Annotated in this window: 42 protein-coding genes and 1 pseudogene (1 of these 43 running past the window's edge); 27 read left to right on the plus strand and 16 right to left on the minus strand. The window is 69.5% G+C overall.

Annotation, left to right across the window (positions count from 1 at the left end):
- Positions 1-201: hypothetical protein (locus AB1L88_RS20850; RefSeq protein ID WP_367098627.1), on the minus strand; the 201-nt coding region annotated here is incomplete at its 3' end.
- 33 nt (positions 202-234) lie between these two features.
- Here AB1L88_RS20850 and AB1L88_RS20855 point away from each other — a divergent pair.
- From AB1L88_RS20855 to rpsI, 4 genes and pseudogenes are all read left to right on the plus strand, one after another.
- Complete coding sequence (locus AB1L88_RS20855; RefSeq protein WP_367098628.1) at positions 235-813, plus strand: hypothetical protein; 579 nt, start codon at positions 235-237, stop codon at positions 811-813.
- A 259-nt stretch (positions 814-1,072) separates the two neighbouring features.
- Positions 1,073-2,731, plus strand: coding sequence for an L-aspartate oxidase (gene nadB, locus AB1L88_RS20860; RefSeq protein ID WP_367098629.1), 1,659 nt, complete (start codon positions 1,073-1,075; stop codon positions 2,729-2,731).
- Positions 2,732-2,864: 133 nt separating this feature from the next.
- Positions 2,865-3,287: pseudogene (gene rplM / locus AB1L88_RS20865) on the plus strand (50S ribosomal protein L13); the annotation flags it as partial.
- Positions 3,288-3,651: 364 nt separating this feature from the next.
- Positions 3,652-4,053, plus strand: a complete 402-nt coding sequence (gene rpsI / locus AB1L88_RS20870; protein ID WP_367098630.1) for a 30S ribosomal protein S9 — start codon at positions 3,652-3,654, stop codon at positions 4,051-4,053.
- Positions 4,054-4,206: 153 nt separating this feature from the next.
- Here the strand turns inward: rpsI and AB1L88_RS20875 are convergent, their stop codons facing one another.
- The 3 genes from AB1L88_RS20875 to AB1L88_RS20885 form a co-directional block, all read right to left on the minus strand.
- Positions 4,207-4,467: a hypothetical protein gene (locus AB1L88_RS20875; RefSeq protein WP_367098631.1), complete on the minus strand. Its 261-nt coding sequence runs from the start codon at positions 4,465-4,467 to the stop codon at positions 4,207-4,209.
- Between the two features lie 101 nt (positions 4,468-4,568).
- A complete protein-coding gene (locus tag AB1L88_RS20880; protein WP_367098632.1) occupies positions 4,569-6,095 on the minus strand; it encodes an ABC transporter permease in 1,527 nt (508 codons plus the stop codon).
- Entirely contained in the window at positions 6,092-7,039 is a 948-nt protein-coding gene (locus tag AB1L88_RS20885) for a substrate-binding domain-containing protein (RefSeq protein WP_367098633.1), read from the minus strand. The genes AB1L88_RS20880 and AB1L88_RS20885 overlap by 4 nt, the downstream gene beginning before the upstream one ends.
- Positions 7,040-7,389: 350 nt before the next feature.
- On the opposite strand from AB1L88_RS20885, the gene AB1L88_RS20890 reads away from it, so the two are divergent.
- Entirely contained in the window at positions 7,390-8,283 is an 894-nt protein-coding gene (locus tag AB1L88_RS20890; protein WP_367098634.1) for an HD domain-containing protein, read from the plus strand.
- A 223-nt stretch (positions 8,284-8,506) separates the two neighbouring features.
- Here the strand turns inward: AB1L88_RS20890 and alaS are convergent, their stop codons facing one another.
- The 10 genes from alaS to selB all read right to left on the minus strand — a co-directional run bounded on the left by alaS (position 8,507) and on the right by selB (position 23,340).
- Complete coding sequence (alaS, locus tag AB1L88_RS20895) at positions 8,507-11,113, minus strand: alanine--tRNA ligase (RefSeq protein WP_367098635.1); 2,607 nt, start codon at positions 11,111-11,113, stop codon at positions 8,507-8,509.
- Between the two features lie 196 nt (positions 11,114-11,309).
- Positions 11,310-12,788, minus strand: coding sequence for a PDZ domain-containing protein (locus AB1L88_RS20900; protein WP_367098636.1), 1,479 nt, complete (start codon positions 12,786-12,788; stop codon positions 11,310-11,312).
- A 160-nt stretch (positions 12,789-12,948) separates the two neighbouring features.
- On the minus strand, positions 12,949-13,986 hold the full coding sequence (gene recA, locus AB1L88_RS20905; RefSeq protein ID WP_367098703.1) for a recombinase RecA: 1,038 nt from the start codon (positions 13,984-13,986) through the stop codon (positions 12,949-12,951).
- A gap of 167 nt (positions 13,987-14,153) precedes the next feature.
- Positions 14,154-14,741, minus strand: coding sequence for an RNA 2',3'-cyclic phosphodiesterase (gene thpR, locus AB1L88_RS20910; RefSeq protein ID WP_367098637.1), 588 nt, complete (start codon positions 14,739-14,741; stop codon positions 14,154-14,156).
- Positions 14,742-14,838: 97 nt separating this feature from the next.
- Complete coding sequence (locus AB1L88_RS20915) at positions 14,839-15,798, minus strand: carbohydrate kinase family protein (protein WP_367098638.1); 960 nt, start codon at positions 15,796-15,798, stop codon at positions 14,839-14,841.
- A gap of 82 nt (positions 15,799-15,880) precedes the next feature.
- Positions 15,881-17,425, minus strand: a complete 1,545-nt coding sequence (gene gltX / locus AB1L88_RS20920) for a glutamate--tRNA ligase (protein ID WP_367098639.1) — start codon at positions 17,423-17,425, stop codon at positions 15,881-15,883.
- Positions 17,426-17,538: 113 nt separating this feature from the next.
- A complete protein-coding gene (locus tag AB1L88_RS20925; protein WP_367098640.1) occupies positions 17,539-17,832 on the minus strand; it encodes a hypothetical protein in 294 nt (97 codons plus the stop codon).
- Between the two features lie 930 nt (positions 17,833-18,762).
- Entirely contained in the window at positions 18,763-19,854 is a 1,092-nt protein-coding gene (gene mnmA, locus AB1L88_RS20930) for a tRNA 2-thiouridine(34) synthase MnmA (RefSeq protein ID WP_367098641.1), read from the minus strand.
- 118 nt (positions 19,855-19,972) lie between these two features.
- Complete coding sequence (gene selA / locus AB1L88_RS20935; protein WP_367098642.1) at positions 19,973-21,409, minus strand: L-seryl-tRNA(Sec) selenium transferase; 1,437 nt, start codon at positions 21,407-21,409, stop codon at positions 19,973-19,975.
- On the minus strand, positions 21,406-23,340 hold the full coding sequence (gene selB, locus AB1L88_RS20940; RefSeq protein ID WP_367098643.1) for a selenocysteine-specific translation elongation factor: 1,935 nt from the start codon (positions 23,338-23,340) through the stop codon (positions 21,406-21,408). The genes selA and selB overlap by 4 nt, the downstream gene beginning before the upstream one ends.
- A gap of 439 nt (positions 23,341-23,779) precedes the next feature.
- Here selB and AB1L88_RS20945 point away from each other — a divergent pair, with 439 nt between their 5' ends.
- The 10 genes from AB1L88_RS20945 (at position 23,780) to AB1L88_RS20990 (ending at position 38,594) form a co-directional block, all read left to right on the plus strand.
- On the plus strand, positions 23,780-23,977 hold the full coding sequence (locus AB1L88_RS20945; RefSeq protein ID WP_367098644.1) for a hypothetical protein: 198 nt from the start codon (positions 23,780-23,782) through the stop codon (positions 23,975-23,977).
- 167 nt (positions 23,978-24,144) lie between these two features.
- Positions 24,145-25,215, plus strand: a complete 1,071-nt coding sequence (locus AB1L88_RS20950; protein WP_367098645.1) for a DUF1559 domain-containing protein — start codon at positions 24,145-24,147, stop codon at positions 25,213-25,215.
- 503 nt (positions 25,216-25,718) lie between these two features.
- Positions 25,719-27,416 carry an MraY family glycosyltransferase gene (locus AB1L88_RS20955; RefSeq protein ID WP_367098646.1) on the plus strand — a complete coding sequence of 566 codons (1,698 nt, stop codon included), beginning with the start codon at positions 25,719-25,721 and terminating at the stop codon, positions 27,414-27,416.
- Between the two features lie 33 nt (positions 27,417-27,449).
- Complete coding sequence (locus AB1L88_RS20960) at positions 27,450-29,771, plus strand: polysaccharide biosynthesis tyrosine autokinase (protein WP_367098647.1); 2,322 nt, start codon at positions 27,450-27,452, stop codon at positions 29,769-29,771.
- 45 nt (positions 29,772-29,816) lie between these two features.
- On the plus strand, positions 29,817-31,382 hold the full coding sequence (locus AB1L88_RS20965) for an O-antigen ligase domain-containing protein (RefSeq protein WP_367098648.1): 1,566 nt from the start codon (positions 29,817-29,819) through the stop codon (positions 31,380-31,382).
- A gap of 54 nt (positions 31,383-31,436) precedes the next feature.
- Positions 31,437-34,568, plus strand: a complete 3,132-nt coding sequence (locus tag AB1L88_RS20970) for an FHA domain-containing protein (RefSeq protein WP_367098649.1) — start codon at positions 31,437-31,439, stop codon at positions 34,566-34,568.
- Positions 34,569-34,580: 12 nt separating this feature from the next.
- Positions 34,581-35,552 carry an exosortase/archaeosortase family protein gene (locus tag AB1L88_RS20975; RefSeq protein WP_367098650.1) on the plus strand — a complete coding sequence of 324 codons (972 nt, stop codon included), beginning with the start codon at positions 34,581-34,583 and terminating at the stop codon, positions 35,550-35,552.
- Between the two features lie 72 nt (positions 35,553-35,624).
- Complete coding sequence (locus AB1L88_RS20980; RefSeq protein WP_367098651.1) at positions 35,625-36,299, plus strand: EpsI family protein; 675 nt, start codon at positions 35,625-35,627, stop codon at positions 36,297-36,299.
- A 129-nt stretch (positions 36,300-36,428) separates the two neighbouring features.
- Positions 36,429-37,469, plus strand: coding sequence for a GDP-mannose 4,6-dehydratase (gmd, locus tag AB1L88_RS20985; protein ID WP_367098652.1), 1,041 nt, complete (start codon positions 36,429-36,431; stop codon positions 37,467-37,469).
- 120 nt (positions 37,470-37,589) lie between these two features.
- Positions 37,590-38,594, plus strand: a complete 1,005-nt coding sequence (locus AB1L88_RS20990) for a bile acid:sodium symporter family protein (protein WP_367098653.1) — start codon at positions 37,590-37,592, stop codon at positions 38,592-38,594.
- A 459-nt stretch (positions 38,595-39,053) separates the two neighbouring features.
- Here AB1L88_RS20990 and AB1L88_RS20995 read toward each other — a convergent pair whose 3' ends face one another.
- Positions 39,054-40,148, minus strand: coding sequence for a hypothetical protein (locus AB1L88_RS20995; RefSeq protein WP_367098654.1), 1,095 nt, complete (start codon positions 40,146-40,148; stop codon positions 39,054-39,056).
- Positions 40,149-40,838: 690 nt separating this feature from the next.
- Between AB1L88_RS20995 and AB1L88_RS21000 the strand changes: the two genes are divergently transcribed.
- The 8 genes from AB1L88_RS21000 to AB1L88_RS21035 all read left to right on the plus strand — a co-directional run bounded on the left by AB1L88_RS21000 (position 40,839) and on the right by AB1L88_RS21035 (position 50,467).
- Positions 40,839-41,873, plus strand: a complete 1,035-nt coding sequence (locus tag AB1L88_RS21000) for a hypothetical protein (protein ID WP_367098655.1) — start codon at positions 40,839-40,841, stop codon at positions 41,871-41,873.
- Between the two features lie 44 nt (positions 41,874-41,917).
- Positions 41,918-43,324: a mandelate racemase/muconate lactonizing enzyme family protein gene (locus AB1L88_RS21005; protein WP_367098656.1), complete on the plus strand. Its 1,407-nt coding sequence runs from the start codon at positions 41,918-41,920 to the stop codon at positions 43,322-43,324.
- Positions 43,325-43,469: 145 nt separating this feature from the next.
- Positions 43,470-44,099 (plus strand): class I SAM-dependent methyltransferase, encoded by a 630-nt coding sequence (locus AB1L88_RS21010; protein ID WP_367098657.1) that lies wholly within the window; start codon positions 43,470-43,472, stop codon positions 44,097-44,099.
- A gap of 178 nt (positions 44,100-44,277) precedes the next feature.
- Positions 44,278-45,531 (plus strand): glycosyltransferase family 4 protein, encoded by a 1,254-nt coding sequence (locus tag AB1L88_RS21015; RefSeq protein ID WP_367098658.1) that lies wholly within the window; start codon positions 44,278-44,280, stop codon positions 45,529-45,531.
- A 73-nt stretch (positions 45,532-45,604) separates the two neighbouring features.
- A complete protein-coding gene (locus AB1L88_RS21020; RefSeq protein WP_367098659.1) occupies positions 45,605-46,960 on the plus strand; it encodes a hypothetical protein in 1,356 nt (451 codons plus the stop codon).
- A gap of 85 nt (positions 46,961-47,045) precedes the next feature.
- Entirely contained in the window at positions 47,046-48,230 is a 1,185-nt protein-coding gene (locus AB1L88_RS21025; protein WP_367098660.1) for a glycosyltransferase family 4 protein, read from the plus strand.
- Positions 48,231-48,274: 44 nt separating this feature from the next.
- Positions 48,275-49,483 (plus strand): glycosyltransferase, encoded by a 1,209-nt coding sequence (locus AB1L88_RS21030; RefSeq protein ID WP_367098661.1) that lies wholly within the window; start codon positions 48,275-48,277, stop codon positions 49,481-49,483.
- Between the two features lie 57 nt (positions 49,484-49,540).
- The gene (locus AB1L88_RS21035) at positions 49,541-50,467 is read left to right on the plus strand and encodes a glycosyltransferase family 2 protein (RefSeq protein ID WP_367098662.1); all 927 of its coding nucleotides are present in this window, start codon (positions 49,541-49,543) and stop codon (positions 50,465-50,467) included.
- Positions 50,468-50,536: 69 nt separating this feature from the next.
- Here AB1L88_RS21035 and AB1L88_RS21040 read toward each other — a convergent pair whose 3' ends face one another.
- Positions 50,537-51,625, minus strand: a complete 1,089-nt coding sequence (locus AB1L88_RS21040; RefSeq protein ID WP_367098663.1) for a glycosyltransferase family 4 protein — start codon at positions 51,623-51,625, stop codon at positions 50,537-50,539.
- A 290-nt stretch (positions 51,626-51,915) separates the two neighbouring features.
- Here AB1L88_RS21040 and AB1L88_RS21045 point away from each other — a divergent pair, with 290 nt between their 5' ends.
- The 4 genes from AB1L88_RS21045 to AB1L88_RS21060 all read left to right on the plus strand — a co-directional run.
- Positions 51,916-52,893: a MoxR family ATPase gene (locus AB1L88_RS21045; protein ID WP_367098664.1), complete on the plus strand. Its 978-nt coding sequence runs from the start codon at positions 51,916-51,918 to the stop codon at positions 52,891-52,893.
- Positions 52,894-52,996: 103 nt separating this feature from the next.
- Positions 52,997-54,415, plus strand: a complete 1,419-nt coding sequence (locus AB1L88_RS21050; protein WP_367098665.1) for a DUF58 domain-containing protein — start codon at positions 52,997-52,999, stop codon at positions 54,413-54,415.
- Positions 54,412-56,748 carry a DUF3488 and transglutaminase-like domain-containing protein gene (locus tag AB1L88_RS21055; RefSeq protein WP_367098666.1) on the plus strand — a complete coding sequence of 779 codons (2,337 nt, stop codon included), beginning with the start codon at positions 54,412-54,414 and terminating at the stop codon, positions 56,746-56,748. The genes AB1L88_RS21050 and AB1L88_RS21055 overlap by 4 nt, the downstream gene beginning before the upstream one ends.
- 71 nt (positions 56,749-56,819) lie before the next feature.
- Positions 56,820-57,671 carry the 5' portion of a DUF933 domain-containing protein gene (locus tag AB1L88_RS21060; RefSeq protein ID WP_367098667.1) on the plus strand. 174 nt of this gene lie beyond the right edge of the window, so 852 of the gene's 1,026 nt are visible here — the first part of the coding sequence; it begins with the start codon at positions 56,820-56,822; the stop codon falls past the right edge of the window.

Below are 57,671 nucleotides of genomic sequence, written 5' to 3' on the forward strand. Positions count from 1 at the left end.
GGCGAGCAAAGCGAACAACGCCAGGGCGAGCAGGGCGAGCAACGCCAGGGCGAGCAGGGCGAGCAACGCCAGGGCGAGCAAGGCGAGCAGCGCCAGGGCGAGCAAGGTGAGCAACGCCAGGGCGAGCAAGGTGAGCAACGCCAGGGCGAGCAGGGCGAGCAACGCCAGGGCGAGCAAGGCGAACAGCGCCAGGGCGAGCAAGGCGAGCGCGAAGGTTCCCAGCCGGGCGAGAGCATGGGCGAACCCGAAGGCAACGTCGGCCAGGCAAACCTGCCCCCGAGGCTGCCTGAAGCAAAGGATCTCAGCGAGCCCCCCCCGACCCCCGACGGCCCGCCCGCGGTCGGTCGCGAGGCTCCCATCCCCGAAAACCTCCAGGCTCGTGATCAAAAGCTCCGCCGGATCCGGGAAGCGCTCCAGGACGAGGATCAAACCCGCAAGCTCGAAGACCTGACCGGCATGACCCGCGAGGAAATGTCACAGTTCGTCGAACGCTTCTCCGGCCCTCCCGAAGGTCCCGCCCGTGAGGGGCAAGAGCTGGAAGTCGACCTGGACTCCGAAGCCGGCACGCTCGACCCGAACCGAGTCGTGCCCGACCCGCTCTCCGGCGTCCGCCAGAGCGAAGGGGCCCGACGATCCCAGGGCACCGGCGTCAACGACGGCCTCGGCATGAGCCGCCAGGGCGGCGGCACGCCTCCCCCGCCCCAGCTCCGGAAACTGGTCGAGGCCTACCAGCGGAGGCTCTCAGACACCACTCCCCCCTCGACCCCGACGGGGAGCAGTGCCCCGCCCCCCCGCCGTGGCGGAACCCCCTGAGTCGTCCGATCGGCGACCCATGGAACCGTGAGGGGGCTGTCCCGAGACGCAGCGCCGGACGATCGACCACCTCCGATCCGTCCGGCGCTGCGAGTCGCCTCCCTCGCCCGGGCACCGACCAGGGGCAGTCGGAAATCCCCGATCCTGTCACCGGTGCTTCGTGTTACACTGAGGAGGTCTCGATCCCCCCGCCGACGCCGGCCGCCGATCGAGTTCCCTCCGTACTCGCCCGACCCCCGACATCGGATACCCTCCCCCGATGATCGACTCGCTGACCCTCCCCCGACGTTACCTCATCCCGTTCGACCCGAGAGATCTGCCCCACCACTTCACCGACGTGCTGATCATCGGCGGCGGCCTGGCCGGCCTCCGCACGGCGCTCGGCATCGACGAGTCCGCCCGCGTGCTCGTCGTCACCAAGGACCAGATCCGGGAGAGCAACAGCACCTACGCCCAGGGCGGCATCGCCTCGGTCCTCGACCCCGAAGACCACTTCGACGACCACGTGGCCGACACCCTCGCCGCAGGCAAGGGGCTCTGCGACCGCACCGTCGTCGAGACCGTCGTCCGCGAGGCCCCTGGCCGCATCGCCGAGCTGATCGACTGGGGCACCGTCTTCGACCAGATCGACGGCCAGGTCGCGCTCGGCCGCGAAGGCGGCCACTCGCACGCCCGCATCGTCCACGCCCTGGGAGACTCGACCGGCCGCGAGGTCATGCGGGCCGTCGTCGCCCAGACCCAGTCCCGCCCGAACGTCCGGATCTGGCAGAACAGCTTCACCATCGACCTCCTGACCTTCGAAGGCCGCTGCCGAGGCGCCCTCGTCTGGGACCGCCGCCGCGGGCCGTCCCTCATCTGGGCCCGGGCCACCATGCTGGCCACCGGCGGTGCAGGGCAGCTCTACCGAGAGTCGACCAACCCCCCCATCGCCACCGGCGACGGCCACGCCCTCGCCTACCGCGCCGGGGCCGAACTCCGCGACATGGAGTTCATCCAGTTCCACCCGACCGTCCTCTACATCGCCGGCTCGTCGCGCCACCTCCTGACCGAAGCCATCCGGGGCGAAGGGGCCTACCTCCGCGACTGCAACGGCCACCGCTTCATGCCCGAATACCACCCCGACGCCGAACTCGCCCCCCGCGACGACGTCTCCCGCGCCATCGTCGCCCAGATGGCCCGCACGCAGCACCCGTGCGTCTTCCTCGACCTCTCGCACCTCGACCCCGCGCTCGTCCGCCGGAGGTTCCCCAGCATCGACACGCTCTTGCACAGCTTCGGCCTCGACATCACCCGCGACCAGATCCCCGTCCGCCCCGGCGCCCACTACATGATCGGCGGCATCACCGTCGACCTCGACGGCCGGACCGACGTCCCCGGCCTCTGGGCCGCCGGCGAGGTCACCAGCTCCGGCCTCCACGGCGCCAACCGCCTGGCCTCGAACAGCCTGCTCGAAGGGCTCGTCTTCGGGGCCCGGGCCGCCGACGACATCGACCGATCCCTCCACGGCCCGATCCCCGCCCTGCTGGAAGTCCCCCCCATCGCGGCCGATCACCACGAGGTGCCCCACGAGCCGCTCGACCTGGCCGACATCCGCAACTCCCTCCGCGCCCAGATGTGGCGCAACGTCGGCATCACCCGAGACGCCCAGGGGCTCGAACAGGCCGCCCACCAGGTCGCCTTCTGGTGCCGCTACGTCCTGAACCAGAGCTTCGACACCCCCGAAGGCTGGGTCCTCCAGAACATGCTCACCGTCGCCCACCTGATCATCGCCGGGGCCTCGACCCGCGAGGAATCGCGCGGCACCCACACCCGCCGCGACTTCCCCGGGCCCCGGGCCGACTGGGAACGCCCCGTCCGTTTCCGCCGCCCCCGGCTGCCCGAAGACTCCGCCCCGGTCGACCCGGCCCTCGTGTCTTGATCATTTCGGGCGCGAGTTTCGCGCTCGCGCCTTGAAGTTCGGTCAATCCGTCGGTATTCTGGTCGTTTTGCCATGCCGGTCTTCACCGTCCGGTGACGCGCTTCGACCTACGACTTGGGTCACTCCGACCATGATGAAGTGTTATCAGGCCAAGGCCAACGAACTGGCCCCCCAGTGGTACGTCATCGACGCGACCGATGCCGTCGTCGGCCGCCTTGCCGCCCAGATTGCCCCGATCCTGATGGGCAAGCACCGCCCGACCTACACCCCCCACATCGACACGGGTGACTACGTCATCGTCACCAACGTCGACAAGGTTGTCTTCACCGGCAACAAGTGGCAGCAGGTCGTCTATCAGCGCTACAGCGGCTACCCCGGCGGCCAGAAAGAAGAAGTCGCCTGGAAGCTCTTCGAGCGCCACCCCGAACGCATCCTGTACGAGGCCATTCGCCGCATGATGCCGAAGTCCAAGATGGGCCGGCACATGATGTCGAAGCTCAAGCTCTACGTCGGCGACCAGCACCCGCACCAGGCCCAGCAGCCCATCCCGCTGGAGCCGAAGCTCGGCCGACCGACCGCGTCCGGGGCCATCCTCGCCCCCGAGCCTTCCCCCCCCAAGCCGAAGGCCCGCAAGGCCCCCAGACCGAAGGCCGAGGAAACCGAGGTCGCGGCGGACGCCAACCCGACCACCGCACCGGTCGCCTCCGCCGCCCCTCCGGCCGAAGACACGACCCCGTCGTCGAGCCCGACCCCCGAGTCGACCGACGCCGCCGAAACACCCAAGCAAGACTGATCAGCAGCGGTGAGGCCGGGCCCGCCCGGCCTCGCTCACGCCTTGAGAACGTTGTCTTTCCGATCCGAATCAACGGAGCATATCGCCCCGGAATCTTCCCGGGGGATCGCCGAGGAACCCCGAGACGATGGCCACGGTTAACAACCCGTACACCTGGGGCACCGGCCGCCGCAAGACGGCTGTCGCCCGCGTTCGCATCCGAGAAGGCTCGGGCCAGTACCTCGTCAACGGCCAGCCCGTCGACGAGTACTTCAACACCGAAACCGGGCGGGCCGACGCCCGCGCGCCGATCCATGTCGCCGATCTCGGCGGGCGGCTCGACGTGTTCGTCAACGTCGTCGGCAGCGGCAAGAGCGCCCAGGCCGGCGCCGTGATGCTCGGCCTCGGTCGCGCCCTCTCCGCCTACCGGACCGACCTCGAGCCGCAACTGCGCGACCACGGCTTCCTCACCCGGGACGCCCGCATGGTCGAACGCAAGAAGTACGGCCACAAGAAGGCCCGCCGCAGCTACCAGTTCTCCAAGCGTTGATCGGGCCAGCCACCACCCCGGCCCGATCCTCGACGCGTGTCACGCTCCAGCACGGCCCCGGCGATCCCTCCAGGATCGCTCGGGCCGTTCGTCGTTCCGGGCCCGATCGGTCTCGATCCCGATCCCGATCCGGCACACACGTCCCGGATCGCATCAGCGATCGTCAAGCCACCTGACGAGCATCAGGATCGGCACGATCGCCCCCAACGCCAGGAGGATGGCGATGCCCAGCCACGAGGGCACCTGCCGCTGACCATGCCGGTCGGCGAACACCTCGATCATCGAGCGGAAGCCCGCGGCCGCCGCAGCCGCCCCAGGGATCGCCAGCCAGAGCGGATCGACCCTCGACCTGAGGAGCATGCCGACCAGCAGCAACGTCAGCCCCGCGAACGTCGCGACGATCGGGGATCGCAACGGGATGCCCTCCTCGAATCGGCGCCGAGATCCGCCAGGGAGCGTCCTCGCCTGGAAGCCAGCTCGACGCAAACGCGGACGGACCTACGCCTCACATCGCCTCACTGCTTCAGCCTGAACCGCTGATTGAAGCCGACGGCCAGGACCACCACCACCCCGAGCACCAGCCCCTCGATCTGGCTCGGCTCGATCCCCTCGACCACCAATCCGGTCCCGTTGATGACGATCCGGATGAGGACCAGGCCGAGCACCGTCCCCCGGATCGACCCCAGGCCCCCGGCGAGGCTGCACCCGCCCACCACGGCCGCGGTGATCGCCGACAACTCATAGGCGAAGCCCATCGTCGGATTGGCCGACCCGGTGTTGCCCAGGAAGAGCACCCCGCCGAGCGCCGCCAGCAAGCCGGAAATGGCGTAAGAGACCGTCTTGAGCCGTCTCGTCGGCAGGCCGCTGAGCCGGGCGGCCGACTCGTTGCCCCCCAGGGCATAGAGGTGCCGTCCCAGCACCGTCTTGCCCATCATCAGGCTCAGCAGGCCGGCGACGACCAGGAACAGGGGGATCGTCACCCAGTACTCGCTCCCCAGCACCCGGAACGTCCGGTCCGAGACCGTGATGCTCCGATTCTCGCTCAGGATCATCGCCAGGCTGCGCAAACCTGCCAGCGTGGCCAGCGTGGCGATGAACGGCGGCAACTTGAAGGCATTGATCAGGAAGGCGTGGCCGGCCCCGATCGCCAGGCCCAGCAAGAGCGAGAGCGTGACTGCGGCGACGATCGTGCCCACCGGGACGCTGGCCGAGGAGCTATCTCCCGACGAGATCCCCCAGAAGACGGCCCCACCGACCAGCAGGCCGAAGGCCACCGCCCCCTTCCTCAGGTGCAGGACCACGCCGATCAACGCCGCCAGGCTCGACGCGGCCACCACCAACGCGACCGAGGCGATCGCACCGCTGCCGCCCGACCCCCAGCCGGCCAGCGAACCCGCCGCCAATCCCCAGACCAATGCCGCCGCCGAGGCGCCGGCCTGCTCATCGGCCCCTCGTCGCAGGCCGTACACCAGGGCCACCAGCACCCCGACCTCGACCAGGCCCACCACCCACGAGCCCGGGTCTCTCGACCCGGAGATGATTCCGACCCCCGCGGCGATCACCGCGGCCGGCCCCGACCCGACGACGAGGATCCGCCCCCAGCGCCCGATCGGCAGGTTCAGGCCGATCCAACCGATCAAGGTGACCGACGTCGCCACCAGGATCCCGGTCGTCCACGGGCCGGCCTCGCCGATCCCCGGCAGCCACGAGGTCATCAGCCTCGCCGCGACCACCGCCGAGAGGGCCACCATCGCCCCGATCGACAGGTCGATCCCCCCCGCGATGATCACCACCGCCACCCCCACGGCGAGCACCCCGAACAGGGCGGTCACGTGGAAGAGCGTCTGCAGGTTGTAGGACGTGAAGAACGCCCGGGGGGTCCCCGGCTCGAACAGGAAGCTCGGGCCGGGTGACACGACGTAAATCAGGCCCACGACCGCAAGGATCGCCCCGACCAGCCCGGCCTCCGAGTCCCTCAGCCACGCCAGGAACTTCAGGCCGGTCGGGGAAGCGTCCGGGGACGGTTTCGCCTCGTCGCTCATGTCGATTGCAGTCCCTTGCTCTCCAGCCACGTATTCATCTCATCGATCGTCAGGACCTCCAGCCCCTCGTCTCCCAGCCCCGAGACGGGCGACTCGGCCTGCGGCACCACGATCCTGACCCCGGTATCGCGATACGTCCCATCCGGCAGGATCTCGGACACCGTGGCCTCGTCCTCCTCGATCAAGGCCTTGAGCAACTGCACGCCCAGGCGGCCCATCTCGTACGGATTCTGGCAGATGGTCGCATCAATGTTCCCGAGGTTCAGGTGCGGGCGGGCCGCCTCGTCGAGGTCGAAAGTCACGACCGTCACCCGCTCCCGCACCTGCGGCGAGTTGGCCATCTCCTCGGCGATCCCCGTCGCGTTGTACGAATAAAGCCCGACCAGTGCGTCCAGGTCCGGCGTCTTCGACAGGGCGCTCTGCACGTTCTGCCGGGCCCGGCTATGGTCGCCGCCGTCTTCCCAGGTCTGGGTCCGCTCGAACGCATCGCCCGCCCCTTCGAGCAAGCCTTCCTCGCGGGCCCGGGCATTGGCCGCCGAGGCCGCACCCACGAACAGGGCCATCTTGCCCCCCTCCGGGCGAAGCAAGGCCAGCGCCCGACCGGCCACTCGGCCCGCCTCGGCATTGTTCGTGCCGATGTACGCCCGCCTCGCGTCCGCGTGCGCCGCGTCGACATCCGAATCGATCGTGATCACCACCTTCCCGGCCTTCTGCAGGTCGTTCATGGCGTCGATCACCCCCGGGGCGTCGGCCTCGAGCGCCGAGATCGCCACGCCGTGCACGTCGGGCATGCTCAGGACTTCCCGGAGCTTGTCGATCTGCCCCTGCACCTGCCCGTCGTTCCGCCGGAGGCTGACCGCGGCCCCGAACTCCTCGCCGCCGTCCTGCATCCCCTTCTCGACGGCGCTCCACCAGTCGGAATTGGTGTTCGAGATGAAGATCACGCGGGGGCCTTCCGGGCCGATCTCCGCGGTCTTCCCGCCTCCGGAACCCCCTCCGCCACAGCCCGAGACCAATCCCCCGAGGGCGACCAACACCGCCCAAGCGAGGCATCTCCGCAGGATGCCGTTCACGAGTGTCTCTCCCCTGGCAACTCTCAAACAAGACGTGCGAGGGACAGGCCCCTGGACCAGCCCCTCCGGTTGCCTCATCTTAGCCGCGCCGGAGAACCGGCGAAACGGCCCGCCGCCCGCGACCCCCGGAAATCCGAAGGGATACAGAAGATCATCCTTTCGTGGTAAACTGATCCTGACATTCACCATTCCAGAGGCGCGGGGATCAGGGGTCGGACGCAATGCAGTGGACGGATCGGGTCTACGGGGAATCGGCCATCACCGACCCCGATCTGCTGGCGCTGATCGCCTGTCCCACCATGCAACGGCTCAAGGGGATCCGCCAGGCCGGCCCGTCGGCCCTGGCCTTCTCCTTCAAGGCCGTCACGCGGTTCGAGCACAGCCTGGGCGTCCACCTCCTGTTGCGACGCCTCGGTGCCGATCCTCGCGAACAGGTCGCCGGCCTCCTGCACGACATCTCGCACACCGCCTTCTCGCACGCCGTCGACTTCCTCTACGAGTCGGACGAGCAGAATCACCACGAGCTGATCAAGCCCTCATTCTTGAATCGCCCCGATCTCGTCGCGGCGATCGACCGCCTCGGCTTCGCCCCGGCCGACTTCTACGACGACGCCGTCTACCCGCTGCTCGAACGCCCCTTGCCCTGGCTCTGCGCCGACCGCATCGACTACTTCTTCCGGGACAGCCTGGCCTGCGGCGTCTCGACCCCCGAGGTCGTCTCTCGGATGCTTTCCAGCCTCGACGTGGTCGATCGGACGATCGTCTTCACCGACGTCTCCGCCGCCCGGGAGGCGGTCAACCTCTTCGAGGTCATGAACCGCGAGTGGTGGGCCAGCCCGACCGAGGCCTACATCTACAACGAATTCGCCATCGCCCTGCGGACCGCGTTCGACTCCGGCCTCCTCGTCGAGGACGACCTCCTGGCCGACGACGCCCACGTCCTGGCGAAGCTCCGGGCATCGGGCGACCCGACCATCACCGACGCCCTCGATCGGATCGCTCATTTCGACATCGACTGCCTCGTCGACTACATCCCGAAGGTCTCGCCGAAGCTCCGATGGCTCGACCCCCCGGTCAGGATCGGCCCCTCCTACCGGCGGCTTTCCCAGCTCTGAGGACGACCGGCAGCCCCCGTCTTTTCCAACTCGCTCCAGCCCCCCTCAGCCTGCCCCGAGGCCTCGACCGGCGACGGAACGCTCCGATGCGTGATCGCCTCCCGGGACGATCACGCATCGGATGTGCCCGGCAACATGTTCGGTCCGGCCGCATCGAATCGCCCGGGAGAAACCGGGGGGTTGGACCGATCGAGTCGCCCCGCGGCCCTTCGATCCCCTCGGATCAACCGCCGAGCGATCCGCGAGCCACCTCGACCGCCTTCTCGATCGCCTGGGCGATCGCCTCGGGATTCTTCCCGCCGGCCTGGGCGAAATCCGGACGGCCGCCGCCGCCGCCGCCCACCACCGGGGCCACCTGCTTCAGCCAGTTCCCCGCGTGGAGGCCCCGCTCGACCAGGTCGGGCGTCAGCCCCGCCGCCAGGATCACCTTCCCCTCCGACGCCGTGATCAGCAACGCGGCCAGGCCCGACTCGACCTTCCGACGCGCCACGTCGATCAATTGCCGAAGCTCATCGGGCGCGACCCCCTCCACCGAGGCGGCGATCACCTTCGCCCCGCCGATCTCCCGCACCTGCTCCAGCAGCGCGTCGGCCGAAACCTTCGGCGCCTCCCGACGCTGGCTGGCCTGCTTCTTCAGGGCCTTGATCTCCTCCAGCAACGCGGCCACCCGATCGGCCGCCTGCTGGACGGGGACCTTCAAGGTGCCGGCCACCGCCGCGAGTGCGTCTTCTTCCTGCCTCACATAATCAAGTGCCGCCTTGCCGGTCAGGGCGACCACGCGACGGGTCCCGGCCGCGACCGACTCCTCGCCGACGATCTTGAACAGGCCGACCTGCCCGACGCTGTCCAGGTGCGTCCCGCCGCACAGCTCTCGGGAGAAGGCCCCCATCTCGACGACCCGGACCACATCCGGGTACTTCTCACCGAAGAGCGCCATGGCCCCCAGTTGCTTGGCCTCGTCCAGCGGCATGGTCCGCCACCGAATCGGCTCGCCGAGCAAGATCCGGTCATTCACCGTCTCCTCGATCGCTCGCAGTCGGTCGCGGCCCACGGCCTCGGGATTGGCGAAGTCGAACCGCAGCCGATCCGGCTCCACCTTGCTGCCCGCCTGTTGCGCATGCTTTCCGAGATGCTCATGCAACGCGTGGTGCAGGACGTGCGTGGCCGAGTGCGCCCGCCGGATCGCCTCGCGACGCGGAGCATCCACCCGCGCCTTCACATGCTCATTCACGGAAACGGTGCCGTCATCGACCCGGCCGATGTGGAGGATGAACCCCCGGTCGCGCTGGGTATCCTCGACATGGAAGCGGAAACCGTCCCCTTCGATCAGGCCGACGTCGCCGATCTGCCCGCCCGACTCCCCATAGAACGGCGAGCGGTCGAGCACCAGGGCCACCGGATCGCCGCTGCCGGCGGTTTCGCGATCGACCAGTCTTCCCTGAGCGACAATGCCGATGACGATCGCCTCGGCCTCGGTCGTTTCGTAGCCGAGGAAGGTGCTCCCCGCGTGGTAGTCCTGCTTCAACGCGTCGAGCGGGCCGGTGGCGAAGACGGCGGCGGCGGAGTCCTGGCCGGAGGTCTCGGCGTGCTTCTGACGCTCGCGCTCGAACTCCGGCATGTCGACCGCCAGGTCCTGCTCGGCGGCGAGGCTCTCGGTCATCTCGATCGGGAAGCCATACGTCGAGTGCAAGCGGAAGGCCGCCGCGCCGGAGATCACGTCCGAGCCGGCCGCCTTCGTCTTGCGCACCGTGTCGTTATAAAGCCTCAAGCCGGTGTCGATATTCCGGAGGAATTGCTCCTCCTCCTCCCGGACGACCGTCTGAATCCGCCGGACGCTGTCGGTCAGCTCGGGGTAGGGCCGCTTCATCGCGTCTGCGACGAGCGGGATGATCTCGAACAGGTACGGCTCGCGACGCCCCATCAGGTAGGCGTCGAGCACCGCCCGCCGCAGCAGGCGGCGGACGACGTAACCTTGCTGGTTCGGCCCCGGCTGCACATTCTCAAAAATCGTGAATGTCAGGGCGCGGGCATGATCGGCCGCGCGTCGGATGCGGATGCCGTCGAGCGATTCGGCGTCGTACGTCTGCCCGAGCACCTCGGCCACCGCCGCCACGAGCGGCGCGAAGATGTCCGTCTCGAAGTTCGTCTGCACGCCTTGCAAGCACGAGGCGGCCCGCTCCAGGCCCATCCCCGTGTCGATATTCTTGCTCGGCAACGGTTCCAGTTCGTTCGGCCCGACGCGGTTGAACTGGGTGAAGACGAGATTCCAGATCTCCACCTCTCGGCCGTCGTCGTAGTGGTAGAAGATCTCGGAGCAGGGGCCGCACACGCCGTTCGGTCCGTGGGTCGGCGCACCGGCCGGCCAGAAGTTGTCGTCCTCTCCCATCCGGGTGATCCGGTTGGCGGGGACCTTCACCTCCTTGTGCCAGATGTCGTACGCCTCGTCGTCGTCCAGGTAGACCGTGATGGTCAGGCGATCCTTCGGGATCGAGAGGGTCTGGGTGAGGAACTCCCAGGCCCAGTGGATCGCTTCTTTCTTGAAGTAGTCGCCGAACGAGAAGTTCCCGAGCATCTCGAAGAATGTCATGTGCCGGCCGGTCTTGCCGACGTTCTCGATGTCGCCGGTGCGGATGCACTTCTGGCAGGTCGTGGCCCGCTTGAAGCTCGGGTCGCCCAGGCCCATGAACTCGCGCTTGAACTGGTTCATCCCCGCCGGGGTGAACAGCACGGTCGGGTCGTCTCGCGGCACGAGCACGTCGCTCGATCGGCGCTCGCACCCCTTGGAGACGAAGAACTCGAGGTAGGCTTCGCGGAGGTCGTCGGTGGTCATCGGCGGTGGGCCTTGGGACGGATCGGGCCGCGGAAACGACGGGGAGCGGGGCCCCGTCGCGCGGCGGCCAACGTCGCGCACGGCCCCGACCGCGCCGGGTCTTCAATCAGACGGCGCGTCTCGATGAGTACCAGGATACCCGAAAACACGGCCCGGAGGCAGCGTCAGACCGCCCCCTCCGGGAGAATGGACACGGTCATTCGATCGCCGGCCCCGTCTCCGGCTCGATCGTGATCGGCCCCCGATCCGTGCTCAGCCGGACCGGCTTGCCTGCCAGCGACTCCACCGCCGCACGGAAGGCCCGGGGGGTGCGCACCGCCATGCCGTCGACCTGCGTGATGATCTGGCCGACCCGCAGCCCCGCGTTCTCGGCCGGCGTGCCCGAGATCACCTCGACCACCCCCACGCCCCCGCGAGCCATCGCGGTCAGCAGCTCGTCTCGGGGAGAGATCACGCTCGGGAAGTCGATCCGGATGCCTCGCCAGGTCTCGCTCTTGGTCGTGGCAATGATCTCGCCGTCGATCGGGTACTTCGACAGGACGACTTCCTTGGTCAGGACCCGTCCATCGCGGCGGATGGTCAGCTCGACCGGCTCCCCGACGGGCAGAGGATTGACGGCCCGGACCAGGCCATCGAAGTCGACGACCGGCTGACCGGCCACCGCCTCGATCGAATCCCCCTGCAGCAGCCCCCCCTCGCCGGCCGGAGTCCCCGGCTGGACCTCCCGGATCATGTTCGAGGGGCTGCTCAACGAGATGCCGAGGAAGCCGTATTCGACCTCCTTCCCCTCGACCAACGCGTCGACCGCGTGCCGTCCCAGCGAATCCATCGGGATGGCGTAGCCGGCCCTCGGGTCATACCCGACGGCGTTGGCCGAGGCGGTCGTGATCGCCACCAGCTCCCCCTTCAGGTTCACGACCGCGCCGCCGCTCATCCCGAGGTTGAGCTTCGAGTCGAGCTGGAAGAGGGTCGAGTAGTGCTGGAGCATCGTCGGCACGATCTGGCCGAAATCGTTGCTCGGCGCGATCAGCCGCCGCGCCGAGTTCGCCAGGATCCCGAAACCGGCCGACGCCTGCCCGTCCCTCGATGCATTGTGCGAGTTGCCCAGCGCGACCAGGAACGTCCCGGGCCGGAGGGCCGAGGCGTCTCCCATCGGGATCGGATCGGGGAACGCCCCCTCGGCGAACGGCGCCAATCCCCCGACCGGGGCGATCACCGCCAGGTCGCTCCTCGGGTCGGCGGCGAGGATCTCCGCCTCGAACGGCTCCAGCCCATGGACCCGAACGAACAACCGCTCGGCCCCCGAGACGACGTGATAGGTCGTCAGGATCTGCCCCTCGTCGCCGATCACCACCCCCGAGCCGAAGTCATACGAGACGTAATCCGACGAGGCCGGGCCGTCGTTCCGCATCCCGAAACCGTCGATGAACACCACACCGTTCGGGTTGTTGGCCGCCCGCATCGCAACCCGGCCGCGGACGGCGAGGGTCGTCCCGTCCTCCGACTTCACCCGGTCGATGGTCACGACGGCGGGGCGGGCCTGCTCGATGGCGTGGGTCACCGCCTGTTCCAGGGCCGAGATGACGTCGATCGGCCCTGGACCGTCCTCGGCGACCATCGGGGTGAGCGCGACGGGCAAGGCAACGAGGGCGGAGGCGAGCAGGTGGGTCATCATGCGATCCGATCGGGAGGGAGGGACGTCGTCGGGACGGCGGGGATGACGGCGGTCGGTCGGGTCGGTCGGCCTTCATCCCATTGTCCCCGCCTCGTCCCGGATCGACAAGACGAAGGCCGGTCCCGCCCCGGACGGGACAGGCCCGGCCCCGATCGGCCGGTCACTCCTCGGCGAAGACCTCCGCCTCGTCGTCCTCCAGCTCGCCGTTGTCGCCGGGGGGGGCATACACGGCCTCGCCCGGGTTGTGCTTGGCCAGGATCCGGGCCGTGATCTCCTCGGTGACCGCCGGGTTGTCGCGGAGGAACTGCTTGGCGTTCTCGCGACCCTGGCCGAGCCTCGTGTCCCCGTAGTTGAACCAGGAGCCCGACTTCTCAATGATCTTGTCCGCGATCCCCAGGTCCATCAGGTCCCCTTCGCGGCTGATCCCCTGGTCGTACATCATGTCGAATTCGCAGACGCGGAACGGCGGCGCGACCTTGTTCTTGACGATCTTCACCTTCACCCGGCTGCCGACGACATCCTCGCCGTCCTTCACCGAGCCGATCCGCCGCACGTCGATCCGGCACGAGCTGTAGAATTTCAGGGCCCGGCCGCCCGGCGTCGTCTCGGGGCTGCCGAACATCACGCCGATCTTCTCGCGGATCTGGTTGATGAAGATCATCACGCTCTTCGACCGCGAGACCCCGCCGGTCAGCTTCCGCAACGCCTGACTCATCAAACGAGCCTGGAGGCCGACGTGGCTGTCGCCGATCTCCCCCTCGATCTCGGCCTTCGGCACCAGGGCCGCCACCGAGTCGAGCACGATCACGTCGACCGCGTTCGACATCACCAGCATCTCGGCGATCTGGAGCGCCTCCTCGGCGCTGCTCGGCTGGCTGACGAGCAACGACTCGATGTCGACCCCCAGCCGCTTGCACCACGACGGGTCGAGCGCGTGCTCGGCGTCGATCACCGCCGCCACCCCGCCGGCCCGCTGGGCGCTGGCGACGGCGTGCAGGGCGATGGTCGTCTTGCCGCTCGACTCGGGGCCGAACAGCTCGATGATCCGGCCCCTCGGCAACCCCTTGCCGCCCAAGGCCAGGTCGAGCGACAGGGCCCCCGTCGAGATCCCGGCGATATTCAGGTGGCTCTGCTCGCCGAGCCTCATGATCGCCCCGGCGCCGAACGACTTCTCGATCTGGCTGATCGTCGTGTTCAGCGCCTTCTGCTCGGCCGAACCCGATGCCGTCGCCTTGGTATCCGCCGCCGCACTCGCACTCGACTTTCGGGCCACGACATCGCCTCCCCTGGGAGATCGGCTTCACGGATCTCGCTGATCGACCGTGTACGCAAGGACACCAATTTATCGCATCCCGGGGGGCGAAGTCAAGGTGAAGCCCCGGCCAACGGGGCAGATCGCACCACCCGGTAGGTCGGCCCCCTCGGCGTCAGTTCCGAGGCCATCACCACTACCTCCTCCACCGGCAAGGCGCCGGGGCTCCAGGCCCGATGTTGATCGCACAGCTCCAACAGATTCGGCGAAGGGCCGCGCCCCGCCTTCGATCGGGCGATCGTCACGTGGGGATGGAACCGATCATCGGTCGGAGGGTGTCCGGCCGTCGCCGCCGCCTCGACGACCGAACGCTGCAACGCGTCGAGCGAGTTCAGTGCGTCGCCCACGATCCCTACCCAGAGAACGCGAGCCCGATTCGGATCCGGAAACGCCCCGAGCCCCTTCAACTCCAGGCCGAACCGGGGATACGCACTGACTGCCTGGACAACCGCGTCTCCGAGCCGTTCCAGTCCACCCGTGGGGACATCCCCGAGGAAGGCGAGCGTCAGGTGGAATAACGCCGGGTCGGTCCAGCGAAGCCCCGCGACCCGCGGTTCGAACGACCGTTGCAGCGCCTCGATCGCCCGACGCGACGCCTCGGGCAACTCCACCGCCAGGAACGTCCGGGTCGTCGCCCCCATCGCTCGCCTCCCCTCGTGCAAGGTCCAGGGAACGGGACGAATCAAACCCAGGGGGGGCCGAAGGGAACAGGGCCCCGGCCCTCCCCGGCCATCGCGATCAACCCAGCAGCGAATCGACCTCGTCCGACGCGCCGTAATTCTCCCGGTAGCGTTCGACGAACTCGGTGATCGAGTAGGAATGCTCCTGCGGCCCCATGTGCTCGACGGCGTGAACCGCCGTCAGGGCGGCGATCCGCCCGGCGGTCGGCCACGAGAGGCCGCGGGCCATCCCGGTGATCAGGCCCGCGCGGAAGGCGTCGCCCGCCCCGGTCGGGTCGACCACCTGCTTGGGTTTGGCGGGAGGAATGTCGAAGCTCTCGCCGTCGGCCACGATCGTCGCGCCGGCCTCCCCCTTGGTCACGACCGTGATCGGCACCCGACGGTGCAGTTCCTGCTCGGCCACGCCGAGCTTCTCGGCCATCATGCCGAACTCGTAGTCGTTGCCGATCAGGACCTTCGCCCCCTTGCACCCCTCCTCGAATTCCTCCTTCGACATCCGGGGGATCTGCATCGAGGGGTCGTACAGGTACGGAATCCCCCGCTCGGTGCACTCGGCGGCGTAGCGGGCCATCGCCTTCGGGTCGTTCGGCGCGATGACCACCATGTCGCGGTCCGTCGCCCCGAACTCGACCGGCGAGACGGCCGCGGCGTGCACCATCGCCCCCGGATAGAAGGCCGTGATCTGGTTGTCCTGCAGGTCGTTATTGATGAAGCACGACGAGGTGAATTCCCCCGAGTGTGCCTTCACCCCGGCCAGGTCCACGCCATGCCGTTCGAGCCACGCGTGGTACTCGCCGAAGTCCTCCCCCACCGCGCCGACCAGCACCGGCCGGTTCCCGAGCAGGGCGAGATTGAAGGCGATGTTCGCCCCCGTCCCTCCCCGCTGCCGCTTGAGCGAATCGACCAGGAACGAGACGCTCAGCACGTGCATCTTCTCCGGCAGGATGTGCTCCCGAAACTTGCCGGGGAAGACCATGATGTAGTCGTAAGCGATGGAACCGGTGACAAAAGTACGCATGATTCGGTGTTCGGCCTTTGGTCCAGCAACAGCATCGGGAAACGTGAGAGACGTCGGTTCGAGACCGGGTGGAACGATGAGATCAGGACTCCGCCAGCATCGCCCGCGTCTGGGCGATCCGGTCGATGCAGGACTCGCGCCCGAGGATCACCAGGCAGTCGTACAGCCCCGGGCCGACCCCCTGGCCGGTCGTCGCCACCCGCACGGCGTTGACCACCTTACCGATCCCCTCGCCCTGGGCCTCGGCGTACCCTTTAATCCGTTCTTCCAGGGTCGCCAGGTCGTACGGCTCGACCTCGGCCAGGATCCCCTGGATCGCCTCGAGGATCGCGGGCACCCCTTCCTTGCGCAATCGCTTCTTCACGGCGTCGGGGTCGTAGCTGATCTCCTCGGCGAAGAAGTACCGGCCCAGCTTGATGATGTCCGACGCCACCTTGAGCCGATCGCCCAGGGCCTCGATCACCTGCCGGTAGCGCCCGGCCTCCGATTCCGAGACCTCCGCCGGCTGCTGCAGGAACGGCAAGATCTCCTGATGTTCCGCCGCGGGCGGGTCTTCCTTCTGATTCTTCCGGCGCCGGCTCCAGGCCACGAATTCGTCGGCATTCCGGATGTAGGGGGCGGTCAGGCTGACCTTCCGGTCCAGGTCCGCCACCTTCATCCATTCCCCCTCGATCCAGAAGAGCTTGTCCGGGTCGTGGCTGGCCGGCGAGCTATTCACGCGGTCGAGCGTGAATTTCTCGATCAGGTCGGCCCGGGAGAACATCTCGGTCGTCTCGTCGTAGCTCCAACCGAGCCGGGCCAGGTAGTTGAGCATCCCCTCGGGCAGGTACCCCTCGTTGATGAACTCATGCAGCCCGACGGCCCCGTCCCGCTTCGACAGCTTCTTCTTCGACCCCGGCGCCGCGACGTAGGGAACATGGGCAAACTGGGGCAACGGATACCCGAGCGCCTCGAAGATGAGGAGCTGCGGGAAGGTGTTCGTCAGGTGCTCCTCGGCGCGGACGACATGGGTAATCTTCATCTCGGCGTCGTCGACGACGCTGGCGAAATTGTACAGCGGGGAGCCGTCGGGACGGACGATGACGAAGTCGGCCACCTCGTCGGTCTTCATCTCGACCGGCCCCTTGATCAGGTCGTTGACCACCAGGGTCTGACCGACCGGGACCTCGAACCGCAGGGCGTACGGCCGACCTTCCTTCTCGTATTGTTCGAGCTGGTCGTCGGTCAGCGGCTTGCGTCGGAAGCGGTAGGCGCGCTTCTCGGCCTCGGCGGCGGCCTTGTCGGCCGCGCGCTCGGCCTCGGTCGAGTAGTCGCGGTACACCCGCCCCGACGCCACCAGGCGATCGGCGGCCTCGCGATACAGGTGGCCGCGTTGCGACTGGAAGTAGGGTCCGTGATCGCCGCCGACCTCCGGGCCCTCGTCCCAGTCCATCCCCATCCATCGGAACCCGTCCAGGATCAAGGAGACGGCCCGTTCGACGTGCCGCTGCTGGTCGGTGTCGTCGATCCGGAGGACGAACTGCCCGCCGTGGTGACGGGCGAGCAACCAGTTGAACAGGGCCGTGCGGACCCCTCCGATGTGGAGGAATCCGGTCGGGCTGGGCGCGAATCGGGTCCGAACGCTCATGGACGGGTCACTGCGGATCGTGGCCGGGGCGAGTTCGTCGACGTGACGAGATCGGGCACCACCTTAGCGCCGAGACCTTCGCCTTGTCAACCGGGGCCGCCGCGGCGGACCCCTCATGCGCGGGCCGACGGGCCCGAGGCGTTCGAGAGCAGACGGGCATCATCGCCCGTCGCGTGCTTCTCGTAGCCGAGCTCATGCAGGACTTCCAGCACCTCGCTCCAGGTGGGGAACATGCGGCCGCTTCGCCGCTTGTATTCCTGCATGGCGGTCATGAACTCGATCTCCTCCGCGGAGTAGTCGCGCTCGCTGGTCGTCGGGTCAATCTTCCGACGCCGGCCGCTGGACTGGCGGGCCGCGGAGGCTCGCCGGGCCTGGTCCGAGGCCTGGCGATCGGTCCATCTGCCCATCGATTCGATCTCCGATGGTTGCGGGGCCGCGGCGATTCCCTGCGATCGTTCCTTAAACATGGTTCGTCCCTCTCGGATGCAGCCCCGATCACGGCTCGCGAGACGACCGTCTCGGGGAAACGCGGTGGCTGAGGAGGTTCCGGTCCAACCGCCTGAGAGCCCCGGGGCCCTGCCGTCCGATTCCTGCCCCTGGTGCGATGATGCGTCCTCAGCCCCCTCGATATCGACCATACGACCCGAGGCCGATCCTGGCGCCTGTTGCGCGCCGATTCCTCCGATTGCCCCCGGAATCTCGCCCGAGGCCACGCCCCCGATCGGCGGACACACCACCGACCACGCCTCGAACCCCGGCCGATCCCCCCGCCCTTCCATCGGCGCCAGTCGCACCGGCCTTCCACCCTGATGGCTCATCATCGACGCTCCTCTCAGCGGAATCCGTCGCGCCCTTCGATGTGATGCGCCGTCGTCCGTCGACGGCGCACGTCCCCCCTCTCCAACGCATCAACCGCCCCGGTCGCGGGCCGAGGGCGCGAGCGCCCACCGCCCGGAACGTCGCCGGCAGACGCCCCTCGGGCCTTCCCGAGGACAACAGCACGAGCGGCCACACCGCGAGGCGGCCGGAGCGCCCGGCCTACCCCAGGAATGTCCCGCGCAGCACTCCACCCGATCAGATTCGGGCGAGTGGATGAGTGTGACTCCCAGAGACCGATGCGCCCCCCATCGTCGGGTCACCCATCGATCCCTCGAATTGACGCGCCGATCCGCTCGCTCAAGGCAAGCTGTTGCGTGACGTGACGATCGGCCTCGCCTTTCTTTGGACGGCGTGAATCCGACTCTTCGCCAGATTCGCTCGCCGTTCATGTCTTACTACGCAAGGGCACTCGGCGTCGTGACGCAACGCAACGCGGTTGATTCCCTGCAGTGATGCGTTCAGGCAACACCCTGACCGTCGATCGCCTGTTCGATCCAGCCGCCCCCGAGCACCAGGTCGCCATCATAGACCGTCACGATCTGCCCCGGCGTGACGGCCGGCTGCGGCGTCTCGAACCGGACGCGGGCCCGATCGCCCTCCAGCGGCTCGACCACCGCCGGCACCGCGCGATGCCTGGCCCGGATCTGCGCCTTGCACGCCAGCGGGCCCTCGGGCCGGGCCACCTGCCAGTTGAAGCGACCGGCCTCCAGCCCGGCTTTCTCGAGCGATTCGCGGCGGCCGATGGTCACGGTCTTCGACTGCGGCTCGATCTGGACCACGTAGCGCGGCTCCCCGAAGGCGATCCCCAGCCCGCGCCTCTGGCCGATCGTGAACCCCTCGATCCCCTCGTGCCGGGCCAACTCGTTGCCGTCCTCGTCCACGATCCGCCCCGGCTCGCTCGATCCGGGGCGACGATCTCGCACGAACCTCAGATAGTCGTCATCGGGGATGAAGCAGATTTCCTGGCTGTCCTGCTTGGCATGGACCGGCAGGGCCAGCTCGCGGGCCATGTCGCGGATCGCCTCCTTCGAGTACTCGCCGACCGGCAAGAGGACGTTCGGCAACAGCTCGCGTCTCAGGCCGAACAGGACGTACGACTGATCCTTCCCCGGATCCAACGCCCGAGCGATCCGGGGCCGGCCGTCGTCGCCGGCAACCATCCTCGCGTGGTGTCCGGTCGCCACGAAATCGGCCCCGACCTGCTTCCCATACGCCCAGAGCTTGCCGAACTTCAGCCAGACGTTGCACAGGACGCATGGATTCGGGGTCCGCCCGGCGAGATACTCGTCGGCGAAGTTGTCCATGATCCGGCTGAAATCGCGCTCGAAGTCGAGCGCGAAGAAGGGGATGTCCAGCCGGTCGGCCACGGCCTGCGCATCGAGCGCATCGGTCACGCTGCAGCAGGTCTTGGCCCGGCGTTCCGCGGTCTCGGCGTGGGCCCCGGTCCTCATGAACAGGCCGATCACCTCGTACCCCTGTTGCTTGAGCAAATGAGCGGCCACCGAGCTGTCAACCCCGCCACTCATCGCCAGGACCACCCGCCGACCCATTCCCATCGCTCCATGTTCGCGTCGCGAAGCTCGGGCGCAACCGCCCCCGGGGCGATCGACCGCATTCCGTTGTATCGTAGGCACACGCACCGCGTTCGGACAAGCCGAGGTGTCCCGATCAGCCGCGGACCAACGCGTCGATCGCCTGCACGATCACCTCGTCATCCTCCTCGAACACGGCCCGCAGGTCGAACCAGAGCGCCCCGTGTTGCACCCGGCAGACCACGCCCGGAGTCCCGAGCCGCAGGGCCCGGCTCGCCTCGGCGGCCGTCGCCCATCGGCCGGGCAGGGGGGGCTCGATCCGCACGCAGGCCGAGGCGATCGCCTCATCCGGCGCACTGCCGCCGCCGAGGTAGGCGAACGCCCCCTCGCTCGTCGCTGCCAGCCCCATCGACCCCCGGAGCCGGTCGGCCAGCCGCCCCGCCCGATCGCCCAGCCGCTCCACCGGGACCGAGAGGAACCGCCAGAGCGGGATCGACCGCGCGGCCCGATCCGGGTCCATCGCCAGCCGGAGCGTCGCCTCGAGCGCCGCCAGGGTCATCTTATCCACCCGCAAGGCCCGCATCATCGGATCGGCCTCGATCCGCCGCACCACCTCGGCCCGACCGATCAGCAAGCCGCACTGTGGCCCCCCCAGCAGCTTGTCCCCCGAGCAGAGCACCAGGTCGGCCCCGGCCTCGATCGCCTCCGCCACGGTCGGTTCTCCGACAATTCCCGGCGGCCGGCCCGGCCCGAGCGCCCCCGACCCGATGTCGTCGATCGTCAAGATCCCTCGTGAACGTCCCAGCTTCGCCAGCTCTGCAATCCCGACCGATTCCGTGAAGCCGACGATCCGGTAATTGCTCGGATGAACCCGCAAGAGGGCCGCCGTCTCGGGGCCGATCGCCCGCTCGTAGTCCCCCAGCCGGGTCTTGTTCGTCGTGCCGACCTCGTGGAGACGGGCACCAGAGCTTTCAAACACCTCCGGCAGGCGATAGCTGCCGCCGATCTCGACCAGTTGCCCCCGGGAGACGATCACCTCCCGACCCTTCGCCAATGCCCGGAGCGCCAGCATCGTCGCCCCGGCATTGTTGTTCACGACCGCCGCGGCCTCGGCCCCGGTCAGGCGCCGCAGCAAGGCCGCAACGCCGATCGACCGCCGCCCTCGGGTCCCCTGGTCGAGGTCGAATTCGAGGTTGCTGTACCCGACCGCCACCCGGGCCACCGCCTCGACTGCCTCCCTCGCCAGCGGAGCCCGGCCCAGGCCGGTGTGGAGCAAGACCCCGGTGGCGTTGATCACCGGCCTCAAGGTCGGCCGATCCTGTTCCAGCCGCTCACACACCGACCGAATGACCGCATCGTCATCGTCCACTGCGGTCGGATCAACACCGCGAGCGATCGCCGCCCGGGCCTCGTCCAGCACCGCGCGAACGACCCCCAGAACGGTTTCCCGGCCCTTCGCCTCGATCGCCTCGGCCAGCTCGGGACGGCCCAGCACCGCATGAACCGGCGGCAGGCGGCGGAAGGCCGAGGAGTCCGGCCGCTCGATCGGTCGATCGTCCAGGTCGTCACTCATCCCAACGGTTCCTCCGCCACCGATCCCAAGCGTCGCACGTCCCCTTCTCGGATCGTCAGGCCAATCCGATCCAGATATTCTCCGATCGGCACGGCATACTTCCTCGACGTGCCGAGCAGGTCGCGCAGTTCGGCCATACTCAAGGTGGCCCCCTCGCCAAGGCGTTCGGCCACCAGGCGTTTCAGCTCCAGGTCGGCTTCGACGTCGAGATAGAGCGACCGCGGCTCGACCGCCGCCAGATGCCCTTCCTCGGCCAGCAGATCGAGCAACTCCGGCACGATCTCGCGACGATTCCCGGCCCGATCCAGCAACTCCGCGGCCATCGGCGGCGCAAAACCGGTCCCGCGATGGGCGTCGAGCAACTCGGCCTTCAGCCTCCGCTCCGCCTGCGTCAACTGCGGCTGATACCCGGCCAGGGCGACCGTCCTCGCATTCGCAATCAGTCGGCCGTCCTTCGCCAGCCGGTCAATCACCGCCCCCACCAGCGACTCGCTCTTCAGGTCGCTGAGCATCCCCAGCACGCTCGACCGCCGGACGCTCGACAGCCTCGGGTTCCGCTCATGCAGCCGACCAACGGCCCTCACGACCCGATCTTCCAACGTTTCCAGATGTGACCGCACAATCCGGATGGTCCGTCGCGGACCGACCGGCAAATCGACCAGTTCGCCGCTGGCCCGGGCCTCGGCCGCCACCCGATCCACCTCATCGGGCGCAAGCCCCGCGTCGCGCGCCAGATCAAGATTCGACCACGCTTCCAGTCGATACGACCCCATCACCGCGCTCGCCCGGTCCACCGGGTCGGCGCTCCGCAACCGGGACAGGCGACCCCGGTCCCCCAGGTCCTTGCGTCGGATCCGACGAGCGACCGGCTGGAGGATCTGGCCGCCGCCGACGGTCCAGGGCGGGCTCTCCTCTCGGATCACGAACGGCTGGCCATACTCGGCCACGACCGGCTCCCCCAGGAAGAACTGGGCAAACCCTTCGAGGCCCGGCGCCAGCTCCGGACCATCAAGCAACGACAGCGAGGCCGTCACCTCCGCCGTCCCCAGGTGCAACCGATACCGCCCCCGATGCCGCAACGCCCGAGGCGCATCGGCCGAGGCCCGCAGTGCCGCCGACAGCACGACCGACGCCCGCAAGAATCCCGGGGTCGCCAGCTCCTGCCCGCGCCGGATCTCCGAGTGATGCACCCCCGCCAGGTTGATGGCCGCCCGCGCCCCCCGCTCGATCCGATCCACCGCCTGAGCGTGCCGGTGCAAGCCCCGGACCCGCAGCCGACGCCCCTCGGGCAGCCATTCCAGGTCGTCTCCCACGCTCACGCCCCCCGAGACGACCGTCCCCGTCACGACCGTCCCGTGCCCGGCGACGGTGAAGCATCGGTCGATCGCCATCCGAAACGGGGCGTCGGTCGCCACACTCGGAATCGATCCGGCCAGGCGGGCCAGCGTCGACCGCAAGGCATCAATCCCCAACCCCGTCGCGGCCGACGTCCGCACGATCGGCGCCCCTTCCAGGAAGGTCCCGGCCACCAGGGTCCGCGCGTCCTCCTCGACCAGGTCCATCCAGTCCTCGGCGGCCGTGTCGCACTTCGTCAGGGCGATCAGGCCGGACCGCAGCCCGAGCAGCTTCAGGATCTCCAGGTGCTCCCTCGTCTGCGGCATCACCGAGTCGTCCGCCGCGATCACGAGCAGGGCCAGGTCGAACCCGGTGGCCCCCGCCAGCATGTTCCTGATGAACCGCTCGTGCCCGGGCACGTCCACCAGGCCGATCCGGACCTCCCCCAGATTCAGGGAGGCAAACCCGAGGTCGATCGTAATCCCGCGCTGCTTTTCCGCCGGCAATCGGTCGGTATCGACGCCGGTCAGGGCCCGGACGAGCGAGGTCTTGCCGTGATCGATGTGTCCGGCCGTGCCAAGGATGAGGTCTCTCACAAGCTCGACGATCCCAAGGCCGATGTTCGGCTGCCCTTCCCGCCCTTCGTTCGAGCACTCGATCTTACCGGAGCACGCCCGCCTCAGGAACCAGCCGCCCTCCGCTCCCCGACCGGCCGGCGGCCATCCCGGCACCACCCCGCGAATTTCCCGAAATCGGGATCGATTTTCCTTGACTCCCTCCAAGAGTCTAATTAGGTTCGATTCAATCATTGGACGCCAAGGCATGTTTCCCCGACATCACGCCACTCAAGCATGACGCCTGCGGCCCTGGCCCGGTGATTCCCCGGAAGTTGCCGACGTTCTTCGTGTCCCTGGGTCGGGGGCCTCGCCGTGGTCCACCACGGCCTCATGTCGCTCAATAACGCAACCGCGGCACCCTGCTTTTCACCCAATCCTTTCGGATTCGGGAGCGCCCGCGGTACGCAACGGGAGAATCATGATGGATACCACCTGGCGGAGACGCCCGGGAAGGCTCGCGCGGATCTTCGCGCTCGGGGTCGCCCTCGCGGCCGTCGGCTGCGGCGGCGGACCGAAGACCGGCGACCTCATCGAAGACGCACCCGGCCAGCAGGCCGGCGAACAGGCCTCCCGCGAGGAGATGGAGCGCCTGATGAAACAGGGGATGACGCGATAACGAGCCGGGATTCGCCGCCGCGACCCACCCGAGCACACACGCTTGCTTGTCCACGCGTCCCCCGATCGATCAACGCGACAATCCCCCCCTCGCCGTTCTTTCACCGATCGCGTCTCAACCTGCCGGAAGCTTCCCGGCCGGTCTCACCCTCGAAGGAGCCGAACACGATGCGAACGCAATCGACCCGGACCCCGTGGCCGACGAGACGAACCGAAGGCGGTTTCACCCTGATCGAGCTGCTCGTCGTCATCGCCATCATCGGCGTGCTGATCGCGCTCCTGCTGCCCGCAGTCCAGAGCGCCCGCGAGGCCGCCCGACGCGCCCAGTGCACCAACAACCTGAAACAAATCGGCCTTGGCATGCATAATTATCATTCGGTCTTCGACACCTTCCCCATGGGGTCGTCCCGCGTCTACGCCGACGAGGCCGGGACGATCTACGCCTGGAACAACTGGAGCGCCCACGCCCTGCTCCTGCCCTACCTCGAGGCGAAGCCGATCTACGACGCCATCAACTTCCAGCTCCCCCCCGTGGCCAGCCCGGCCGGCGAGCAGGCCAACGCGACCTCGTACCGGACCCTCGTGACCAGCTTCCTCTGCCCCTCGGACTTCAACGCCGGCCGCCAGTTCTCGAATAACTATTTCGCCAGCCTCGGCACCACCATCGGCTACCGGGCCCAGTCGGTCAGCTCCGGCCTCTTCGCCATGACCCAGGCCTACCCCATCTCCCGAATCCGGGACGGCACCGCCAACACGATCGCCTTCTCCGAACGCCTGACCGGCGTCCCCGGCCAGCCCGACCGCACCCCCGGCAACGGCGTCGTCGGCGTGACCGGAGGCGGCATGTGGGAGAGCACCAACGCGCTCGAGAACATGCCCGGCCTCCAGCTGACCCTCCAGGCCTGCGACCAGTTCTACAACACCAACGGCGCCCAGTCGTCCGGCTATCAGAACGCCGGGCAGTACTGGGGCTGGGGGGCGCCCGCCCTCACGCTATTCAACGTCATCGTCCCCCCGAATTCGACGCGATCGGCCTGGAATTCCTGCCGAGAGGGCTGCGGCGGCTGCGGCATGGACAACTCCCACATCAGCAACGCCACCAGCGCCCACCCGGGCGGGTGCAACGTCCTGATGGGGGACGGCAGCGTCCGGTTCGTCAAGCAGACGATCGACCAGCTCACCTGGATGGCCCTCGGCACCCGCGCCGGCGGCGAGGTCATCAGCGCCGATCAGTACTGACCGGCCCCCCGGCCGGCCCCCGGCCCACACGGGGGCCGGCCGCACGCGATCCGAGCGGCGGGCCGATTCCCTCTTGACCCCCGACCGCTCCCGGTTCATACTACGGCCGCTCGACCAGCCCAACCGCGAGAGCAGCAACACGGAACGTTCGGCCGACACAGGCCCGGGCATCGAGCACTCGGAATCGCCGGAATTGCCCGCCACTTCCGACTCCCGAGCGAAGACACCACTCGCGTGACATCAAGGAGGAGACCCTTGTCATGAAGACAACACATCCACGCCAGAGGATCGGGCTGAGGCAATAAGCCTTCCGCCGTCCCGATCGATCCGGTATGGTCGATCGGGTGGGGTCCGCGGTCCGGAATGACCGTCGGATTCGACTCCGTCGAATGGAATCGAAGGATTCGCAATCGAGCACGGATGCCTGCGAACGTTGACCACGCCCCCGGTGGGCGTCGCGATCACGCTCGCACGTCCGGGCCGGATGGAGCTGGTGCCGGTCCATGACGCCCGATTCCTACCTGCTCGTCTTCGCGCTCTCGTTCCTCGGCTGCGTGCTGGCCACGCCGATCGTCACCCGACTGGCCATCTGGGCCGGGGCGATCGACCGGCCCGACCAGTTCCGCCGGGTCCACAAGGGCGCCACGCCTCGGCTCGGTGGCCTGGGGCTGGCCGTCGGCCTGGCCGTCGGCCTGGGGGCCCTGACCTTCGGCGGCCTCATGCCCGACTGGCCGGGGCTGACCTCCTGGGCCGACTCGCTCCTCTGGGTGGGCCTTGCCGCGGGCGTCGTCCTGCTGCTCGGCGTCGTCGACGACACGATCGGCGTCAGCCCCCGGGCCAAGCTGCTCGGCCAGGCGATCGCCGTGATGCTCCTCTACGCCGGCGGCATCCGGATCGAGTCGGTCGAGATCCTCGGCATGGAGCTGTCGCTCAGCCTCCCCTTGACCCTCGGCCTCCCCGGCCGGCCCGAGACGTTCATCCTCGACCTGCCGAGCATCGCCATCACCCTGCTCTGGTTCCTCGGATGCATGAACATCTGGAACCTGATCGACGGCATGGACGGCCTCGCCTCGGGCGTCGGCCTGATCGTCGCCGCCACGATGATGCTGGTGGCCGTCGCCCTGAGCAACTACGGATCGGCCCTCATGGGGGCCGCGCTCGCCGGCGGCCTGGCCGGGTTCCTGCTGTACAACTGGCATCCGGCCTGCATCTTCCTCGGAGACAGCGGGAGCCTGCTCATCGGCATGCTGATCGGCGTCATCGGCATCCAGGGGTCGCTCAAAGGGACGATGGCCGTCTCCATCCTCCTGCCGATCCTCGCCATGGGCCTGCCGATCTCCGACACCGCCCTGGCGATCTTCCGCCGGTGGGTCCGGAACCTGCCGCTCACGGCCGCCGACCGCCGCCACGTCCACCACGTCCTCATCGGCCTCGGGCTCGACCCGAGGCAGGCCGCGGCCATGCTCTACAGCTTCACCGCCTTCCTCTGCGGCGTCGTCCTGCTCGGCGTGGCCATGCGGAGCGACGTCCTGGCCCTGATCCTCGGCAGCTCCGGCTGCTCGGCCTTCGTCGTCATCCTCTACAGCCGCCGCAACGAGCTGGCCGACCTGCGGAACGACCTGGCCGCCCGGATGGTCCGCGGCCGGCAGGAGCGCCGGGCCGCCAAGGCCACCTGGGAGGCCATCCAGCGCGTCGAGCTGGCCGCCGACGCCGACCGCGTCCTCGACATCATGACCGAGACCGCCGAGGCCCTCGGCTGCTCGGCCGCCCGCCTGGCCTTCCGGGGCCCGGGGACCGAGCCGACCCGCCGCGACCTCGGCGACTGGCCCGAGCCCTCGGAACTCGACTCCTCGACCGATCGCCTGTCGGGCCCGGCCGCCCAGTTCCGACTGTTCGGTGCCGGCGACACCCTGCTGACGGTCGACCTGCGGTTCAGCGATCGGTCGGACCTGGCCTCCGACATCGCCTTCCGATTCCTGCAGCGGCTGTCGCTGGCGAGCAGTGAGCGCCTCGGCCGGCTCCTGGCCGACGGGGTGCTCGGGCGCCCGATCGGGTCGGAACCCGAGGGCGTCCTCAGCGGATCGTCGCCGACGACCGGCAGCACGCTCGTGCTGGCGACGGCGCCCGCCGGGCTCGCCGGTGGCTGGCCCGCCCCCCCGTCGGGGGTGGCCTTCGTCCCCCGATCGCCCGACACCGACTGACCGTGACGCGACGCTCAAGGAAGGGTGCGACTCATGGAGCGGATCATCCTCCCCTATGGCGGCCAGCCCGCCGGGGTTCCCCAACGATCGACGGCCCCGGCCGCCTCGGCGGTCCCCGCGCCTCATGCCCCGCCGCCGGCCTACATCCCCGTCGGCCCCGCCCCGGGACCCTCGGGATCGACCGGCACGGCCGGAGGTAAGTCGCCGTCCGATTATCTTCGGGCCCTCCGTCGCCGCTTCTGGCTCATCGTGCTCATCGGCGGCGTGATGGCGACCGTCGGCACCACGCTGGTCCTCCGCCAGAAGCCCGTCTATCGCGCCTCGGCCCAGATCGAGATCGTGCCGCCGCAGTTCGACTCGATCCTGGCGAGCCTGATGGCCGACGACTCCATCAACCTCTCGGCCGTCACCGCCGAGCAGTACGAGGCCAACCGCCTGGCCCACCTCCGCAACCGTCAGACGGTCGAGGACGTGCTCAGGAGCCCGCGGATCGGCCCGCCGGTCCGCTCGGAAGGGGATCCGGTCGAGGAGCTGCTGGCCAACCTCAAGACCAACCGCCTGGCGCAATCGACCCGCTACGACGTCCACCTGGAAGGCAACGACCCGCACCGCGTCTCGACGATCCTCGACCTCTGGCTCGAGGAATACGAGCGCGATTCGCAGGCCGAGGTCGACGACAAGGTCGTCAACTCGCAGGCCGCCGCCGAGGCGAACATCAAGAAGATGTACGACGAGCTGGCCGAGATCGACCGCCGGATCAGCCAGGCGATGGCCAACTCGCCCGACCTCTCCCCCGACGGCGAGAACTACCTGGTCCGCCGCTACGAGTCGCTCGGCATCCTCAGGATGCAGAAGCAGAACAGCATGGACCAGCTCCAGCACCAGCTCTGGATCGCCCGGATGTTCCCCAAGGAGCAGGGACCGGCCTTCTCGATCGAGCAGCGGCAGCTCGACGACCTGATGGAACGCCGCCAGGCCCTCGACATGAAGATCAGCGAGGTGGCCCGCGTCGCCCGCAACCCGCGCGACCCGGCCATCACCCGCTACATGAAGATGAGACGCGACCTGGAGGACCAGATCCACGAGATCCAGGCCATGTCCCTCCAGGCGGCCGGATCCCAGGAAGACCCGACCGCGACCATGTTCACCCAGTATCGCGAGGTCCTCACCGGCGAGCTGACCCAGATCGAGGAGGCGGAACAGGGAATCCTGCAGAAAATCCAGCGGATGGCCCCCGACCACAACCAGTTCAACACCCTGCTGAAGGAACGCGAGCGGACCGCCGCCGGCATCGCCTTGCTCCGCGCCAAGATCGACCAGTTCGACGTGCTCTCGAAGACCCAGAACAAGCCGGTCCGGGTCGTCCAGCGTCCCTCCCCGCCGACCAAGCCGGTCCGGCCGGGGTATACGTTGCTGGTGGCATTGGTCTGCCTCGTCTCGATGGTCTCGGGCGTCGGGACCGTGCTGGCGATCGAGCACCTCGACCACTCGGTCCGTGCCCCCGAGCAACTGACGACCGGCCTGACGCTCCCCTTGCTCGGCGTCGTCTCCCGGATGAAGCGGACGGCCCGATTGCAACGCGGCGGGCACCTCTGGACCGCCGGCGCCCCGCAATCGGCCGAGGCCGACGCCTACCGGAACCTCCGGGCGAGCCTCGTCGGCATGACCTGCCCCGAGGGCAAGCCGGCCGTCACCCTGCTCGTCACCAGCGCCAAGGCCGGCGAGGGGAAGAGCACGACCGCCCTGAACCTGGCCGCCACCTGCGCCCGGTCGGGCGAGCGGACCCTGCTCCTGGAAGTCGACCTCCGCCGCCCGAGCCTCCGCCCGGTCTTCGACGACCCCGAGGCCGACACCGATCACGACCTCGGCCTCGTCGACGTCCTCCGGGGCGAGATGCCCTGGCAGCGCACGGTCGTCTCGACCGACATCCCGAACCTCGACTTCCTGCCCGCCGGCGACCCCTCGGGCGTGCCGGTCGAGGTGCTCGGGGCCCTGGAGATGAAGCAACTGATCGCGGCCGTCTCGCGGCATTACGACCGGGTGATCCTCGACGGCCCGGCGATCCTCGGCCTGGCCGACTGCCGGATGCTCGGCCGGATCGTCGACTCGGCCATCCTCGTCGTCCGGGCCGGGGCGAATGACCTGCGTCCGGTCCTCCGGGCCCGCACGATGCTCGAGCAGTCGCAGGCCCCGATCGTCGGCGTCGTCTTCAATGGCCTGTGTGAGGACGTGAACAACTGGTCGTGCGTTTCTTCGTATCTCGATGAGCATGGCGAGCCGGTCGGTCCGGTGAGCTCGGGACGCCTCGGCGACCGGCCTCGCGAGGCGGCCGGGGCCCTGGCGTCGGCCGAGTGATCCCGACCGCTTCCGCACCGATTCGACTCGAACCGGAGACTCCCGGTGGGCACCTTCCGCATCCGCATCCTTGAGTGCACCGACCGCGCCCAGGCGGGCATCCTTGTGGGGATGCTCGCCGGGACGGCCCTGGCCTTCGGCGGGGTCGTCTGGTGGTGGCGGCCGGTCATCGCGGCCATGGCCGTCCTGCTGGTCGTCCTCGGCCTGGCCCGGGTGGCGATCGAGGGGCGGGCCCGGATCCGATGGAGCCCCTTGCCGGTCCTCGGGGCCCTGGCCGTGGGCCTGGCCGTCGTCCAGCTCGCGCCGATCCCGGCGACCCTGGCCCGCCGGATCGCCCCGGAAGCCCGGTCGCTCCACGCCCGGGGGGTGCCGTCCGCCCTCGTCCTGGCCGACGACCCCGACGCCGAGCTCCCCGAGGCCCTCGCCTCGCGGACCCCGGCCACGGTGGACCGATCGGCGACCCTCCGGTGGGCCTTCGACGCGACGATCGGGCTGGTGGTCCTGATCACTTCCGCCCGGTTCGCGAGGAAGCTCGGCCGGACGATGGTCATCTGGGGCAGCGTGGTCGGCATCTTCGTCGTGATGACGGGCATCGGCCTGGTGCAGATGGCCGGCGACGTGCCGGAAATGCTGGGGATCATCACCCCCGGCAAGGGCCCGAGCTGGGCCCCCTCGACCCTCGACCTGCTGCGGGCCCCGGGGACCTCGGTCCTGCGGCCCCTGGCCGAGGACGGGGGCACGAACGGCCCCTGGCTGCTCCCCCGTCCCGATCGGCCGTTCTTCATCGGCAGCCTGATGGGAGGCCCCGGCGCGTACCTGGCCATCGGGGCCCTGGGCCTGCCCCTGTCGCTGGCCTTGCTACTCCACCTGCTCGCCCCTCGGGGAAGCCGGGAGCCGATGGCCGACCGGATCGGCCGGTCGGGCCTGGCCCCGCTGGTCGGCTTGCTGGCCCTGGCGATCGTGAGCGGCTCGGCCCTGATCGGCGTGATCGCCGGGCCCTTGCTGGCGATCCCGTTCGCGGCCGGCCTGGTCCTGGCGGGGCTCCCGGGGGCCTGGCCGACCGGGTTGCGATGGCTCGCGGTCGGCCTGACGATGCTCTCGCTGGTGAGCCTCGGCGCGGGGGTCTCGGGCAATCGCCTGCTCGGCTGGGGGACCGACCCGAAGTTCGCCCCGATCACCGCCGAGCTGGACCGGGCCGAGGAGCTCTGGAGGTCGTCGGCCCGGATCATCCGCGACTTCCCGCTGCTCGGGACGGGCCTCGGCACGTTCGGCCGGGTCATCCCGTCGTATAAAGGGACCGACGCCAGCCCGACGACCGCCGGCAGCAGCCTCTTGCAGTGGGTGGTGGAGTCGGGCCTGGCCGGGGCCGGCGTGCTCGGCCTGGCAGTGATGTGGGGCCTGGCCCGGATCGTGAGGGCCTGGCGGCGGGTCGGTTCGGCCGACCGGGCGTTGGCGTGCGGGCTGGTGGCCTCGGCCGTCTGCTTCGGGGCCTTCGCCAGCGTCCACTGGACGGTCGAGCTGCCCGCCGTGGGGCTGGCGGCCTGTGCGGTGCTGGGGACCCTGGACCGCTGGCTGTCCGGGGGTACCGACCTGTTTGTCGAGGCCGCCTGACGAGGGGCCGGGATGCCCCGCAATGGAGATCCGCTTCAAGGAGGAGCGATCAGGATGCACGACGCGGCCTATCTGCACATCCGAGCCCGGAACAGCCGGGCGACCCGGATCGTCTCGCTGACCGAGGCGAGCGTCCGGATTGGCCGCGGCCGATCGTGCGAGGTCCGGCTCGATGACCCCGCGCTGGCCGAGGTCGAGTGCCTGCTCCGCCGCCGCGGGAACACCTGGCACCTGCAGCCGGTCGAGGCCTCCTCGTCGCTGACCCTCGACGGCCGGCCGGCCGACGGCCCCCGCCCCGTGCCGATGGGCTCGACCCTCCGCCTGGCCGACCGCTGGCTGACCCTCCTGCCGACGATGGACGGCCCCGAGGACGAGGCGGCCACCATGGTCGACCCGGAGGGGCAGAAGGTCATCCCGATCGAGCCGGTCCCCGAACCCCGGCCGCCGGCGGACGGGCCTCCCGACCCTTCCTCCGACCCGTTGGATCGGCAGAAGGCCGAGGTCGCCCGCCTCGAGGCGCGGCTCAAGCAGCGGGAACGATGGCTCAAGGACCGCCTGTACGAGCGCCAGTGGGAGGCCCGATGGCGGGCGGCCGGGGCCTCGATCAAGAACCGGGAACGCCCCGCCGGACAACCGGCCGAGCCGAGGTCCCGCGCCGGCTCGGCCCCGTTGAGGCCGGCGGTCGCGCCGGAGCCCTCGCTCCGGGCCCGACGCGAGCCGGTGGCGCCCGCCGCCCCTCGTTACGACCGCCCGGTCCCGAGCGAGCCGCCCTCGTATCCGAGTCCCCTGGCCCGCCCGCAGCCGACGACCCCGGCAGCCTCCCGGGTCTCGCCGGCCGAGGTCGAGCCGACCCGATCCGAGACCGGTGAGCCGCCCGCGGCCGAGGCCCCGCCGGAGAGCCGGTCCCTCCGCATGACCGAGCCGGTCGTGCCGGTCGAGGCCTTGCTCGAATCGCCCGCACCCGAGCCCGAGGCCGCCCCCGGGCCGGATGCCGCGGTCCTCTCGCTCCCTGCCGAGGAGCCCACGATCCCGGACGCCGAGCCGACCCCGGACGCGGTGCTCGGCGTCGCCGAGGAGGCGGACGAGCCGGGCCCGATCGAGGGCGAACCGGCCGCCCTCGCCGAGCCGATGATCGCGGAGGAGCCCGAGGCCGAGGTCGGGGACGAGTCGGGAGCCGTCGCTTCGCTCGCCGACCGGGAGGAGCCCTCGGGGCCGGCCGACTCGGTCGAGGCGATCGACGGGATGCTCGAGGCCCTCGTGGCGGATCGCCTGGCATACCAGGGGCCGGGGACGCTCCCGGACGAAGCCCCGGCGATCGGCGAGCCGGATCGGACCGAAGCCGGTGAACCGGGCGACCCGATCGCCTCGTCGGTGCCCCTTTCGGGAGGACCGGCCGACCCGGAGCCCGCGACATCGACCGAGCTGGCGATCCCCTGGGAGGCACCGGGCCTTGCCGTCGCGGGGCCGGAGGAGGCGGAGGAGGCCGAGCCGGTCGAGCGGGACGCGGATCGCCCGAGGCTCTCGGTGCCGAGGATCGGGCTGTCCGACCTCGTCTCCTTCCTGAGCGGGAAGGCCCCCGAGCCGGGACCGATCGCCGATCCCGAGCCGGACGTTGAGCAGGCCCCCGAGCCGAACGCCGGGCCGGACCCCGAGCCGACCGCCGCGCCGGCCCCCGAGCCGATCGAGGGGCAGGAACCGGCGACCGAGGTCCGGGGAGGCCCGGCGGCGCCGGTGGCCGAGGCGACCGGAATCCCCGAGGTCGAGGCGACCGGAATCGAGGCGGCGATCCGTCCCGTCCCGGAGCCGATCGAGGACGCCCCGGGGCCGATCGCCCCCGACCTGCCGAAGCCCGCCGACGTCGGGGAGCCCGAACCGGAGGTCCGGCGGTCGGGCGATTGGCCGTCGGCGAAGGCGATCCTGACGGCGCAGCCGGGGCGGAAGGGAGCGGGGTCGAGGCCCGGCGCCCGGCAACGGTCGGTGGCGCGGCTGCCCCTGCCGACCGACCGGATCGCCCCCGACGGCTGGACGGTGCCGGGGGGCTCGTGGCTCTGCATCCCCTTGATGTTCGCGGTGGTCGCGGTCGGGGCGGTGGGGGTCCGGCTCTCGTGGACCTGGGCGGTCGTCGACAGGGGGGTCGGGCGCCTGGCCGATCGCCTGGCCGACGGCAAGCGACCCGAGGGGAGTGCCCTGGAGCTGCTGCTGGAGCGCGAGCAGGAGCTGCCCGGGGCGAAATGGTGGAACAGCACGGCCGACCAGATGATCATGCGGGCGGCCCTGCTCGCGGGCCAGGGGGGCGGGTTCGACCCGGCCGCCCAGGAGCGGGCGGGCGACCTCCTGCACGCGGCCTCGGGCACGGCCCCGGGGCATCCGAGCCTGCGGTTCGCGAAGGCCTGGCGGACCCTCCAGGATCCGGGGATCGACCCGAGCGCCACGGCCCTCGGCCTGAGCCGGGACGTCTGGACCCTGACCTGGACCGGGCGGGCCTTGCTCTCCGAGGGGAAGGCCGAGGCGGCGAAGCGGGCCTACCGGTCGGCCCTGGAGATGGCCTGTCGGGCCCGGTCCGATTTCTCGGCGACGCCGACCTTCCACAGCGAGCCGCGGGGAGGGCGCTTCGGCCTGCCGCTGGAGGACGTGATTCATGGGATCGTGCTCGACATGGCGAACCGGCCCGAATGGTCGGCCGAGGACTGGGACGACGTCCTGCCCGACGTGGCCGAGGTCTGGCTGGTGGCGGCCCGTTTGCTCCGCCAGCGGGGGGATTCGGCGTCGGAGGCGGCCCTCGACCGGGCCATCGCCCTGGGTGAGGACGCAGGCCCCGAAGGGTGCTCGACCGCCCTGCAACTGGCGAGCTCGGCCGAGGCCCTGGCCCTGGCCGGCCGCTTCGACGAGGCGGCCGAGCGGTATCGGGAGGCCGTCGACCGGATCGGACTGGCCGAGGAATCGGCCCGACGCTCCTGGATGTTCAACCTGGCCGAGCTCTACGGCAGGACCGGCAAGCCCAACGACGAGCGGTCCTGCCTGCTCGAAAGCATGATTACAGACCCGAACGACCCGGTCACGAGCGAGGCCATCCGCCTGCAGCTCAGGCGCGGGATGAGCCTGGTCGGCACCGACGGCGGCGAGGGGGACGGGGCCGAGCTGTCGGCCTCGGTCCGACCGTCGCGATCGCGGACCCTCGGAGAGTGAGGAGACGAACCCTTGGCGACTTCCACCATCTCGGCCCGGGACGACTCCCCGGCGCCGGTCCCCCGAGAACTCCCCCCGCTGCTGGCCCAGGTCCGGGACGGCTGGCGGCACCGGGACGGCCGGACGGCCCTGATCGGGGCCGCGGCCTGCCTGGCCTTGCTGGCGGTCCTGTTCCGGTCGACCCTGGTGCACTTCGTGCAGGTCTGGTCGACGGATCAGAACTACAGCCATGGATTTCTGGTTCCCCTGATAAGCCTCTACTTCGCCAACATGGCGGCGCAGTACGGTCCGACCCGGCAGGTGCCGGCGGTCGGGCTGGGGGTCTTCCTGCTGACGATGGCCCTGATGGGGCGGCTGGCGACGATCGTCGTGCCGGTCGGGATCGCCAGCGACCTGTCGTTCATCGCGGGATTGGCGGGGATCGTGGCCCTCTTCGCGGGGCGGGACGCCCTGTCGCGGTACGGGTTCGCGTTGGCCTTTCTGGTGTTCATGGTCCCGTTGCCGATCCACCTGTACACGACGATCGCCAACCCGCTGCAACTGATGGTCAGCAGGTTCGCCGCGGTGATCCTCAACGGCACGGGCCTGCCGGTGCTCTGCGAGGGGAACCACCTGACGCTGCCGGGCGGGGTCCGGATGTTCGTGGCCGAGGCGTGCAGCGGGATGAGGCAGCTCACCGGGTTCCTCGCCCTGACGACGGCCGTGGCCTTCCTGACGCCGAGGCCGAGGTGGTACCGCCTGGTCCTGATCGGCTCGGCCATCCCGGTCGCCCTGACGGCGAACGTGGCGCGGGTGGTCCTGACCGGCTGGATCATGGCGTACGACCCGAAGCTGGCGATGGGGACCTTCCACACGATCGAGGGGCTGTTGCTGATGGGATTCGGCCTGGCCCTGCTGCGGGCCGAGTGCGCGATCCTGAACATGATCGTCGAGGACGACCGGCCGACGGGCCCGGCGACCAGACCCGCCCCGGCGGCCGGCTGATCGGGCCGGCGACGAGGACCCTTGACCGATCGACCTGGCCCTTTTTGGATTTCCTCGGGAGACGAACCACCGATGACCACCACCCGACGCGCGGCGCTGGGCCTCGCGATCCTGAGCCTCGGCCTGGCGGCCGAGGCGGCCGTCGAGCGGGCGACCCTGACCGATCGGCCGCCGCTGAAGCGGTCGTTGCAGACGATCCCGATGGCGATGGGGGACTGGGTCGGCAAGGACGAGCCGGTCGACGAGAAGATCGCCGTCGAGTCGCAGGCGACCGAGTATTTGAACCGGGTCTACACGCTCCGAGGCCGACCGGGGGTGCAGGTCTGGCTCTGGATGAACTACTCGGACCGGGGGCTGAACCTGAGGCACTCGCCGGAGGTCTGCCTGCCCTCGGGGGGCTGGGAGAAGGTCGAGGCGTTGACGAAGGTGGTCGAGATCGAGCGATCGGGCGGTACGCCGCAGAGGGTGTCGCTGCTCGGCTACGGCAAGAGTGAACTGGTCCAGAAGATCGGATTCTGGTACTACATCTTCGGAGAAGGTCGCGTCGAGCGGTTCGTCCGGGGCCTGCCGATCTCCAGCCGGAGCAGCCACGGCCGCACGACGCGCGGGTCGGGCCTGACGGTGGAGGTCTTCTACCCGACCGAGACGGGGCTGGGCGACGCCGAGCTGCGCGACTTCATTACGCACTTGCTCGACGAGATGGATCCGGTCCTGCCGGAGGATCGGGCCTCGTACCACATCCCCTGAGTCTTCCTCGACCCCGGCCCGACCGATCGCGACCGGCCCTGCCGACGACCGATCCGATCGCGCCGAGGCCGCCACCGGGACGCAAGGACGCCCCCGGCCCCATCGAATGCCACGCGGAGGGACGGATCGATGAAGCATGCGTTGATCACCGGGATTACCGGTCAGGACGGATCGTACCTGGCCGACTTCCTCCTGGAGAAGCCGGATTACGTGGTGCACGGGCTGGTCCGGCGGACCAGCACCCTGAACCGGTCGCGGATCGACCACATCGTCCGCAACCCGGCCTTCGCCGACCGGTTCCACCTGCACTACGCCGACCTGGGGGACGCCTCCAGCCTGTCGATGCTGATGGAGACGATCCGTCCGGACGAGGTGTACAACCTGGGGGCGCAGAGCCACGTCCGCGTCTCGTTCGACCAGCCGATCTACACGGCCGACGTGGTGGGAGTGGGGACGCTCCGATTGCTGGAGGCGGTCCGGCAACTGGCCCGCAGCCAGCCGGTGCGGTTCTACCAGGCGTCCAGCTCGGAGATGTTCGGCTCGGCCCCGCCGCCGCAGACGATGGAGACCCCCTTCCACCCGCGCAGCCCGTATGCCTGCGCCAAGCTGTACGGCCACTGGCAGACGATCAACTACCGGGAGGCCTACGGCCTGTTCGCCTGCTCGGGCATCCTGTTCAATCACGAGAGCCCCCGGCGCGGCGAGAGCTTCGTGACCCGGAAGATCACCGTGGGGGCAACCCGGATCAAGGAAGGCTTGCAGAAGAAGCTGGTCATGGGGAACCTCGACGCCAAGCGCGACTGGGGCTTCGCCGGCGACTACGTGAAGGCGATGTGGCTGATGCTCCAGCAGGAGGAGCCGGACGACTACATCGTGGCGATGGGGGTCACGCACTCGGTCCGCGAGTTCCTGGAAAAGACCTTCTCGAAGCTCGACCTCGACTACAACGACTTCGTCGAGTTCGACGAGCGGTACATGAGGCCCTCCGAGGTGGACGTCCTGCTCGGCGACCCGAGCAAGGCGAGGCGGAAGCTGGGCTGGGAGCCGGAGGTCGACCTCGACGGCCTGGTCGGCATGATGGTCGAGCACGACCTGGAACTGGCCCGGAGGGAGAAGTACGCCCTCGGCTACAAAAGCACCGGGATCAACGCCCCCCACCTGAGCGTCTGATCCCGATCGGTGAAGGTTGATCGGTCGTGATGCCCCGAGGATGCCGCCCGCCGTGGCGGCCACCCCGGGGCATCGTCCGTTGGCAGTCGTCTCCCGAGTCCTCCCCCTTTGGAATCCGCCATGCGGCCCACCGTCCCGCGCAAACCGTTCCGACCTCGGCCCGACTGGTTCCTGATCGGCATGGGGGCGGCGGTCGGCCTGGCGTACCTGTTCCCGGGTCCGGGGGCGAGCGGCGGGGCCCTGAAGCCGGAGCTGTTGACGAAGGCGGGGGTGGCCCTGATCTTCTTCCTGCACGGGATGTCGCTGCCGTTCGCGAGCCTGAGGGAAGGGACGCTCCAGTGGCCCTTGCACCTGTTGATCCAGGGATTCACCTTTTTGGTCTTTCCGCTGCTGGGGATCGGGTTGCTCTGGCTGGTGGGGGACCGGATGGCGCCGGGGCTGAGGCTCGGGTTCTTCTTCCTGTGTGCCCTGCCGTCGACGGTCTCGTCGTCGGTGGCGTTGACGGCGACGGCGGGGGGGAACGTGGCGGCGGCCGTCTTCAACGCGACGATCTCGGCGTTGCTGGGGGTGGTCTTGACGCCGCTCTGGCTCGGCTGGATGGCCGAGGCACAGGGCAAGGGGTTGCCGTTCGGCGAGGTGGTGATCGACCTGGTGATCTGGCTGGTCCTGCCGCTGCTGGCCGGGCAGGTCTCGCGGCCCTGGCTGGGGAGCTGGGCCGGGCGGAACAAGCGGTTCATCAACAAGGTGGACCGGGGGACGATCCTGCTGCTGGTGTACACCTCCTTCTGCGACTCGATGGAGCGGGGGGTCTGGACCGAGCACGGGCTGGGGCCGGTGCTGGGGACGCTCGTCGGGACGGCGAGCTTGCTGGCGATCGTGATTGCGGCGACGACGGCGACCAGCCGATGGCTCGGGTTCTCGGACTCGGACCGGATCGCGGCCATTTTCTGCGGGTCGAAGAAGACCCTGGCGTCGGGCGTGCCGATGGCGTCCCTCATCTTCGGGCAGGACCCGCAACTGGGCCTGATCCTGCTGCCGATCATGGTCTATCACCCGCTGCAACTGGTCGTCGGCGGGGTCCTGGCCGGGCGATGGGCCCTGCGGTCGCTGGAGAAGGCGGCCTGATCGGATCGGGCATCGGGCGGAGCGGGCAGAGGCCGGCGGGCCCGTGGAACGGGCCGATCCCTCGATGGGATCGAGGCCGCGCCGCAGGCCCTACTAGCCCAGCAACCCTAAACTGGTTCGTCCTCCGCTCGCCGATCTGCTTTCAGGTCTTTGTTTTACGACTTGAATCGAAGCGCAATTTTAAGGTTGAAGCCGTACTCCTACCGCTTCCAGTCAAACCTGGTGGGATTCGGGTGCCCCGGGTTCCGCGCAGCGGACCCCGGGCCGGTGGCGACAGGCCCATGTGACTCCGCCCGGGGTCCGCTGCGCGGAACCCGGGGCACCCGCCGCAACACCGTGAACCCAACGATTCAAACGGGATCCGGTACGACGAGGGGGACGATCGAGGGCCAAATGGAACGGTTCGGACGAAGCTGCCAATCTGGCAGGTGGGTTTGTTCGGCGAGGGCGGCCCGAGGGCTACGAGCGATGGCCCCTGGCCTTGCGCCGGGCGTTCGCGGCGCGGCGGGCCTTGCGGTTCTGGAGGATCGGCGGGTCGGCCGCGGCGAGGGGAGCGGGCGAGGCCGTGGGCGGGGAGACGGCTCGCGTCGCGGCGCGATCGGGACGGGGACCGGGGGGATGGGGGGGGATCGGGGCGGGGGCGGGCTCCGGTTCAGGATCGGGATCGGGATCGGGGGTGGTCATCCGGGCGAAGCTGAGCAGGTCGTCGAACGCGTCGGCGTCGGATTCGGCGTCGTCGAGGGAGGGGGCGGGGGGGTGGACGGCCTTGTAGGAGGCCTCGAAGGACCGGAACCGGCGCAGGAGGGCGGTCTCGTAGCGGCGGAGGCGGGCCAGCTCGGACGTCTCGGAGGTGGGGAGGCCGATTTCGGCGAGCGAGCGGTCGGCGAGGTCGATGCGAGAGGCGGAGTCGCGGAGGGATTCGAGGCCGTCGACCTGCTCGCGGACGAGGTCGCGGAGCTCGTCGGGCGGGAGCTGCGCGAGCATGGAGCAGTCGGACGAGCGGAACTCGTCGGGGGTCTGCATCAGGTCGAGACAGAGCCGGCGCTGGGCGTCGTCCCAGGAGCCGGGGGCTTCGAGGGCGTCGGCGAGTCCTTGCCAGCGGACGAGGAGCCAGTCGAGGCCGGCGGCGGAGCGTCGGAGGGCGGAGACGACGCGGTCGGGGTCGCGGGAGAGGCGGGCGCCGAGGTCGGAGGCGTCGGCGGCGCGGTCGATCTCCCAGGAGGAGGCGGCGCGGTCGGCCTCGAAGCGACCCTGGTGGAGCTGGTGCTGCTGGCAGCGGTCGAGGCGGACGGAGGCGAGGGTGAGCTGGGCCACGAGCCAGGATTGGTAGCCGTCGTCGGGGTCGGTGGGGAAGGCGGGGGCCCACTCGGCGCGTCGGGCGGCGACGGCGTCGGCCTCGTCGGGGGCGACGGCGTCGGATTCGGCCCGGAAGCCGTGCTTCCAGGCGTTGAGGCGGACGCGGGCCTTGCCGGCCTCGGTGACCGGCCCGGTCGATTTCCGGGCGTTGCGGCGGTTGGCGTTGAGCCGGGCGGCGCTGGGGGTCGAGGGGCTCATGGGGGTCGATCCTTGGGTGAGGGGCGAGCGGCATCGCTCGGGGCCGGTCGGGGTTGGGCGAGGGGATCGGCGTCGATCCCGGGGAGTAGGGAGGCGCGACCGTACTCCGTAATGATCGGGAAAAACGGGGACCTCAGTCACAAAAAGGGATCGGGGCGGCCCGGAAATTCATCCGGCAGACGCCTGACAGTCGATCGTGGTGCCCCAGCTCCTGGGGGCTGGGAGACGGCGCCGGGCTGCGACTCCGGACGCCGGGGACCCCTCACCCCGGCCCTCTCCTCGCGGGCGGGGAGAGGGGGACGGAGGCGGATCGGAGCGCCCGGACGAGCCCATTCTCCGACCCTCGCCCCCGTTCGGGGGAGAGGGTGGCCGAAGGCCGGGCGAGGGGGTCAGAGTCCGAATCGCAGAGCCTTGCGCCCTTGCCGGGGACCCCTCACCCCGGCCCTCTCCCCGCGGGCGGGGAGAGGGGGCAGGAGGCCCGTGAACGGTCGGAATGAGACGTGCCGGAGCCGACACGCTCCTTGCGAGCGGGGAGGGGGGGCCAGGACCGATTGGTCGGTGAGGCGGGCGGAAGCTCCCGCCGGGAACGGGGAAGAAAGCGCTGGACGCAGGGGTTTGGGGAGGGTCCAATCCGTCTTCGAGACGCGATGAACGAGGGAAGGCGATGACGCGCCGAACCGGGAGACGACCATGACCGGACGCCGGGACGAATCGATGCTGCGGGTGAGCGCCCCCTCGGGCGAGGAATTGCCGGTCGTCTCGGGGCAGACGTATCCTCCGGAGACGCGGGTGACGATCGAGACGGATCGATTCCGGGCGGAGGTGGCGACGAGCGGGTACGTGTCGGGGGTGGTGGGCGGGTCGTTCGAGGACAAAAAGACCGGGGCGAAGGACCTGGGGTTCGGCCTGGACGTGGTCGATTTCCTGCTGGAACCGGCCCCGGAGGGGGAGTCGGTGCCCGAGGGGCAATATGACTTCGGGAACCTGGTGCACGGGGACATCCCGAAGCGGTACGTCGAGGGGCCGCAGATCTGCACGCAGGTGAAGCGGCTGGCGCCGCAGGTGTTCGTGGGGGAGGGGTTCGTCGCGGTGAGGATGAGGCACGCGTGGACCGACGCCTACGCCCCGCACGAGCAGGCGGGGTCGGTCTGGGAGCAGACCTTGATCTTCCCGGAGGGGGAGCGGTTCTTCCTGGCGGCCGACAGGGTGACGACGGTGAGCGCGTCGTCCGACTTGTTCCTGAGGATCGACCTGCCGGGGCACCTGAAACATACGAATGGATCGGAATTCAAGCAGATCTACCTGAGTTATGAGGATCCGGCGACGATCCCATCGGAGGAGTTCCTGGGCGATTTCCCGCCCGATGCGCGGTTCCTGTATCAAAAGGGGGCGGGGGCGGTGCCCGATCGGATGATCCGGGCGTATCAGCACGCGAAGGGGCCGTGGCTGGCGGGGATGACGCTGAATCCGGGGGATGTGTCGGAGGCGTGGTGTCATCAACGGGGGTACGTCTGCATGATCCAGGAGATCGGCGGGCGGGCGACGAGACCGGGGGATTCGTTCGGCGCGGCGTATGTGATCGGGTGGTTCGACTCGGTCGGGGAGATGAACGCGGTGTACGACCGCTACCGGGGGGTGAGCGGCTGGATGATCGAGGGTCGGCCGAATCGGCCGGCGCGATACCGAGGGCTGGCGGCGGGGGCCGTGAGCCGCATCAAGGAATGACGGTTTTTCGGAATTTTACCGATTGAGCGCAGGAGCAAGCACTGATGCCTTCGCCGAAGGATGCCCGGGTGGTCGCCGCTTCGCTGTATTTCTTGCCGATCAAGACGCGGGTGCCGTTAAAGTTCGGGCCGGAGACGTTGACGCACGTGACCTGCGCCCGGGTGAAGCTGACCGTGACGGACGACGAGGGCAGCTCGGCCGAGGGGTGGGGCGAGACTCCGTTGAGCGTGCAGTGGGCCTGGCCGGGAAGTGCGAGCGTCGAGGATCGCCTGGGGGCGATGCAGGCGTTTTGCGGAAGGTTGGCGGGGGCCTGGTGCGGGGACGACCTGGGCAAGGGGCACCCGATCAACCTCGGGCATCGGTTCCTGGAGGATCGCCTGCCGGGGTTGACCGATCGGTTCAACGCGGAGGAGCGGGGTGGACTTGAGGCGATGCCGCGGCTGGCGGCCTTGATCTGCGCCTCGGCCTTCGACCTGGCGTTGCACGATGCGTATGGGAATCTGAACGGGGTGCCGACGTACGGGACGTATGTCCGGGAGTTCATGAAGGAGGATCTGGGGACGTTTTTGGAAGCGGAACCGGGGGGGGCGTCGTTCGCGGGGATGTTCCCGGGAGATTTCCTGGCGAAGGCGCCGCCGAAGGTCTTGCCGGCGTGGCACCTGGTGGGGGGGAAGGACCCGATCGGGCCGGACGAGCTGACGGGGGAGGAGCCGGAGGACGGATATCCGGTCCTGCTCCGCGACTGGATCGCGCGGGATGGATTGAAATGCTTGAAGATCAAATTGCGCGGGAATGACGCGATCTGGGATTACGACCGGATGGTGCAGGTGGGACGGATTGCCGAGGAGACGGGGGTCGACTGGCTCTCGACCGACTTCAATTGCACGGTGCAGGATCCGGGGTACGTCAATGAGATCCTCGATCGGCTGATGGCGGACGAGCCGAGGACGTTCGGCAAGATCCTGTACGTCGAGCAGCCGTTCCCATACGACCTGGAGGCGAACCGGATCGACGTGCGGTCGGTCTCGGCGCGCAAGCCGTTGTTCATGGATGAGAGTGCGCACGACTGGAAGCTGGTGCGGCTGGGCAGGTCGCTCGGTTGGACCGGGGTGGCGTTGAAAACCTGTAAAACCCAGACGGGGGCGTTGCTGTCGCTCTGCTGGGCGAAGGCGCACGGGATGACGTTGATGGTGCAGGACCTGACGAACCCGATGCTGGCCCAGATCCCCCATGTGCTGCTGGCGGCGCACGCGGGGACGATCATGGGGGTGGAGACGAACGCGATGCAGTTCTACCCCGAGGCCTCGGCGGCCGAGGAGCGGGTGCATCCGGGGTTGTACGCGAGGCGAGGGGGGATGCTGGACTGGTCGAGCGTGCGAGGCTCGGGCTTCGGCTACCGGCTGGGGGAGATCGACCGGGGATTGCCGGGGCCGGCGGTGGAGGTGGGCTGATCGGGGGGAGAATTCGAGGGGAATCGGGCTTGATGCGAGGGCGGAAATCGAGTAACACCTGAAGCATCGTCGCGGCCGGATCGGGAGGATCACCGGCCGGCCGCGGGGTCCAACGCGCCGGGCACCACACCAGGGATGGTCACCAATGAGCCTCGCCGGGACGCAGCATCTCTATTCGTCGTACACCGCGTCGATCCCGCATACGCACACCTATTTGTGGCCGCCGGTCTTCCGACAACTGGCGAGCCGGCCGGAGATCAAGACGATCCTCGACGCCGGGTGCGGCAACGGGGCGTTCGCCTCGGCGCTGGAGGATCGGGGGTACGAGGTCCTCGGGATCGACCTGGAAGAATCGGGGGTGGAGATCGCCCGGCAGCAACGGCCGAGCATCCCGTTCTCGGTGGCCTCGGTGTACGACGACCTGCGCGAGCCGTTCGACCGCTCGTACGATGCGATCGTCGCGCTGGAGGTGATTGAACACTTGTATGATCCGCGACGGTTTGTCGCGCGGGCGTTCGAGGCGCTGGAGCCGGGGGGGAGCCTGATCCTGTCGACGCCGTATCACGGGTACCTGAAGAACCTGGCGTTGGCGGCGACGGGGAAGCTGGACCAGCATTTCACGGCGCTCTGGGACGGGGGCCACGTCAAGTTCTGGTCGCGCAAGACCCTGTCGACCCTGCTCGAAGAGGCGGGGTTCGAGGTGACGGCCTTCGAGGGGGCGGGGCGGCTGCCCTGGCTCTGGATGTCGATGGTGATGGTCGGCCGTCGGCCGTGAGGATGGGAGCGGTTGACGGGAGGGGGCGATCGGTCCTAAGCTACCGGTCGCCTCTCGCACGCAAACGGACTTGCAACCGAGCCGAGCACGACTCAGGGAAGACGCCGTGACGCAACTTGCACCTCCCCCTCGCCGAGCCGGCGGGGGGTCGGCGACCGATCGAGCGCCCTCCGTTTTGGTGGCGTGCCCGGATGCGCGGCCGCCGGCGTATCAGGCGGCGGCGGGACTGGGGGATCGGGGGCAGCTCGATTCCTTCCTGACCGGCTTTTATTACCGGGGGGACGAGCCGTGGGGCCGGCTGGGGGCGGCGATCGCGCCGGGGCGGTTCGCTCGGGTGGAACGGTCGCTCAGGCGACGACATCTCGATGCGATCCCGGGGGATCGGGTCCGGCGGACATTCGCGTTCGACGCGAGCCTGGCGGTGGAGCGTCGTCTGTCGGGGCGATGGGCGCAGGCGAGGGGACGCCTGGCGCGGTGGCGGACCGATCGATTCGACCGGACGCTCGCCCGGGCGATCCGAGAGACCTTGCCCGACGCGGCGTTGATCTTCAGCGACGTGGGATCGGAGCATGCGTTGCCGGAGTGCCGTCGGCAAGGGGTCTTCGCCGTCCTGAGCATGGTGCACGGCGACGTGCGCGAGGAGCGGCGGATCCTGAGGGAGGAGGCGGAGCGATCGCCGGAAGTCTTCCACCTGTATCTGGGGGACGAGCCGATCGACCGGGGGGAGCTGGACTGGCTGCACGAGCGTCGATTACGAGACCTGGAGCTGGCCGATCGAATTTTGGTCCCCTCGGAACACATTGCCGGGGAATTGCGCAAGCACGGGACGCCGGGGGAGCGGATCCGGGTGATCCCGTACGCGGCGGACACGGGGCGGTTCCGGCCGAAGGAGGGGAAGACGCATGATGACTCCTGCACCTTCCTGTTCGCGGGGGGGATCAGCCAGCGGAAGGGGATCGCGTACCTCTTGCGGGCCTGGCAGCGGGTGAGGCGGCCGGGTTGGCGATTGCAACTGCTGGGCGCGGCCCCGAGGGATCTGGGCCCGCTGGCGGGGTTGATGGGGGGGGTCGAGCTGCTCGGGCGGGTGCCGCACGGCGAGGTGCCGGGGGTGATGGCGTCGGCCGACGTGTTCGTCTTCCCGTCGTTGTTCGAGGGGTCGGCGGTGGTGACGTACGAGGCGCTGGCGTGCGGCCTGCCGAGCGTGGTCACGCCGTCGTCGGGGTCGGTGGCGCGGGACGGGGTGGACGGGATCGTGGTGCCGCCGGCGGAGGTCGAGGCGCTGGCGAAGGCGATGGAACGGCTGGGGACGGACCCGGAGTTGCGGGCGTCGTGCGCGAGTGCGGCGCGGTCGAGGGCCGAGGCGTTCGACTGGGAGCGGTATCACCGATCGGTGGCCGAGGCGGTTTCGGCGGGCGAGGCGGGGCAGGGATGATCGGCCCTCGGTCGTCGCCCGATGTGTGCGGGAGCGGCGAAGCGACGAGGGCCGGGGCGAAGGATTCGCACCCATGGATCACGATCAGCAGTATGTTCTGGGCACGGCCTCGGTCATCGTGGGCCTGGTGCTGGCGCGGGTCTTTCGCCGCGATTTCGACCCGTTCGCGCCGATCTGGCTGTTCCTGACCGGGTACTTTCATGTCTACGTGATCCAGGCGACCATGCACCGGGACTGGGCGATCAACGTCCGGGGCGTCGACGTGACGACGGCGGCCAATGCGCGGGCGTTCTGGGCCTTGCTCTGGTTCGTGGCGGTCTATTACAGCGGGATCGGCAAGGTGATCGCGCGGTGGTTGCCGAGGGCGCCGCGGTCGTGGTCGCCGGGGATCGTGATGACGCTGGTGCCGCTGCTGGTGGGGTGGGGCCTGGCCAGCGCCTGGCTCGTCCTGCGGCGGTGGAGCGGCGACGACCCGAACCTGATGAGCAGCGAGCAGCGCCTGATGCTGCAGTTCCCGACCATGCAACTGGTGGCGGGAATTTTGCTGATCGTCACCGGGCGGCAGCCGCACAAACCCCGGCCGGCGTTGACGATGGCGGGGCTGGCGATCACGTTGGCGTACACGTTGATCTGGATGTATTTCGGCAAGCGGTCGCACTCGCTGTTCGGGATCTTGACGGCGTTCGCGGCGTGGTACCTGCCGAGGTACCGGAGGCCGTCGATCGGTACGATCGCGACGGCGGCGGCGATCGGGTGTCTGGTGGTGGCGGTGTCGATCGGCTGGAGGATCCAGCACAACCGGAGCAAGGAGGGGGGGATCGACTCGTTCATGGAGTTCGTGACGACGTTCGACCCGTCGGAGATCCTCGTCAGCCTGAACCTGAAGGAGTCGAGCAACACGCAGGGGATGCCGCTGCGGTACGCGATGAGCCACGAGACGAAGGAGTACGGCGGCTTCCTCCTGATGATGGACACCGTGCCGCACAAGTCGGGGTACGACTACGGGGCGAATTACCTCCGGCTGTTCTCGACCTGGATCCCCCGGCCGCTCTGGCCGGAGAAGCCCTTGTTCGGGCGCGACCAGTGGAAGGCGGCCTGGATGGCGGGCTCGGAATTCAAGCGGGATGAGAAGTTCACGGGCCCGGCGATCGGGATCCTGGGCGCCACGCAACTGAACGGCGGGGCGGTCGGCACGCTCATCGTGCTGGGGGTGGTGGCGCTGGTGATCCGGAGCGGGTACGACTACTTCCGCTATCACGCCGATACCCCCTGGGCGCAGGCCTGGTGGGCCTTGACCTATTTCAATGCCTGGCTGATGACGGTCAACGACGACCCGGCGATCTGGTTCTATTACCTGTACGGCCACACGATCTTCGCCCCGATGGTGATGCTCTGGGTGGTGCATCGGGTCACGGAATCGACCCGGTGATCCCGCCGGCATTGCACGTCGAGCGAATGCGGGAGGAACCATCCCGCCCACGACAGGATCGGCCCCACAACGGAGTGTGCTTGCCATGAGAGTAGCGATCAGCTTTACCAACCTCGGCCCGTACCACCTGGCCCGGTTGCGGGGGGCGGCGGCGCGGTTGGCGAGGCAGGGGGGGCGGCTCGTCGCCATCGAGACGGCGGGGGCCGAGCGGCGGTATCCGTGGCAGGCGGACCGGCGCGACGAGCCGTTCGATCGGGTCGTCTTGTTCCCGGGGAAGGTGCTCGAAGACCTGACCGATCAGGATTGCGCCCTGGCGATGGAGGAGGCGCTCGATCAACAGCTCCCCGACGCGGTGGCGGTGAGCGGTTACGTCCGGCCCGAGGTGATGGCCGCGGCGCGCTGGGCGAGGCGGATGGGGAGGCCGTCGGTCCTGATGTCGGAGAGCCAGGAGATCGACCGCCCCCGCCAGTGGTGGAAGGAGGCGATCAAGCGGCGGCGGTTGCGGGTCTTCGATGCGGCCCTGGTGGGGGGGGAGAGTCACCGGGCGTATCTGGAAACGCTGGGGATGCCGCGCGATCGGATCGCGATGGGGTACAACGCGGTCGACAACGCCTCGTTCGCGAATCGGACGGCGGCGGCGCGGCGGTCGCCCGGAGGGAGGAAGGGGGTGCCGGATCGGCCGTACTTTCTGAGCGTCTGCCGGTTCGCCGAGGAGAAGAACCTGCCGGCCTTGATCGACGCCTACGGCGCGTACTGCCGGAGGGTCGGAAGGGCCGAGGCGTGGGATCTCGTCCTGTGCGGCGGGGGCCCGGAGGAACTGGCGGTGCAGCGGGCCGTGACCCGGAGCGGGGCGGGGCAGGGGGTCCACCGGCCGGGGTTTTTGCAGGAGGATGGGCTGGCCCCCTGGTATGCGTTCGCGTCGGCCTTTGTGCTGGCGAGCGTGTCGGAGCCATGGGGCTTGGTGGTGAACGAGGCGGCGGCGAGCGGCTTGCCGTTGCTGGTGAGCGACCGGGTGGGGGCGGCCGGGACCCTGGTGCCGGAGCCGTCGGGGACGACGGGGATGCAGTTCGATCCGACGCGGGTCGAGGCGATCGCCGATGCCCTGACCTGGATGGCGACGCGATCGGACGCGGAACGCGAGGCGATGGGCCGACGGGCGGCCGAGATCGTGGCCGATTGGGGCCCGGAACGGTTCGGCGAGGGATTGCTGGAGGCGGTCGATCGCGCGGCGGCGGCCCGATCGCGGCCGGGGCTGCGGCGGGCGTCGTGAGGGATGGCGCGATCGAATCAGACGAACGACATCGAGGGATCATCATGGCGGTACGCACCAGTTCCGAAGCGACTCGCGGCGAATCGGCAAGGACGTCGGGCAAGACCAGGACGGGATGGCTGCACCTGTGCAACGGGCTCGATCCGAGGCGGGACGGGGGCATGGTGCCGAGCATCCTGGGGATGACCGGTGCGCTGGCGGGTCGGGGGGAGGAGCGGGTCGAGATCGTCACGCCGACGCCGTCGCGGCGCGAGGCGCTGGAGCTGCCGGTCGGCCTGACCCTGCACGGTCCGGAGGCGGATCTGGAGGCGAGGGTGAGGCGGGCGGAGGTGGTGCACATGCACGGCCTCTGGCAGTCTCACACCCGGCGAGGGGCGGCGGTGGCACGGCGGTCGGGGGTGCCGTATCTGATCGCGGCGCACGGGATGGCCGAGCCGTGGGCCTTGAAGCACAAGGCGATCAAGAAGCGGGTGTATACGGCCCTGATCGAGGGGAAAAACCTGAAACGGGCATCGTGCTTGCATGCGCTTTCACGTCCGGAAATCGGGCATCTGAGGGCACTGGCCCCGAAGGCAAATGTCTGCTTCGTGCCGAACGGGGTGGACCTGGGGCCGTTCGAGGACCTGCCGGGTCGGTCGGGCCTGGAGGCGGAGCATCCGGAGCTGGCCGGGAAGTTCTGCCTGCTGTTCTACGGTCGCTTGCACGTGAAGAAGGGGCTGGACCTGCTGGCCGAGGCGTTGGGGACCCTGGCGAAGGATCACCCGGAGGTGCATGTCCTGCTGGCCGGGCACGACGACGGGGCGTTGTCGCCCTTCCTGAGTCAGATGGAGGGGAACGGGCTTGGGGATCGGGTGACGCGGCTCGGCCACGTCTCCGGGAGTGCCGCGAGGCGGGTCTGGGGGGCGGCCGATGCGTTCGTCCTGCCGAGCTACAGCGAGGGGTTCAGCATGGCGATCCTGGAGGCGCTGGCGGCCCGATTGCCGGTGGTGGTGACGACGGCCTGTCACTTCCCGGAGCTGGATCGGGCCGGGGGGGGGATCGTGGTCGAGCCGACCCGGGAGGGGGTGACGGCGGGCTTGCGAGCGCTGTTGGAACGATCGCGGGAGGAGCGGGTCGAGCTGGGAAGGCGAGGCAGGGCGTTGGTCGAGGAGCATTACACCTGGGACCGGCAGGCGGAGCGGCTGGCCGAGGTCTATCGCTGGCTCGCCGGGGGAGGCCCGAGGCCCGAGGCGGTGGCGGCGGCCGATCATTGAGCCGATCACGCGAACCGATCGCATCGACCCGACGGGATACAAGGGAAAGGATCATCCATGACGAGCATCGTTGAGACCAAGACCGAAGGCCGGGGCGAGACGCGGACGGGCCGGGTGCCGGTGAGCGTGATCGTGCCGGTGAAGAACGAGGCGGAGAACCTGAGGCGATGCCTGCCCGCGCTGGATTGGGCGGACGAGGTGTTCGTGGTCGACAGCGGGAGCGACGACGCGACCGCGTTCGTGGCCGAGGAGCACGGCGCGACGGTCGTGCAGTTTGCATTCAACGGGGTTTATCCGAAGAAGAAGAACTGGTCGCTCGACACGTTGCCGTTCCGGAACGAGTGGGTGTTGATTGTTGATGCCGACGAGGTGGTGCCGCCGGAGCTGGCCGAGGAGATCGGGCGTCGGATCGCCGCCGACGAGGCGGACGGCTATGAATTGAACATGAAGTATTATTTCCTCGGCCGGCGGATTCGCCATTGCGGCTACGCCGAGTGCTGGAATCTGCGCTTCTTCAAGCATCGGCTGGGGCGTTACGAACGGATGCCCGTCACCCCGGGGGCCCGGACCGGGGACAACGAGGCCCACGAGCACGTCGAGCTGAAGGGGCGGGTCGGGCGCTTGGTGCATGAGCTGGACCACTACGCCTATCCGACGATCGACACCTGGGTCGAGAAGCACAACCGCTACGCCTCGTGGGAGGCGGAGCAGTACGAGCGGTTCCTGAACGCGCCGATCCCGGGCATGATCGGCCGGGGGAAGCGGTTCAAGCGGTTCTTGAAGAAGGTGTATCTGCGCCTGCCGATGCGCCCCTTGATCCGGTTCGTGTATGCCTATTTTTTCAGGCTGGGATTCCTGGACGGGAGGCCGGGCCTGGTCTTCTGCGGGTTGCTCTCGGTGTACGACTTCCTCTGCTGGGCGAAGGTGTACGAGCGGAAGGTGATGGACGCGGGGGGCGAGGAGGGGTTCGGGCAGGGGCGGTGAACACCGACCGGGACATCGGGGCCGCGCGGTGCTGATCGTCCGCGCGGGGCGCGTGGCCGGCGGCGGGGTTCAGCGGTGGTGTCGGGGGGGATGGACGGTCGCGTGGTAGAGGCCGGCCAGGGCGTCGGCCTCGCGGTCGGGGTCGAAGCGGGGGACGGCCCAGGATCGGGCCTGGTCGGCGAGGGATCGGGCGCGGAGGGGCTGATCGAGCAGTTCGAGGATGGCGGCGGCGAGACGGGAGGGGTCGGCCGGGGGGACGAGGACGCCGCGGCCGTCGGCGAGGAGGGAGCGGGGGCCGGGCACGTCGCCGGCGAGGCTCGGGGTGCCGGAGACGAGGGCGGACCGGAGGGCGGGGGCGGTGGTGGCGCCGGTCGCCGGGTGGACGTAGAGGGTGATGACGCGCCAGAAGGCGGATTCGAGGGCGGCGGGGGGGGCGAAGGTCAATCGCGCCGTCAGTTCGAGCCGCTGTGCGCGGCGGCGGAGGCGAGGCTCGCCGGGGCCGAGTCCGCCGATGAGGAACTCGATGTCGCGGCCGGACTCGACGATGCGGAAGATCGCGTCGAGGAAGGTCTCGAACCCGGAGGCCGGGCCGAACCGCCCGATGGCGCCGATCACCGGCAGCCGGCCGGAGGCGGGCGGGTCGTGCTCGGCCCGGGAGCCGATGCCGGGGTCGATCCCCGGGGGGATGACGCGGAAGAAGTCCTCGGCCAGGAACGAGCGGTCGACGAGGCGGCGGCGCAGTCCCTCGTCGGGGACCACGACGGCGGCCAGGTGGGGGACGTGGAGGCGGAGCGAGGCGTCGGTCGGCGGGTCGTCCTCGATCGTCCGGATCAAGGGGACGGACCGGGTGGCGGAGAGCTGGGCGGCGGCCTCGGCGACCTCGTCGTGCAGGGCGTGGACGAGGGAGAGCCGGGGGTCGGAGTCGTCGATCAGCAGGCGTCTGACGGCGAGCCGGGAGAGCCAGGGTCGGTGGAGCCACGGATCTTCGAGGACGGGGACGCCGAGCTCTCGGAGGTCGGCCGCCCCCCCGGCACAGATCACCAGCGCGGCGACGCTCCGGTGGGCGAGGCGGTCGACGAGCTGGGCCAGCCGGCGGACCTCTCCGCGGTGGGAGATGTGGCCGGCCAGGAGGGCGACCGTCGGCGGTGCCTCGGCCATCGGCCCGATTCTCTCCGGGACAGGTTGGGGCGATCGACCGTCGAATCGCCCACGGCTTCCGGGTCGAACCATACCATACGGAGGGCGTGGCGTCACGGAAACGAGGGGGGAGGGCTCTGGGGGGAGGGGACCGCGCGCAGAGACGCGGAGGCGCAGAGAAGAGGAGAGGATCGAGGGGAGGTGAGGGGGGGGCGATTCCGGGGCGTAGCAACGGGAGATCGGGGCCTGTATAATCGGCCGGATTGTGATTCGCCGGCCCGCTTCGAGCGACCTTCGCGGAATAAGGTTTCATGAGTGCTCCGACCACCGACGAGTTGTCCGCGCCGGAACTGGAATCGCTGCTCACGCTGCTCGATCGCCTGATCGACAACGTCGGTACGGTCGTGCTGGGCAAGCCGGACGTGATCCGGCTGGTGGCCGTGGCATTGCTGGCCGAGGGGCACGTCCTGATCGAGGACGTGCCGGGGGTGGGCAAGACCCTGCTGGCCCGGGCCCTGGCCGCGAGTATCGATTGCAGTTTCCGGAGGGTCCAGTTCACGCCCGACCTCCTGCCGTCGGACATCCTGGGATCGAGCGTGTACAACTCGGGGACCGGGGAGTTCGTCTTCAAGCCCGGCCCGCTGTTCGCCAACGTGATCCTGGCCGACGAGATCAACCGGACGACCCCCCGCACGCAGAGCGCCCTGCTGGAGGCGATGGGGGACCGGCAGGTGTCGGTCGAGGGGAACTCGTACCCGCTGGAGCCGCCGTTCCTGGTGCTGGCCACGCAGAACCCGTTCGAGTTCGAGGGGACGTATGTGTTGCCCGAGAGCCAGCTCGACCGGTTCATGATGCGGGTCCGCATGGGCTACCCCTTGCCGAGCGAGGAGCGGAACATCCTGACGACCCACCGCCAGGGGGAGCCGGTCGAGTCGCTGCAGCCGGTCCTGGCCCGCGAGGAGCTGCTGAAGCTGCAGCAGGCGACCCGGTCGGTCAGGGTCGACGACGCGATCGCCGACTACCTGCTGGAGATCGTCCACGCGACCCGGGACAGCGAGGACCTGAACGTCGGGGTCAGCACCCGGGGGGCGTTGACGCTCTATCGGGCGGCGCAGGGGTTCGCCCTCGTCTCGGGGCGGTCGTACGTGGTGCCCGACGACATCAAGGCGATGAGCCTGCCTGTGCTGGCGCACCGGGTCGTCGGCAAGTCGTTCCTGCAGGCCGGCGAGTTCAACGCCTCGGAGGCGATCATCAGGGACCTGGTCGATCGCATCCGGGTGCCGTCCTGATCGGGGCCTCGTCCCCTCGGATCGGTTGCCTGACACCCCTGGTCCCGTAAGATTCCAACGCCCAGCCGGACGGCCCTTGAACCCGCCGGGGATACCAAACGCAATGGCCCGAAGCCCGATCGGTAAGCTCGCCCGCGCCGCCACCGCCGCGCTGCGGCCGAGCCAGACCTTGCGCTGGACGGTCGAGGGGGTGGGGTACATCGCCGTCTGGCTGATCCTGCTCGGCACGGGCTTGTACCAGCAGATCAACCTGGTCTTGCTGATCGCCGGGTTGGCGGCCGGCCCGATCGTGGGGTCGATCTTCGTGAGCGCCTCGGTGCTGCGGGGGCTCCTGGTGATCCGGAGGGGGCCGCCGTACGTCTTCGCCGAGGACCCGCTGGTGATCGACTACACGCTCGAGAACCCGCACCGATGGCGCGAGGCCCTGGCGATGTCATCCGTCGACCTGCTGACGCCCGAGGAGCCGGGGACCCCGTCGGCCCGAGAGCTGTACCCGAAGGTCTTCTTCTCGAGGGTGCCGGGGAAGGACCGGCAGCGGGTCTCGTGGCGGGGGCAGGCCCCGGCGCGGGGACGGTATCGGTTCGGGACGATCGAGCTGGTGACGCGGCTGCCGTTCGGGTTGCTGGAGCGCCGGGTGACGATCGAGCAGCCGGGGTCGTTGATTGTCTACCCGACGGTCGGCACGCTGACGAGGCGCTGGCGGAGGATCTTCCGGGAGGCGACCGAGACGCGGCGAGGCCGGCGGCACGACCGGTCGTCGCAGCAGCAGGAATACCACGGCCTGCGCGACTACCGGCCGGGGGACAGCCCGAGGTGGATCCACTGGCGGACGAGCGCCCGGCTCGGGCAGCCGATGGTCAAGGAATTCGAGCAGCAGAGCGATCAGGACCTGGCGGTCTTGCTCGACCCGTGGCTCCCCCGGACGAAGGCGTCGGCCGAGCAGCGTGAGGCGGTCGAGCGGGCGATCCGGTTCTGCGCGACCGTCTGCCTGGAGACGTGCCGGTCGCAGGGGAGGCGGCTCCTGCTCGGCTGGACCGGGCCGGCCCCGGCGATCCGGCACGGGCCGGCGTCGATCCGGTTGCTGCATGAGTTGCTCGAGGCCCTGGCCCTGCTCCGGCCGACGCCGGAGGGGCACGTCGGGGGATTGCTCGACGTGATGCCGCCGGCGATGCTGCGCGACGCGATGATCCTGATCGTCTCGACCCGGTCGATCAACCTGGCCGAGGAGTACGAGCGGTCGACCCGCCTGAACGAGTCGACCGGCCTGAGGCTGACGGGGCGGACCTTGCTGCTCGACGCCTCTCGGGGGGACCTGGAGCAGTACATCCGATTCGACGGCGGCCGGGGGGTCGGGCTGGACGTCGGCCCCCTGAGCGACCGGGCCGGATCGCGGGTCGAGGAGGAGGCCGAATCCGAGGCGACACCCGGGCCGATCGCCTCGGGCGACGGGGACCGGCCCGGCGGCCGCGATGGGGCCATCATTTCCGGACCGTCGGCGCGCGACGGGGGAGGGCGCTCGTGAGGTTCGCGTCACTCTATCGGATCAGCATGTATGTGCTGCTGTTCCTGTCGTCCCTGATCCTGAACATCGACTCGGACGCGACGATCGACCTGGGCGGGTCGTTCGTCCACTATCCGAAGTTCTTCCCGATCGCGATGGCGCTGGCGGGGATGATCGCGTATTTCACGGTCGATCGCCGGCCGGGCACGGGGCTGAGCACGGGGGCGGCGAACCTCCTGGGGGTGGCCTCGCTGCTGCTGGTCTACTTCGAGTATCAGCTCGACCGCAGCCAGCTGGTCCTGGCGTGCGGCCACTGGCTCTACTACCTGACGATCGTGAAGATGTTCAGGCCGAAGGAGCCGTCGGACGACTGGTACTTGATCGTGCTCGGACTGATGCAGGTGCTCGTCGGCTGCTTCCTGAGCCAGGGGGACCGCGTCGGGATGCTGCTGGTCGTCTGGGCGATCCTGGCGTTGTGGGTGCTGAGCCTCTTCTACCTGCACCGCGAGTCGCTGCGGTCGGGGGCGGAGTGGCAGCGGAGCGGGCCGGTCCGGCTGCCGGAAGACCGCCGGCCGGGCGACGAGCCGGAGCCGTATCCGGGGCTGTTCGGGCTGCCCTTCTACTTCTCGACGGCCCGGGCGGCGGCGATGACCCTCTTGCTGGGCATGTTCATCTTCCTGATCATGCCGCGGTCGGAGGTGCGGTCGCAGTCGCCGCGGGGGGCGACCGCGCCGAAGAGCCTGACCGGCTTCAGCGACGAGGTGCAGCTCGGCCAGATGGGGGAGATCCTCGAGAACAACGCGGTCGTCTTCACGGCCGAGCTGCTCAAGGGGGGGCGCCGGTTCGAGCCGGAGGAGGGGGCACTGCTCTGGAGGGGGGTGACGCTGACCCGCTACGAGGACGGCCGATGGGCCCGCGACCGGGGGGCCGTGCAGCTCGGCTCGCCCCCGGCGTCGCGGCGGTCGCCCGACCAGGTGGTCGAGCAGCGGATTCGCCTGGAAGAGACGGCCGAGCGGGTGATCTTCGGCCTGCGGCCGATCCTCGACATCGCGGTCCGCCCCGAGGGCCTGATCGCGCTGAACTCGCACGACGGGACCCTGATCCGCGACCCGGACCGGGGCATGAGGCGGATCACCGGGTTCCGGCGCAACTACGGCCCGCTCGACTACGTGATCCGGTCGGAGCTGGACGCCGGCCCGATCTCGGTCCAGCCGGGCGAGAACGATGTTCTGAACTACTTCCCCGACGCGGCCGGGATGCGCGACATCCCGCAGGACCTCCGGGGGCCGCTCCGGGAGATCTCGGCCCGGGTGGTCGAGGGGATCCCGCCCGAGGAGGTCATCGACCGGGCCCAGGCGCTGGAACGCTACCTGAGGGATTCGGGGGCGTTCCGCTACACGCTGCAGATGACCCGGGGCGACCCGGGGCTCGACCCGAACCTCGACTTCCTGCTCAACACGAAGCAGGGGCACTGCGAATACTTCGCCAGCGCGCTGGCGCTCTTGCTGCGGAGCCAGGGGATCCCGAGCCGGGTGGTCAACGGGTTCAAAGGGGGGGACTGGAACGACCTGTCCCAGACGGTGACCGTCCGCCAGCGCCACGCGCATAGCTGGGTCGAGGCGTACGTGGGGTCGACCAGCACCTCCGACCGGTTGCCCCGCTGGCTGACGCTCGACCCGGCCCCGGCCGCCGAGCGCGAGGAGCAGGTGGCCCTGGCCAGCCGATTGCCTCAGAGCCTGCGGCAGGTGGTGGACTTCGCGCGGTACCTGTGGGTCTTCTACATCGCCGGCTTCAACGCCGATCGCCAGGAACAATTGCTCTATCAGCCGATCCGGACCCTGGTGGCCGAGGCCCGGGAGGGGTTCCGGATCATGCGGATGGCCCTGATGAACGTCGTCCGGTGGCTGACCGATTTCCCCAGCCCGACGGCGTTCTTCAGCATCCGGGGCTTCATCGTCTCATCGCTGGCCATGCTGATGCTGGTCGGCCTGCTCGCCCTGGCCCGACGGCTCTGGCGAACGATGAGCCGACGCCTGGCGGGCCAGGACGACCGGGCGGGGGACCTCTCGGGGGCGCTCGCCGCCTACGTGCGGCTCATCCGGGTGCTGGAGCAGTATGGCCTGCAACGGCCGGCGACCGAGACGCCGAGGGAGTTCGCCCGGCGGGCCTCGTTGCTGCTCGGCGACCGGATCCGGGACCACGACGGCCGTCCCCTGACCGACGTGCCGGCCCGGGTGGTCGAGGCCTTCTACCGGGTCCGGTTCGGCGACCTGCCGCTCGGCCCCGACGCCATGGCGCAGCTCGATGCGCAGCTCGACGCCCTGGAACTCGGCCTGAGGCCGAGCCCGGGCTGATCGGGGGAGGCGGCGTCACGCGCCCTCGATTCCTTGGTTTGATTCCGAACGATTGGAAGGACTTCACGTCGATGCAAGCGGGTCTGGTCGGTTTCGCGGGGAGCGGCAAGAGCACCCTGTTCCAGTTGTTGACCGGGGTCACGCCCGACCCCGGCAAGGTCCACTCGGGGCAGGTGGGCATCGCCGAGTTGAACGACCCGCGCATCGATGCGTTGGTGACGATGTTCTCGCCGAAGAAGATCACGCGGGCGAACCTCGAAATCCTCGACACGCCCGGCCTCTTGCCGGGGAGCAGCGGGGACAACCCGCAGCGGCTGGCATTGATCCGCAAGGGGGACGCGCTGGTCGTCGTCCTGAACGGCTTCACGCCCGACCAGGACCCCGCCGCCGAGCTGGCCAGCTTCCGAGACGAGTTGGTCTTCGCCGACCTGAGTGTCCTGACCAAGCGGGCCGAGACGCTCGAAAGCCAGGTGAAGAAGCCGAGGCCCGACCGCGACGCCCTGATCAAGGAGCTCGAGGTCGTCAAGCGATGCGCCGCCGCCCTGGAGAGCGAGCAGGCGATCGCCGACCTGGAGCTGACCGAGGAGGAGAAGAAGCCGATGCGGTCGTTCGGCATCCTGACCGACAAGGCGATGGTGGTGGTCGTCAACGCCCCGCAGGGGGAAGGGGTGCCGGAGAAGGTCGCCGCGATGTTCCCGAACGCGCTGGCGATCGACGCGCAACTGGAGCTGGAACTCCAGCAGATGACCCCCGACGAGCGGGCCGGGTTCATGGAGGAGTGGGGGATCACCGAGCTGGGCCGCGACCGGATCATCCGGGCCGCTTATGACGCGGTCGGCGTCATCACCTTCTTCACGGCCGGCGACCCCGAGGTGCGCGGCTGGAACCTGGAGCGGGGGAGCAACGCGGTCGAGGCGGCCGGG

The sequence above is a fragment of the Tautonia sp. JC769 genome (genome assembly GCF_040717455.1).
In the GTDB taxonomy this organism is placed as follows: domain Bacteria; phylum Planctomycetota; class Planctomycetia; order Isosphaerales; family Isosphaeraceae; genus Tautonia.

What these genes read in the sequence shown, in the direction of transcription:
- AB1L88_RS20855 (WP_367098628.1), top strand. Translation starts at nt 235, where the DNA reads ATGGGCGAACCCGAAGGCAACGTCGGCCAGGCAAACCTGCCCCCGAGG.
- nadB (WP_367098629.1), top strand. Translation starts at nt 1,073, where the DNA reads ATGATCGACTCGCTGACCCTCCCCCGACGTTACCTCATCCCGTTCGAC.
- rpsI (WP_367098630.1), top strand. Translation starts at nt 3,652, where the DNA reads ATGGCCACGGTTAACAACCCGTACACCTGGGGCACCGGCCGCCGCAAG.
- AB1L88_RS20880 (WP_367098632.1), bottom strand. Translation starts at nt 6,095, where the DNA reads ATGAGCGACGAGGCGAAACCGTCCCCGGACGCTTCCCCGACCGGCCTG.
- AB1L88_RS20890 (WP_367098634.1), top strand. Translation starts at nt 7,390, where the DNA reads ATGCAGTGGACGGATCGGGTCTACGGGGAATCGGCCATCACCGACCCC.
- alaS (WP_367098635.1), bottom strand. Translation starts at nt 11,113, where the DNA reads ATGACCACCGACGACCTCCGCGAAGCCTACCTCGAGTTCTTCGTCTCC.
- AB1L88_RS20900 (WP_367098636.1), bottom strand. Translation starts at nt 12,788, where the DNA reads ATGATGACCCACCTGCTCGCCTCCGCCCTCGTTGCCTTGCCCGTCGCG.
- thpR (WP_367098637.1), bottom strand. Translation starts at nt 14,741, where the DNA reads ATGGGGGCGACGACCCGGACGTTCCTGGCGGTGGAGTTGCCCGAGGCG.
- AB1L88_RS20915 (WP_367098638.1), bottom strand. Translation starts at nt 15,798, where the DNA reads ATGCGTACTTTTGTCACCGGTTCCATCGCTTACGACTACATCATGGTC.
- gltX (WP_367098639.1), bottom strand. Translation starts at nt 17,425, where the DNA reads ATGAGCGTTCGGACCCGATTCGCGCCCAGCCCGACCGGATTCCTCCAC.
- AB1L88_RS20925 (WP_367098640.1), bottom strand. Translation starts at nt 17,832, where the DNA reads ATGGGCAGATGGACCGATCGCCAGGCCTCGGACCAGGCCCGGCGAGCC.
- mnmA (WP_367098641.1), bottom strand. Translation starts at nt 19,854, where the DNA reads ATGGGTCGGCGGGTGGTCCTGGCGATGAGTGGCGGGGTTGACAGCTCG.
- selA (WP_367098642.1), bottom strand. Translation starts at nt 21,409, where the DNA reads ATGAGTGACGACCTGGACGATCGACCGATCGAGCGGCCGGACTCCTCG.
- AB1L88_RS20945 (WP_367098644.1), top strand. Translation starts at nt 23,780, where the DNA reads ATGATGGATACCACCTGGCGGAGACGCCCGGGAAGGCTCGCGCGGATC.
- AB1L88_RS20950 (WP_367098645.1), top strand. Translation starts at nt 24,145, where the DNA reads ATGCGAACGCAATCGACCCGGACCCCGTGGCCGACGAGACGAACCGAA.
- AB1L88_RS20955 (WP_367098646.1), top strand. Translation starts at nt 25,719, where the DNA reads ATGACGCCCGATTCCTACCTGCTCGTCTTCGCGCTCTCGTTCCTCGGC.
- AB1L88_RS20960 (WP_367098647.1), top strand. Translation starts at nt 27,450, where the DNA reads ATGGAGCGGATCATCCTCCCCTATGGCGGCCAGCCCGCCGGGGTTCCC.
- AB1L88_RS20970 (WP_367098649.1), top strand. Translation starts at nt 31,437, where the DNA reads ATGCACGACGCGGCCTATCTGCACATCCGAGCCCGGAACAGCCGGGCG.
- AB1L88_RS20980 (WP_367098651.1), top strand. Translation starts at nt 35,625, where the DNA reads ATGACCACCACCCGACGCGCGGCGCTGGGCCTCGCGATCCTGAGCCTC.
- gmd (WP_367098652.1), top strand. Translation starts at nt 36,429, where the DNA reads ATGAAGCATGCGTTGATCACCGGGATTACCGGTCAGGACGGATCGTAC.
- AB1L88_RS20990 (WP_367098653.1), top strand. Translation starts at nt 37,590, where the DNA reads ATGCGGCCCACCGTCCCGCGCAAACCGTTCCGACCTCGGCCCGACTGG.
- AB1L88_RS20995 (WP_367098654.1), bottom strand. Translation starts at nt 40,148, where the DNA reads ATGAGCCCCTCGACCCCCAGCGCCGCCCGGCTCAACGCCAACCGCCGC.
- AB1L88_RS21000 (WP_367098655.1), top strand. Translation starts at nt 40,839, where the DNA reads ATGACCGGACGCCGGGACGAATCGATGCTGCGGGTGAGCGCCCCCTCG.
- AB1L88_RS21005 (WP_367098656.1), top strand. Translation starts at nt 41,918, where the DNA reads ATGCCTTCGCCGAAGGATGCCCGGGTGGTCGCCGCTTCGCTGTATTTC.
- AB1L88_RS21010 (WP_367098657.1), top strand. Translation starts at nt 43,470, where the DNA reads ATGAGCCTCGCCGGGACGCAGCATCTCTATTCGTCGTACACCGCGTCG.
- AB1L88_RS21020 (WP_367098659.1), top strand. Translation starts at nt 45,605, where the DNA reads ATGGATCACGATCAGCAGTATGTTCTGGGCACGGCCTCGGTCATCGTG.
- AB1L88_RS21025 (WP_367098660.1), top strand. Translation starts at nt 47,046, where the DNA reads ATGAGAGTAGCGATCAGCTTTACCAACCTCGGCCCGTACCACCTGGCC.
- AB1L88_RS21030 (WP_367098661.1), top strand. Translation starts at nt 48,275, where the DNA reads ATGGCGGTACGCACCAGTTCCGAAGCGACTCGCGGCGAATCGGCAAGG.
- AB1L88_RS21035 (WP_367098662.1), top strand. Translation starts at nt 49,541, where the DNA reads ATGACGAGCATCGTTGAGACCAAGACCGAAGGCCGGGGCGAGACGCGG.
- AB1L88_RS21040 (WP_367098663.1), bottom strand. Translation starts at nt 51,625, where the DNA reads ATGGCCGAGGCACCGCCGACGGTCGCCCTCCTGGCCGGCCACATCTCC.
- AB1L88_RS21045 (WP_367098664.1), top strand. Translation starts at nt 51,916, where the DNA reads ATGAGTGCTCCGACCACCGACGAGTTGTCCGCGCCGGAACTGGAATCG.
- AB1L88_RS21050 (WP_367098665.1), top strand. Translation starts at nt 52,997, where the DNA reads ATGGCCCGAAGCCCGATCGGTAAGCTCGCCCGCGCCGCCACCGCCGCG.